This window comes from Anaerorudis cellulosivorans (assembly GCF_025943985.1).
GTDB lineage: Bacteria > Bacteroidota > Bacteroidia > Bacteroidales > Dysgonomonadaceae > Anaerorudis > Anaerorudis cellulosivorans.
In genome coordinates, this window is sequence record NZ_JAPCWE010000019.1 from 1 (window position 1) to 53,296 (window position 53,296).

44 protein-coding genes and 2 tRNA genes are annotated in these 53,296 nt (G+C 40.8%); 20 read left to right on the plus strand and 26 right to left on the minus strand.

Annotation, left to right across the window (positions count from 1 at the left end):
* Positions 1–202: 202 nt before the first annotated feature.
* The 3 genes from OLM34_RS09995 to OLM34_RS10005 all read right to left on the minus strand — a co-directional run bounded on the left by OLM34_RS09995 (position 203) and on the right by OLM34_RS10005 (position 5,254).
* Positions 203–592, minus strand: coding sequence for an START-like domain-containing protein (locus OLM34_RS09995; protein WP_264407032.1), 390 nt, complete (start codon positions 590–592; stop codon positions 203–205).
* 165 nt (positions 593–757) lie between these two features.
* The gene (locus OLM34_RS10000; RefSeq protein ID WP_264407033.1) at positions 758–2,743 is read right to left on the minus strand and encodes a glucosamine-6-phosphate deaminase; all 1,986 of its coding nucleotides are present in this window, start codon (positions 2,741–2,743) and stop codon (positions 758–760) included.
* Between the two features lie 81 nt (positions 2,744–2,824).
* A complete protein-coding gene (locus OLM34_RS10005; protein ID WP_264407034.1) occupies positions 2,825–5,254 on the minus strand; it encodes an endonuclease MutS2 in 2,430 nt (809 codons plus the stop codon).
* A 170-nt stretch (positions 5,255–5,424) separates the two neighbouring features.
* On the opposite strand from OLM34_RS10005, the gene OLM34_RS10010 reads away from it, so the two are divergent.
* Positions 5,425–5,498 (plus strand) — tRNA-Met (locus tag OLM34_RS10010).
* 114 nt (positions 5,499–5,612) lie between these two features.
* Here OLM34_RS10010 and ribH read toward each other — a convergent pair.
* Entirely contained in the window at positions 5,613–6,104 is a 492-nt protein-coding gene (ribH, locus tag OLM34_RS10015) for a 6,7-dimethyl-8-ribityllumazine synthase (protein ID WP_264407035.1), read from the minus strand.
* Positions 6,105–6,116: 12 nt separating this feature from the next.
* Entirely contained in the window at positions 6,117–6,821 is a 705-nt protein-coding gene (locus OLM34_RS10020; RefSeq protein WP_264407036.1) for a tetratricopeptide repeat protein, read from the minus strand.
* Positions 6,822–7,000: 179 nt separating this feature from the next.
* On the opposite strand from OLM34_RS10020, the gene OLM34_RS10025 reads away from it, so the two are divergent.
* From OLM34_RS10025 to OLM34_RS10095, 15 genes are all read left to right on the plus strand, one after another.
* Positions 7,001–7,573 (plus strand): hypothetical protein, encoded by a 573-nt coding sequence (locus tag OLM34_RS10025; protein WP_264407037.1) that lies wholly within the window; start codon positions 7,001–7,003, stop codon positions 7,571–7,573.
* Positions 7,574–7,675: 102 nt separating this feature from the next.
* Positions 7,676–7,915, plus strand: a complete 240-nt coding sequence (gene rpmB, locus OLM34_RS10030) for a 50S ribosomal protein L28 (protein WP_264407038.1) — start codon at positions 7,676–7,678, stop codon at positions 7,913–7,915.
* A gap of 19 nt (positions 7,916–7,934) precedes the next feature.
* The gene (rpmG, locus tag OLM34_RS10035; protein ID WP_264407039.1) at positions 7,935–8,123 is read left to right on the plus strand and encodes a 50S ribosomal protein L33; all 189 of its coding nucleotides are present in this window, start codon (positions 7,935–7,937) and stop codon (positions 8,121–8,123) included.
* A 15-nt stretch (positions 8,124–8,138) separates the two neighbouring features.
* Entirely contained in the window at positions 8,139–8,300 is a 162-nt protein-coding gene (locus OLM34_RS10040) for a DUF4295 domain-containing protein (RefSeq protein WP_264407040.1), read from the plus strand.
* 98 nt (positions 8,301–8,398) lie between these two features.
* Positions 8,399–9,352 (plus strand): signal recognition particle-docking protein FtsY, encoded by a 954-nt coding sequence (ftsY, locus tag OLM34_RS10045; protein WP_264407042.1) that lies wholly within the window; start codon positions 8,399–8,401, stop codon positions 9,350–9,352.
* Positions 9,353–9,360: 8 nt separating this feature from the next.
* Positions 9,361–10,656, plus strand: a complete 1,296-nt coding sequence (rimO, locus tag OLM34_RS10050; protein WP_264407043.1) for a 30S ribosomal protein S12 methylthiotransferase RimO — start codon at positions 9,361–9,363, stop codon at positions 10,654–10,656.
* Position 10,657: 1 nt separating this feature from the next.
* The gene (locus OLM34_RS10055) at positions 10,658–10,942 is read left to right on the plus strand and encodes an HU family DNA-binding protein (RefSeq protein WP_264407044.1); all 285 of its coding nucleotides are present in this window, start codon (positions 10,658–10,660) and stop codon (positions 10,940–10,942) included.
* On the plus strand, positions 10,939–11,958 hold the full coding sequence (locus OLM34_RS10060; RefSeq protein ID WP_264407045.1) for an HU family DNA-binding protein: 1,020 nt from the start codon (positions 10,939–10,941) through the stop codon (positions 11,956–11,958). The genes OLM34_RS10055 and OLM34_RS10060 overlap by 4 nt, the downstream gene beginning before the upstream one ends.
* A 71-nt stretch (positions 11,959–12,029) precedes the next feature.
* Positions 12,030–12,569, plus strand: coding sequence for a nitroreductase family protein (locus OLM34_RS10065; protein WP_264407046.1), 540 nt, complete (start codon positions 12,030–12,032; stop codon positions 12,567–12,569).
* A gap of 6 nt (positions 12,570–12,575) precedes the next feature.
* On the plus strand, positions 12,576–13,352 hold the full coding sequence (locus tag OLM34_RS10070) for a Rossmann-like and DUF2520 domain-containing protein (protein WP_264407048.1): 777 nt from the start codon (positions 12,576–12,578) through the stop codon (positions 13,350–13,352).
* Positions 13,345–13,860, plus strand: a complete 516-nt coding sequence (locus OLM34_RS10075) for a KdsC family phosphatase (protein ID WP_264407051.1) — start codon at positions 13,345–13,347, stop codon at positions 13,858–13,860. Before OLM34_RS10070 ends, OLM34_RS10075 begins: the two co-directional genes overlap by 8 nt.
* Before the next feature lie 90 nt (positions 13,861–13,950).
* On the plus strand, positions 13,951–14,181 hold the full coding sequence (locus OLM34_RS10080) for a 4Fe-4S dicluster domain-containing protein (protein WP_264407053.1): 231 nt from the start codon (positions 13,951–13,953) through the stop codon (positions 14,179–14,181).
* A 74-nt stretch (positions 14,182–14,255) separates the two neighbouring features.
* Positions 14,256–15,338 (plus strand): 3-methyl-2-oxobutanoate dehydrogenase subunit VorB, encoded by a 1,083-nt coding sequence (locus OLM34_RS10085; protein ID WP_264407055.1) that lies wholly within the window; start codon positions 14,256–14,258, stop codon positions 15,336–15,338.
* Between the two features lie 181 nt (positions 15,339–15,519).
* Positions 15,520–16,281 (plus strand): thiamine pyrophosphate-dependent enzyme, encoded by a 762-nt coding sequence (locus OLM34_RS10090; RefSeq protein ID WP_264407056.1) that lies wholly within the window; start codon positions 15,520–15,522, stop codon positions 16,279–16,281.
* A 13-nt stretch (positions 16,282–16,294) separates the two neighbouring features.
* A complete protein-coding gene (locus tag OLM34_RS10095; RefSeq protein ID WP_264407094.1) occupies positions 16,295–16,867 on the plus strand; it encodes a 2-oxoacid:acceptor oxidoreductase family protein in 573 nt (190 codons plus the stop codon).
* A gap of 17 nt (positions 16,868–16,884) precedes the next feature.
* On the opposite strand, the gene OLM34_RS10100 is transcribed toward OLM34_RS10095, so the two are convergent.
* Positions 16,885–18,231 carry a DEAD/DEAH box helicase gene (locus tag OLM34_RS10100; RefSeq protein WP_264407057.1) on the minus strand — a complete coding sequence of 449 codons (1,347 nt, stop codon included), beginning with the start codon at positions 18,229–18,231 and terminating at the stop codon, positions 16,885–16,887.
* A gap of 606 nt (positions 18,232–18,837) precedes the next feature.
* On the opposite strand from OLM34_RS10100, the gene OLM34_RS10105 reads away from it, so the two are divergent.
* Positions 18,838–18,922: transfer RNA gene (locus tag OLM34_RS10105), tRNA-Ser, on the plus strand.
* An 84-nt stretch (positions 18,923–19,006) separates the two neighbouring features.
* Here the strand turns inward: OLM34_RS10105 and OLM34_RS10110 are convergent.
* Positions 19,007–21,544 (minus strand): adenosylcobalamin-dependent ribonucleoside-diphosphate reductase, encoded by a 2,538-nt coding sequence (locus OLM34_RS10110; RefSeq protein ID WP_264407059.1) that lies wholly within the window; start codon positions 21,542–21,544, stop codon positions 19,007–19,009.
* Positions 21,545–22,033: 489 nt separating this feature from the next.
* On the opposite strand from OLM34_RS10110, the gene speA reads away from it, so the two are divergent.
* Positions 22,034–23,932 (plus strand): biosynthetic arginine decarboxylase, encoded by a 1,899-nt coding sequence (gene speA, locus OLM34_RS10115; RefSeq protein WP_264407060.1) that lies wholly within the window; start codon positions 22,034–22,036, stop codon positions 23,930–23,932.
* 156 nt (positions 23,933–24,088) lie between these two features.
* Here speA and OLM34_RS10120 read toward each other — a convergent pair whose 3' ends face one another.
* From OLM34_RS10120 to OLM34_RS10160, 9 genes are all read right to left on the minus strand, one after another.
* Positions 24,089–25,537 (minus strand): MFS transporter, encoded by a 1,449-nt coding sequence (locus OLM34_RS10120; RefSeq protein ID WP_264407061.1) that lies wholly within the window; start codon positions 25,535–25,537, stop codon positions 24,089–24,091.
* 26 nt (positions 25,538–25,563) lie between these two features.
* The gene (locus tag OLM34_RS10125) at positions 25,564–26,238 is read right to left on the minus strand and encodes a bifunctional 4-hydroxy-2-oxoglutarate aldolase/2-dehydro-3-deoxy-phosphogluconate aldolase (protein WP_264407062.1); all 675 of its coding nucleotides are present in this window, start codon (positions 26,236–26,238) and stop codon (positions 25,564–25,566) included.
* A 40-nt stretch (positions 26,239–26,278) separates the two neighbouring features.
* Positions 26,279–27,319, minus strand: a complete 1,041-nt coding sequence (locus OLM34_RS10130) for a sugar kinase (protein WP_264407063.1) — start codon at positions 27,317–27,319, stop codon at positions 26,279–26,281.
* A 1-nt stretch (position 27,320) separates the two neighbouring features.
* Complete coding sequence (locus OLM34_RS10135; RefSeq protein ID WP_264407065.1) at positions 27,321–28,466, minus strand: DUF4861 domain-containing protein; 1,146 nt, start codon at positions 28,464–28,466, stop codon at positions 27,321–27,323.
* An 11-nt stretch (positions 28,467–28,477) separates the two neighbouring features.
* Positions 28,478–29,272 (minus strand): gluconate 5-dehydrogenase, encoded by a 795-nt coding sequence (locus OLM34_RS10140; RefSeq protein ID WP_264407067.1) that lies wholly within the window; start codon positions 29,270–29,272, stop codon positions 28,478–28,480.
* A 24-nt stretch (positions 29,273–29,296) separates the two neighbouring features.
* On the minus strand, positions 29,297–30,139 hold the full coding sequence (kduI, locus tag OLM34_RS10145; protein ID WP_264407069.1) for a 5-dehydro-4-deoxy-D-glucuronate isomerase: 843 nt from the start codon (positions 30,137–30,139) through the stop codon (positions 29,297–29,299).
* A gap of 225 nt (positions 30,140–30,364) precedes the next feature.
* Complete coding sequence (gene tamL, locus OLM34_RS10150; protein ID WP_264407070.1) at positions 30,365–32,653, minus strand: translocation and assembly module lipoprotein TamL; 2,289 nt, start codon at positions 32,651–32,653, stop codon at positions 30,365–30,367.
* A gap of 14 nt (positions 32,654–32,667) precedes the next feature.
* On the minus strand, positions 32,668–37,038 hold the full coding sequence (locus tag OLM34_RS10155) for a translocation/assembly module TamB domain-containing protein (RefSeq protein ID WP_264407072.1): 4,371 nt from the start codon (positions 37,036–37,038) through the stop codon (positions 32,668–32,670).
* A 147-nt stretch (positions 37,039–37,185) separates the two neighbouring features.
* The gene (locus OLM34_RS10160) at positions 37,186–38,436 is read right to left on the minus strand and encodes an S-adenosylmethionine:tRNA ribosyltransferase-isomerase (RefSeq protein ID WP_264407074.1); all 1,251 of its coding nucleotides are present in this window, start codon (positions 38,434–38,436) and stop codon (positions 37,186–37,188) included.
* Between the two features lie 161 nt (positions 38,437–38,597).
* Here OLM34_RS10160 and OLM34_RS10165 point away from each other — a divergent pair, with 161 nt between their 5' ends.
* Together OLM34_RS10165 and OLM34_RS10170 are read left to right on the plus strand one after the other, a co-directional pair.
* On the plus strand, positions 38,598–39,674 hold the full coding sequence (locus OLM34_RS10165) for a DUF2027 domain-containing protein (RefSeq protein WP_264407075.1): 1,077 nt from the start codon (positions 38,598–38,600) through the stop codon (positions 39,672–39,674).
* 38 nt (positions 39,675–39,712) lie between these two features.
* Complete coding sequence (locus OLM34_RS10170; protein ID WP_264407076.1) at positions 39,713–40,312, plus strand: LEA/WHy family protein; 600 nt, start codon at positions 39,713–39,715, stop codon at positions 40,310–40,312.
* A gap of 12 nt (positions 40,313–40,324) precedes the next feature.
* Here the strand turns inward: OLM34_RS10170 and OLM34_RS10175 are convergent, their stop codons facing one another.
* The 10 genes from OLM34_RS10175 to OLM34_RS10220 form a co-directional block, all read right to left on the minus strand.
* Entirely contained in the window at positions 40,325–42,022 is a 1,698-nt protein-coding gene (locus OLM34_RS10175; RefSeq protein ID WP_264407078.1) for an FAD-dependent oxidoreductase, read from the minus strand.
* Positions 42,023–42,154: 132 nt separating this feature from the next.
* Complete coding sequence (locus OLM34_RS10180) at positions 42,155–43,714, minus strand: hypothetical protein (protein WP_264407080.1); 1,560 nt, start codon at positions 43,712–43,714, stop codon at positions 42,155–42,157.
* A 156-nt stretch (positions 43,715–43,870) separates the two neighbouring features.
* On the minus strand, positions 43,871–45,199 hold the full coding sequence (locus OLM34_RS10185) for an AGE family epimerase/isomerase (protein WP_264407082.1): 1,329 nt from the start codon (positions 45,197–45,199) through the stop codon (positions 43,871–43,873).
* A 6-nt stretch (positions 45,200–45,205) separates the two neighbouring features.
* Positions 45,206–46,765 (minus strand): glycoside hydrolase family 9 protein, encoded by a 1,560-nt coding sequence (locus OLM34_RS10190; RefSeq protein ID WP_264407084.1) that lies wholly within the window; start codon positions 46,763–46,765, stop codon positions 45,206–45,208.
* Position 46,766: 1 nt separating this feature from the next.
* Positions 46,767–47,729, minus strand: a complete 963-nt coding sequence (locus tag OLM34_RS10195; RefSeq protein ID WP_264407086.1) for a hypothetical protein — start codon at positions 47,727–47,729, stop codon at positions 46,767–46,769.
* Positions 47,726–49,150 (minus strand): right-handed parallel beta-helix repeat-containing protein, encoded by a 1,425-nt coding sequence (locus tag OLM34_RS10200; protein WP_264407088.1) that lies wholly within the window; start codon positions 49,148–49,150, stop codon positions 47,726–47,728. The genes OLM34_RS10195 and OLM34_RS10200 overlap by 4 nt, the downstream gene beginning before the upstream one ends.
* 11 nt (positions 49,151–49,161) lie before the next feature.
* Positions 49,162–49,968 carry a rhamnulose-1-phosphate aldolase gene (rhaD, locus tag OLM34_RS10205; protein ID WP_264407090.1) on the minus strand — a complete coding sequence of 269 codons (807 nt, stop codon included), beginning with the start codon at positions 49,966–49,968 and terminating at the stop codon, positions 49,162–49,164.
* Between the two features lie 71 nt (positions 49,969–50,039).
* Complete coding sequence (locus OLM34_RS10210) at positions 50,040–51,380, minus strand: family 43 glycosylhydrolase (RefSeq protein WP_264407091.1); 1,341 nt, start codon at positions 51,378–51,380, stop codon at positions 50,040–50,042.
* Positions 51,381–51,407: 27 nt separating this feature from the next.
* Complete coding sequence (locus OLM34_RS10215; protein ID WP_264407092.1) at positions 51,408–52,787, minus strand: alpha-L-fucosidase; 1,380 nt, start codon at positions 52,785–52,787, stop codon at positions 51,408–51,410.
* Positions 52,788–52,955: 168 nt separating this feature from the next.
* On the minus strand, positions 52,956–53,296 hold a 341-nt coding region (locus tag OLM34_RS10220), incomplete at its 5' end, for a putative collagen-binding domain-containing protein (protein ID WP_320051511.1).

Sequence of the window (53,296 nt, forward strand, 5' to 3'; positions counted from 1 at the left end):
TCCTTCACATAGAATCGAATTAAAAGGAGATAGTTTAAGAAAAAAAAGATAACTTTGCCAAATTGATAGTTCAGCCAGTGGGTGGGTATCACCGGAATCACTGGGTGGATATCACCGGAATATCAATCAAAAACTATTGATAGTCAATTTAGTATCTTCAGACTACCACAAATATAGTAAAAATCATGCGGATAAATTGCATTTAAATCCCCAATCTTCTCTTCATTTCTTCCACTTGGGTTTCCCAAAGAATAATAGCATCACTTTTTTCGTCGGGTTCGGCAAAATCGGTAATCTCAAGCGTCATATCACCTGTTAATTCCACTTTATAAAGGGCAAATTCGAAATAGGAATTTTCATCCTCATCATCCAACCAATGAAAGCGAATAGCCGACAGAGGTCTGGAAAAAATAACGTTGGCCGACTCGCTATCTTTGTTCCAAGTAAAAATGTATTGATTGGACTCTTCGTCAACTGATATCTCATCGGCAAACCATTCCGACAGTCCGTCGGGATGGCTGATCATCCGCCAAAGACTGTTCTGTGAAACATTTCCCATCATGAACTCGATATGAAATTTTTCTTTGCTCATCCCTTTCGATTTACTTTTTCATATAAAAGTTGCTCAATTTAGCATTTTTTTTTCATATAACGGATAAATAGGATGGTTTTTTGTGAATTAACAACGAAAAAATGTTAAAAAAAGAGACATCCACTGTTGGACATCTCTTCTTTAGATTTCGCATTATGTTTCCTTTTATTTTATAGGCTTATATTCCACAAATGCTTCAATGGCTTCGTATGAGGCAAGTCCCAATTTCCAATACAATTCGGCAGTAGCTTTATTTCTTTCTTCGGCACGCTGCCAAAACAATCGTTCATCGTCGCCAAGGAAAGGAGCGCTTTCCATTTGCGATTGATGTTTGAGAATAGCGTTGCGTTTCTGCCGGAGTTCTTCGGGCGATAACGGAACTGCCATTTCGATATGGTCGATTTCCCACTCCATCCAGGCACCACGATACATCCATATTCGGCAATCCTTAAACCAATCTTCGTCTTTAAGTAAATCGATGGCAGCCAAAACGGCGTCCAAACACACCTTATGTGTACCGTGAGGGTCGGCAAGATCGCCGGCCACATAAATCTGGTGAGGTTTAATGGTCTCGATGAAATCTTTCACGATGAACACATCTTCTTCCGAAATTGGCTTCTTTTTCACCCGCCCTGTTTCGTAAAAAGGAAGATCCAAAAAATGAATATTCTTATCGGATAACCCAATATAACGATCGGCAGTACGTGCCTCCTCTCTTCGTATTTGCGACTTAATGAAAAGGACATCAGGAGTGTCGATATCATCCTTCTTTTTCTCATACAAAAGATAATTCTTGATCTGGTTATATTTTTCGAAAATAATTACATTTCCAGGATCGAATCTCTTGCGAATGCTGTTGATTACCGAAATGTAGCGGATTACCTCTTCATCATTTACGGCAATATTTCCCGAAGTTTGATACGCTACATGTACTTCATGTCCTTGATTTACCAACCGCTGGAAAGTTCCACCCATAGATATGACGTCGTCATCGGGGTGTGGGCTAAAAATGATTACTCTTTTAGGATAAGGCTTTGCTCTTTCGGGTCGATAGGTATCATCGGCATCGGGTTTTCCTCCCGGCCAACCGGTAATGGTATGCTGAAGATCGTTGAAGATTTTGATGTTTACATTATATGCCGAGCCATAAATGGTAAGTAATTCGCTCAAGCCATTATCATTATAATCTTTATTGGTTAATTTTAGAATGGGTTTTTCAACCTGATTGCACAACCAAACAATAGCTCTTCGAATGAGCTTATTGTTCCAGTCGCAACTGGTCACCAGCCAGGGATAGCTGATGCGGGTGAGATTGGAAGCAGCAGAAAGATCAATAATTACCTTGGCGTTTGGATGCGTTTGCAAAAAAGAAGCAGGCATAGATTCACTCACACTTCCTTCCACCATTCTTTTTATGCTTTCTGCTTTTTGTTCTCCCCATGCAATGAGGGTGATTCGACGAGCTTTCATCATATCCGAAATTCCCATTGTGATAGCGCTTACCGGTACTCGGTCTAATGATCCAAAAATACTTATGGAGTCGCGACGTGAATCGCCATCTAACATTACCAATCGGGTACGTGAATTGGGATTGCTCCCGGGCATATTGAATCCGATATTTCCTTTGCTGCCCAATCCCAGCAACAAATAATCCATACCCCCGAACGATTGAAGTGCTTCTTCGTATGCTGCACAATTTTCTGCTATGAGATCTTTTTCAACAGCCGGATCGGGTGAATAGATGTTATTAGGGTCAATGTCGATATGATCAAGAAAAACATCCTTCAACATCCGGAGATTGCTCTTCGAAACATCGGTAACAGGATAATACTCATAGATATTGAAAACAACCAAATTACGAAAACTGATATTTTCTTCCTTATGGCGGCGGACTAATTCTTCGTAGATAAGCTGGGGAGAAGATCCACCGCAAATGCCCATTACAAAAGGTTTACCTTCTTTTTGCTTCTGCAAAAGATTTTTCACGATTTCATCGGCAACAACTTTCGATGCCTCGTTGATATCTTCATAAATATGCGTGGGAATTTTTTCGAAACGCGTCAGAATATATTCCTCAAAATCGTTTTCGGGCTGAAAATACCTTTTAGGTATCCTTTTCAATGTAATTTGTGAACTAAGATTTAATCTCATAATATGATTTTTTTGTATTTTATCTCCGTTTAATAACGAATTTAATTTATCGGCATAAAGTTAGTGAATATTTTCGACAATTTATTCCAAATCGACCACAGTAATTCCTGCACCACCAAATTCAACATGTTCATCCTGAAAATGGGTCACGCCGTTTACGGTGGTCAGATACTCGCGTATGATCTGACGCAAAGCACCTGAACCTGTGCCATGTAAAATGCGTACGCGAGAAATACCCAGCTGTATGGCGTCGTCAATAAAATACATGACGGCCTGCAAAGCCTCGTCGCCACGCATGCCGCGAACATCAAGATCGGGTTTGAATTTTAATTTTCTTTCATGCATCAGTTCGCGCATATTGGAATCGGGAATCGCCTCTTTCATTTCTTTTTTAAGTTGACTTTGGCTGACTTTTTCCAGCTTATCGATAGCTACTGTCGATTTTATAAATCCAAAGACAACCCATGCTTTTTTGCCTTGAATTTCCAGAATCTTTCCTGCAACCGTTTGTCCTTTCAACCTAACGGCATCGCCCGGAAACAACTGCACATTTTCTTGTGGTTTTTTCTTTGTGGGTGATAACCGGGACATCAAGCGTTTGTTGGTTTCATCTTCTTTTTTACGGACCACCTGTTCGCGAAATTCGTTTAACGAACGGCGCACTTGTTTGGTTCTTTCTTTATCTGCCTGTGACTGACGTATCTCACGGATAACCCCCTCTATTTTTGCATTGCTCTCTGCCAATAATTGTTCGGCTTGTAATTTTGCCTGAGCAAGAATTTCTTTTTTCTGTTTATCGATTTTTTCCAACTCGGCTTGATATTTGGACGAAAGGTCTTCTGCGCGTTTTCGTTCGTGACGGATCTCTTCGCGTTTTCGCTCCCAATATCGTTTGTCACGCGAAATATCCTGCAAATATTTATCAATATTGATAACATCGCTTCCAACAATTTCTGCTGCTCTGTCGATAACTTCTTGCGGCAAACCGATTTTTTGGGCAATCTCCACAGCAAACGAGCTGCCGGGATTTCCAATGGAGAGCTGGAAAAGTGGCTGCATTTGATGACGGTCATATAGCATGGCTCCGTTAATTACACCCGGATGGTCGTTGGCATAATGCTTGATATTGCGGTAGTGAGTTGTAATAACGCCAAACGATTGCTTCCGATTGAATTGATCCAACAGGGCTTCAGCAATGGCTGCGCCAATCTGGGGCTCAGTACCACTTCCAAACTCATCAATGAGAAGCAACGATTTCTCGTTACAGTTTTTAAGAAAAAACTTCATATTGAGCAAGTGCGAACTATACGTCGACAGATCGTTTTCGATGGATTGCTCGTCGCCAATATCGATAAAAATATCGCTGAAGAGGCCTACATGAGAATTTTCTTTAAGTGGTATCAGCAAACCACATTGAACCATATATTGCAGCAGCCCCACGGTTTTGAGACAAACCGATTTTCCTCCGGCATTGGGACCTGAAATGATAAGTATTCGATTTTCTTGGTTCAAGGCGATATCTAACGGAACTACCTTTCGATTCTGTTTTTGAAGTGATAAATACAGCAAAGGATGAAGAGCCTGCACCCAATCAATCTCGGGAGAGTCTGCGATATCCGGTTTTATGGCCTGAATTTGCAGTGCGAATTTGGCTTTTGCCTGAATAAAATCAATCCATCCCAAGAACTCATAAGCTTCGAGCAAATCGGGCAGAAAAGGGCGTAGATAATTGGCAAAATCTGTCAAGATTCGTATAACTTCGCGCCTTTCTTCGTTTTCCAATTCCCGAATTCGGTTGTTAGCTTCAACAACTTCAGCCGGTTCAACGTATACGGTTTTACCCGATGCTGATTCGTCATGAATAATGCCTCGTATTTTGCGTTTGTAGGACGGATTCACGGGGATGACCAATCGCCCGTCGCGCATGGCAGGCGTTACATCTTTTTCCACAAATCCTTCCGATTGTGCATTGCGCAAAAGGGTGTTCAGAGTTTTGGAAATGCTGTTTATGGTGGAGGCGAGCCGACGACGAATATCTGCCAATTGCGGAGAAGCAGTATCTTTAATTTGTCCGAAATCATCTAAAATAGCATCAATTTTTTTAATAATGTCAGGATAAACTACCACATTGGCAGCTAATGACAAAAGATGGGGGTATTTCGGATTCTTATCTTCATCCCGACGTAAAAACGCAGTAATGGCATAAATGGTTAGCAATGATCGCCGAAATTCGAAAAGGGCATGTTGATCGATCCATGATCCTTCTACAGTAAGGCGTCTCAACACCGTTCGCACATCATAGAAATGATCGGCAGGAAAATTTTCTTCTTCTTCAAGAATACGAACAAACTCTGCTGTTTGAGACAACCATCTATCGATTTCCTCAAAAGAAGTTGAAAAATGCATCTCGCTTGTTTTTTCTTTCCCAAGCGAACTCATGCAAAAAGAATCAACAAGTTGACGAATTTTGTGAAATTCGATTTTTTGTTCGAAATTTTCCGGATAAACCACTTTTATGATCGTATTTTTTCAGAAATACAAAAATACACTTTTTTGATGAGATATTATTAAAAAGAGTGTTTCATGACACTGCTAAATTTTCAGGATATCCGTTGCAAAATTCAAAAAGTTATGCTACTTTTGCACACCGAATTCAGAAATGAATCTCAACTTAACATGTTGGCGAGATAGCTCAGCTGGTTAGAGCGCATGATTCATAATCATGAGGTCGGGGGATCGTGCCCCCCTCTCGCTACGGATAAAAAATTAAGGATTTGTCGTAAACAACAAGTCCTTAATTTTTATAGGTCCTATGCTTGATTCAAAAAAATAATCCCGAAATTTTCAACTCGATTTTACCCTTTCCCTCTTACTTATATTTTTCGTTCAACGCAATCATTTTTAAAGCCGTAATAGCAGCTTCATCTCCTTTATTCCCGTGTCTTCCTCCCGCCCGAGCTTTTGCCTGTTCAAGCGAATTAGTAGTCAACAACCCAAAGATTACGGGAATGTTGTATTTGAGATTAAGTTCGGTAATTCCTTGAGTAACACTTTGGCAAACAAAAGTAAAATGGGGGGTTTCGCCTTGTATGACACATCCTAATGCGATTACGGCATGAAGATTAGCCCTTTCAATTAGCAATTTTGCGCCATAAGTAAGTTCAAAACTACCCGGGACACTATCAATAATAATATCCTCAGGTTTTACGCCAAATTTAAGGAGGGTTTCATATGCTCCTTCCAACAACTTTGAGGTAACATTTGTGTTCCACTCGGAAACCACAATTCCTATTCTTTTTCCTGTACCGTTCGGAACGTCACTTGCATTGTAAGACGATAAATTGTGAAGCTCGGTTGCCATATGCAAAAAAAATTATTCTTGATTAAGACTTTGCAATCTTGCCTGTTCTATAAACTTATCCGCTTCTTGTCCTTCGGGTGAATTGAGGTAGTTTTCTTTTATTTTTGTAAACGTTTCGATAGCTTTATCATAGTTTTTTTGATATAAATATACCATGCCTATTTTTTTATAATAAATAGGAGACAACATTTCGTCATTTGCCTTAACTGCCGCCTTTTTATAATGGGTTATCGCTTCTTCGGGCTTATTCATATTCATATAAATGTCGCCGATAGAGCCAATAACTGCGGGAGTAATCAAAAGACCTTGACCTTTGAATTTTTTGAGATGATGAAGCGCTTGTTCATTATCACCCAATCTACTGTAGCAAATGCCCGCATATGCATGTGCCAAATTAGCTGTTTTTGTACCGCCATATTGCTTTATGATAGCCTCAAATCCGATGTAATCGTTATTGTTGCCAAAAAGTGCAAGAGAATCTTCTCCATTCTGAAAATAACGTTCACCCTTAAAGATAGCAGCTTGAGCCTTTTCGTTTTTAGGAACCAAATATAAATAACGGTAAGCCAGAAATGCGCCGACAACAACAACCAATACCGCTAAACCGTAAAGAATGAATTTCTGATTCTTTTCTAAAAACTGTTCTGATGAAGACAATTTTTCATCGATAGTTTCAAGCTTTTTTTCTGTTTTATCTCCTGTTTGATTTTTCGACATAGTTATTGCATTATAGATTATAAATTTCGAGTTGCAAAAATAAAGATTTTTAAGCGATAAATAAAACTTAATCGCAATTATTTATGGAAAGAAATTTGTCCTGGGTTAATCTTTTATGTATGTTTGTAGTCAAACCCGAACTCAAATAAAGGGATGATAATTAAAAAAACGGCATCGGAATGAAAAAGTATATTGTAACGGCAATTCTTATTTTAATTACCGCCGTACAGGTGAAAGCCCAAAAAAGGGTAGAACAAGTTTTTACATCGGTACCGGTAACAAACGGAAAGGTTGTTTTTCGACAATTCATTTATACGGGATCAGAATCTACTCCCGAACAGAAATACGCTCTTTTATACCAATGGGCAAAAGATAATTATACGGGAAATCCTCATTTAATAAGCTTGCGTTTTAACAATGAAAATCTGAATATCACAGTAAGTTCAAAAACCGAATTGAATTTGTCCGGGAATAATGGGAGGAAAAACAAGAAAATGCTGATGAGCTACCGTCTCGACGCTTCAATAACCAATGCAGGATGTATATTTGTGGTGCGAGATATAAACTACGAGCAAATCGACACAGAAGGAAATTCGTCTTCCAAAAGAATTTTTACGGCTGAAGAGATGATCACCGATGCAGCAATTGCCTCGTCATCGGGAGAACAAAAAGAACTGAAATTAAACCTCCAAAAGCAAACACTAACCTTCGTGAACGATCTATATAACAATCTCAGCAGCATATTTAACTAAAAAATTATTCACGAAAAAGTTGGCAAATAAAAATTATATCGCTAATTTTGTGCCCTGATTTGCGGAATATCAAATCAATAATGATTAAGAAACAGTAAGAAAATGGCTAGAATTTGTCAGATAACAGGGAAAAAGGCAATGGTGGGGAACCATGTCTCTCACTCCAATAAAAGGACCAAACGTAAGTTTGACGTAAATTTGTTCAGAAAAAAATTTTATTGGGTAGAAGAAGATTGCTGGATTAGCTTGAATGTTTCAGCTGCGGGATTGCGTCTCATTAATAAAATAGGATTAGATGCAGCTATTAAACAAGCTGCAGAAAAAGGATACCTGAATAGATAACAAATAAAAGGAAGAAGCAATGGGAAAGAAAGCAAAAGGAAATAGAGTGCAAGTAATTTTAGAATGCACCGAACATAAAGAGAGCGGCCTGCCGGGAACTTCCAGGTATATCACTACAAAGAATAAAAAAAATACTCCCGAAAGACTCGAATTGAAAAAATATAATCCGATTTTAAAAAGAGTAACTATACATAAAGAAATCAAATAAAAAACAGCATAAATCATGGCAAAAAAGGTTGTTGCAGGATTCCGCGATAAAGCCAAAAGGTCCGGACAAAGTTACACAAAAGTAATTAAAATGGTAAAATCGCCTAAAACAGGAGCTTATTCGTTTGTAGAAGAAATGATTCCCAATGAATTGGTAAAAGATTATTTATCGAAATAAATTCGTTAAAGATATATAAAAACTTCCCTGCATACGTATGCAGGGAAGTTTTTTATTGACTATTTTGTAGCTTTGTAAGCTATTAAACTGACGATAAAATGGGTCTATTTGATATATTTTCAAAGGGAAAAAAAGAAACCCTTGATAAGGGGCTCGAAAAAACCAAGGAAAGTTTTTTTTCGAAACTCAATCGGGCAATTGCCGGAAAATCGAAAGTGGATGATGACGTACTCGATAACTTAGAAGAAATACTTGTAAGTTCCGACGTAGGGGTGGATACGACGCTCAAAATCATCGACCGCATTGAAGAACGGGTGGCGCGCGACAAGTATGTGAATACGAATGAACTTACCCATATTCTTCGTGAAGAAATTGCCGGCTTACTCACCGAAAACAATTCAACGGATATAGACGAATTTGCCGTTCCCGAAGATAAAAGACCTTATGTAATTATGGTGGTGGGTGTGAACGGGGTAGGAAAAACAACCACTATAGGAAAGTTGGCTTATCGGTTTAAACAAAACGGTTTATCGGTTTATCTGGGGGCAGCTGATACCTTCAGAGCTGCTGCCGTTGAACAGCTTGTCATTTGGGGTGAACGTGTGGGTGTGCCCGTGATCAAACAAAAGATGGGCTCAGACCCTGCATCAGTTGCCTTCGATGCAGTAAGCTCAGCAAAAGCACACAATGTCGACGTGGTTATCATCGATACTGCCGGACGTCTTCACAACAAAGCCAATTTGATGAACGAGCTTACCAAAATAAAAAACGTGATGGGCAAAATTGTGCCGGGTGCTCCCCATGAGGTATTGTTGGTTCTTGATGGATCTACCGGGCAGAATGCTTTTGAACAGGCCAAACAATTCACGGCAGCCACCGATGTAACGGCATTGGCCATTACCAAACTCGACGGAACAGCCAAAGGAGGTGTAGTAATCGGCATTTCAGACCAGTTTAAAATACCGGTAAAATATATAGGACTGGGCGAAAGAATGGAAGACTTGCAGGTTTTTAACAGCAAAGAATTCGTTGATTCATTGTTCGGAGAATAAGTGTGTATATGATTAAAAACAAAATCGATATCATTACGCTGGGTTGTTCGAAGAATCTGGTGGATTCCGAATTATTGATGCGACAGTTTACGGCCAACGGATATACAGTGGAACATGATCCACAACATTCCAAAGGAGAAATTGTTGTGATTAATACTTGTGGGTTCATTGGCGATGCCAAAGAAGAATCCATAAATACAATTCTTTCATTTGCAAAGGCAAAGAAGCAAAAGAAACTGAAAAAACTCTTCGTGATGGGTTGCCTTTCGGAACGTTATCGACAGGAGCTGGCCGAAGAAATCCCGGAAGTGGATCGTTTTTACGGAAAATTCGACTGGAAAACATTAGTCACCGATCTCGGCAAATCGTACCGATGCGATTTGCGGTTAGACCGAACACTTGCGACTCCACACCATTATGCTTACCTGAAGATATCAGAAGGATGTGATCGAACCTGTTCCTATTGTTCCATTCCGCTGATTACAGGAAAATATGCATCACGCCCGATGGAAGAAATCGAAGAAGAAGTGCGACTTCTGGTGAACAAGGGTGTAAAAGAATTTCAGCTGATTGCTCAAGATCTCACCTATTACGGTATGGATCTGTATAAAAAAATGATGTTACCTGAACTGGTTGAGCGCATGGCTGATATCAAAGGCGTAGAATGGATAAGATTACATTATGCCCACCCCGCACATTTCCCGATGGATCTACTTCGGGTTATGCGCGAATATGATAATGTGTGCAACTATCTGGATATTGCACTGCAACATATCAGCAATCGTATGCTGAAAATGATGCGCCGAAATATTACCAAACAAGAAACCATCGAGCTTATTCATCGTTTTCGGGAAGAAGTGCCGGGAATTCATCTGCGCACAACCATGATGGTAGGACATCCGGGAGAGACAGATGAAGATTTTGCCGAGCTACTGGAATTTGTGCAGCAAACCCGTTTCGAGCGACTCGGGGCTTTCCCCTACTCGCATGAAGAAGGAACGTATTCCGACAAACATTACACGGACACGATCCCCGCCGAAACAAAACAAAAACGCATGGACATGCTAATGAACCTCCAGGAAGAGATCTCCCTGTCGATCAACGAAGCAAAAGTGGGAAAAACCCTGAAAGTGATGATTGACCGAGAAGAGCCCGATTACTTTATCGGACGGACGGAATTCGATTCTCCTGAAGTAGATGGTGAAGTGCTCATCGAAAAAAACCGACCGCTTGAAACCGGATCTTTTTATGAAGTGAACATCACTTCTGCTCTTCCTTTTGATTTAATGGCAAAAACAGCATAAAATGACAACCGAAGATTTTGTTACCGAATTGTCAAAACAACTAAGCCTGGATCTGCCGAAAACCTCGGAAATATTGACGGCGGCAGTTAATGTCATAAAAGAGAAATTATCGGAGGGCGCTTGCATTACCGTCGAAAGTTTCGGTATTTTCGATACTGAAAAAAAACCGGAATATATTCTTGTGAAACAGGATGAACAACAACAATTTCTGGTACCTCCTAAAATTACGGTGGTATTTAAACCCGATTCAGCGTTTATTGAAAAAATCAAAGAAAAGGAAGTATGAAGGAAGAAGTGAATTTGCAGGAATTAGCCCTTTTACTGTCAAAACATGCCGACATTTCCACTCAAGATGCCGAATCTTTTCTAAAGGAATTTTTTACTACCATTTCCAAAATATTATTGACCGAGGATCTCTTGGAAATAAAAGATTTCGGCACGTTTTCCCTTACGCAAGTATCGGCTAAAGGAGCTGCACAAAACACAGAAGAAAACAACCCTTCCACATGGCTGAGGCTTCATTTCTCGCCTGCAGAAGAATTAAAGAATATAGTAAACAAACCATTTTCTCATTTTGAAAGTGTATTGCTCAACGAAGACGTTTCATTTGACAATCTGGCTAAGGTTACCGAAAACGAAGAGGATGAAACATCTGAAGGTTTTCTGATTGAAATCGGTCACGAAAAGGCACCGGAAAAGATTGTGAAAGCAGCCGCCGAAAAAACGGAGAAATTGCCGGAAGGCAATGAGGAAAAAGGAACAACCGCAGCCACTAAAAATGAAAAACCGGCAATGGTGAAGGCTGAAAATACCGGTCTGGAAAAACACAAAAAAAAGAAAAGAAAACCAATTGCTCGTTGGATGCCGATTTTAGGCACAGTCGCAGTGGCAGCTGTGTTGATTTTTTTTTTCGTATCGGAGCAAAGAAAACAGCAAGCACTAAAAAATAATCCTGAAAAGGTACCGGCAAAAGCCACAGAAACCAAAACATCACAAGAGAATTTAACCATCTCGACCGACTCGTTTCAACTAATAGCCGAATCGCCTGAAGAAAATGAAAAGATAAAGCTCTCTTCGGGTAAAACATTACGCATGATTGCCCTCGAAAAATTCGGCAACCGTGAATTTTGGGTGTACATCTATTACAAAAACAAGGATATCATAAAAAATCCGAATATTGTTCCCGAAGGAATTGAACTTGCCATTCCCAACAAATCGGAATACGATATCGACGCTTCAAATCCCCAATCGGTTACCAAAGCCAAGCTATTAGGCGAGATCGAATTAAAAAAATTTCGATAAACCGAATATAATTTTTTATCGCTACTTTTGCAGGTAAATTTTTATAGAACAAAAATCAAAACATTTTTCCAATGAGTTATTTTACCGACTTACTAATCAAAAGAAGAAGCGTTAGAAAATTTACCGACGAACCATTGACCCCTGAAGAAACACGGTTGATACTTCAAGCTGCATTATTATCGCCGACTTCGAAAAACAATCATTCATGGGAATTTGTTGTAGTGGAAGACAAACAGATGTTGGAAAAACTTTCACATTGCAAACCGACTTCTGCAGCATTTATTGCTCAAGCATCAATCGCGGTTGTAATTGTCGGGAATCCGCTAATAAGCGATGTGTGGATAGAAGACGGAGCTATAGCAGGTATTGCAATGCAGTTGCAGGCAGAGGATTTGAATATTGGAAGCTGCTGGGTTCAGGTGCGTAACAGAAATTATTCAGAAACCATTACTTCCGGCGAATATATTAATGATCTGCTGAATATCACAGTGCCGTTGGAGCCGCTATGCATCATTGCTTTCGGGAAAAAAGAAAAAGAGCGGCACCCACACGATGTGAATAATTTGTTGTGGGAAAAAGTACATATCGAGGTTTTCCAACCGAAAGAATAACAATATATGAGTTCGACCATTGTATTTATTGGCGCGGGAAATGTAGCTACTCACATGTCAAAAGCTTTTCTGAAAGCAGATAACAAGGTGCTTCAGGTGTATAGCAGAACTATTGAACATGCTCAAATGCTTGCCGATGAAGTTCATGCAGATTTTACTAACGATCTCGAAAATATACGTAACGATGCCGACATATATATTTTTTCGGTAAAAGATGATGCTTTGCCTGAAATCTTGCATCGAATGCCTAAAACAGGCGGCATATGGATACATACGGCAGGAAGTGTACCTCAACATATTTTTGCTCCCTATCTCACTAATTACGGCGTGATCTATCCATTGCAGACATTCAGTAAAAACCGCTCTGTTAGTTTTTCCGAAATTCCTATCTTTATTGAAGCAAGCAATGCCGAAACTCGCAAAATTATTGAATCATTGGCAACAACACTTTCTTCAAAAGTATATTATTTGGTTGGAGAAAAACGTCAATATCTTCACCTTTCGGCCGTGTTCGCTTGCAATTTTGCCAACCATATGTACACACTTGCAGCAGATATTCTTGAAAATGAAGGCATTCCTTTTGACATACTGAAGCCGCTCATAACGGAAACAGCAAAAAAGATAACTGAAATGTCTCCCCGGGATGCACAGACCGGTCCCGCCGTACGTTTCGACAAAAGTGTAATGGAAAAACATCTTGGTCTGCTCAAGGACGAAGAAAAGAAACGTATCTACCGTCTTTTGAGTGAAAGTATACATAAACATGCTACGCAAAATGATTAATTACGACCTCAATAAAATAAAAACATTTATTTTCGATGTTGACGGGGTACTTTCCCGACAGACCATCTCTCTTTCTCTTGACGGCGATCCACTAAGAACCACTAATGTTCGTGACGGTTACGCTATCAATTTAGCAATGAAAAATGGTTTTGGGATCGCCATCATTACCGGAGGAAACTCCCCATCCGTCAAAGTGCGGTACGAAGCATTGGGAGTAAAGCATATCTATCTGAAATCGAAAATAAAGATGCTGGATTTTCGGGATTATATCGAAAAAACGGGCTATAAACATGAAGAAATCGTTTATATCGGAGATGATATTCCCGATTATGAAGTCATGCAGTTGGTGGGATTGCCTGTTGCGCCTGCAGATGCAGCACCCGAAATAAAACAGATTGCAAAATACATATCGAAAAAGAAAGGTGGAGAAGGAGTAGTTCGCGATGTCATCGAACAAGTGCTGAAAGTTCAAGGGAAATGGCTGAACGGCGAAGCTTTCGGATGGTAGCTATTCCTGAAAAATTAACATCCGAAAGATAAAATCCCAACAAACAAATAGCTACATTTGCAGACAAACTATTAAAATAAATCAGAATTAATGGCTAAGATAAAAGGTTATGTAGAGGTTGACATAGAACGATGCAAGGGTTGCAACCTTTGTGTTGTAGCATGTCCGGAAGATGTATTGGAATTGCAACCTCGCGAAGTGAACAATAAAGGATACCATTATGTTTATTTAAAAAATCCCGATAACTGCACAGGTTGCGCCAATTGCGGATATGTATGTCCAGACGCATGTCTGACAATATACCGAAAAAAATTTGCTTAATAAACAGGGTATCCTATTCATTTATCGGTGATAAATAATCAAATCGTTGAACGATAAAAAGTAAAATCAGATTTATGTCAGAAGAAATATCATTAATGAAAGGAAATGAGGCTATCGCTCATGCTGCAATACGTTATGGAGTGGATGGCTATTTTGGTTATCCCATTACGCCGCAGTCCGAAATCATAGAAACCTTGATGGAGGCCGCTCCATGGGAAACCACAGGAATGGTAGTATTGCAAGCTGAAAGCGAATTGGCTGCTATAAATATGGTATATGGAGGAGCTGCGAGCGGGAAAGCGGTGATGACTTCGTCGTCAAGTCCCGGGATTAGTCTCAAGCAAGAAGGAATTTCTTACCTTGCAGGTACCGAATTACCTGCATTAATTGTAAACGTGCAACGCGGGGGACCGGGATTAGGAACTATTCAGCCATCGCAATCCGATTATTTCCAAACGGTAAAAGGTGGCGGACATGGTGATTATCGTCTCATAACACTAGCACCCAATTCCGTGCAGGAAATGGCCGATTTTGTGGATCTCGGCTTTAGACTCGCATTTAAATACCGCAATCCGGCAATGATTCTAACCGACGGAGCTATTGGGCAGATGATGGAAAAAGTGAGGCTTCCGGAATCCAGACGTCGGCGTACAGAGCAAGAAATCCGTGAACAGTGTCCTTGGGCCGCACTCGGAAAAACGCCTGACAGGAAACCCAATATTCACACGTCACTTGAACTGGATCCGGTGATTATGGAGAAAAATAACGAACGTTTTCAGGCAAAATACAGAGAAATAGAAAAAAATGAAGTAAGGTATGAAGAAATTCTATGTGAAGATGCGAAATACCTGTTTGTAGCTTTCGGTTCAGCTGCACGTATTTGCTTAAAGTCTATAGAAATGGCTCGAGAAGAAGGCATCAAAGTCGGACTGCTTCGCCCCATTACCTTATGGCCTTTCCCCGGCAAAATCATCGAAGAATATGCCAAAAAGGTAAAAGGAATGCTTGTTGTCGAGCTGAATGCCGGACAAATGGTTGAAGATGTTCGCTTAGCCGCAAACGGAAAAGTAAAAGTGGAACATTACGGACGGTTGGGAGGAATAGTACCGACACCCGATGACGTACTGAAAGCATTAAAAGAAAAAATAACAAAATAAAAAATAGTTAAATCGTGGATCCCAAGATACGTAAAATAATCATGATTGTATTCATGATAGCGGTTGTAGCGACCATCATTATTTATTTTGCAACAGATAAAAACATGAAATATACCTGGTACGCTGGCGGCACCGCAATAGCTCTTTATCTTATCTATCGATTTTCAAAACAATAAAGAATATGAATAAAAACGATATAGTGAGCCCTGAAAACATCGTTTACAAAAAACCGGAATTAATGAACGACACGTTCATGCATTATTGTCCGGGTTGCTCGCATGGAGTTGTACACAAATTAATTGCCGAAGTCATTAAAGAACTTGGGCTTGAGGAAAAAACCATCGGTATTGCACCTGTTGGTTGCGCTGTCTTTGCTTATAATTATCTCGATATCGACTGGGTGGAAGCTGCTCATGGACGTGCGCCGGCTGTTGCTACTGCTATTAAAAGGCTGAATCCCGAAAAAATGGTTTTTACCTATCAAGGTGATGGCGATTTGGCAGCTATAGGAACCGCTGAAACCATTCATGCCTGCAACAGAGGTGAAAATATTGCTATCATTTTTATCAATAACGGCATTTACGGAATGACAGGAGGTCAAATGGCCCCGACTACACTACCCAACATGATAACATCAACCACACCCAGGGGTCGGGATGTACGCATGACGGGGAATCCGGTAAAAATACTCGACATGTTAATCCACTTGGACGGCGTTTGTTTTGCAACACGACATAGTGTACATACGGCTGCAGCCGTAAAAAAAGCAAAAAAAGCGATTAAACATGCTTTCGAAAATTCCATGGCGGGAAAAGGTACTTCAATCGTGGAAATTGTTTCTACCTGCAATGCGGGTTGGAAAATGACACCCGTCGAAGCAAATGATTGGATGGTTGAGAATATGTTTCCTGTATATCCACTAGGCGACTTAAAAAATGTATAAACAACAGAAAGAAATGACACACGAAATAGTAATTTCAGGATTTGGAGGGCAAGGTGTATTATCAATGGGTAAAATTCTTGCTTACTCGGGAATAATGGAAGGCATGGAAGTATCGTGGTTTCCATCTTACGGACCCGAACAACGTGGCGGCACAGCCAATGTTACCGTTATTCTAAGTGATAAACCCATCAGTTCACCTATCGTGGACAAATACGATATTGCTGTAGTATTGAATCAACCTTCTTTAGATAAATTTGAAGAGAAAGTTAAACCGGGTGGAATTATTATTTATGACAGTTACGGAATCCATACTCCTCCCAAACGCAAAGATATCGACGTTTATAAAATCAATGCGATGGACGAAGCCGTAAACATGAATAATGATAAGGTATTCAACATGATTGTATTAGGAGGTTTACTAAAAGCTGTTCCTATAGTTCAGCTGGAAAACGTAATGGAAGGATTGAAAAAATCGTTGCCGGAACGATATCATAACTTGTTGCCGATGAATAAAGAAGCTATTTTGAGAGGAATGGAAATTATTCAGTTGGAAAACAAGGCAGAATTAAACAAAATTATGAATTAAAAAAACAAATATCCCTATTATTCAAGGCCGGTTTGATTATTAGACCGGCTTTTTGATTTTCCTGAGGTCTTTCGCCTTTCGACACCAGACACACCGTTTCCCTTTATTTTTGCTTCTACATTTGAAACGGAAGTTCGTTTCTGACGAGAACCATTGTTTGACTTTTTTCTTTTTTGCGACCGGGATGAAGTTGTTGACTTGCGCTCTTTTTTCGGTTGATACTCGGGCGCACTGCCAAACTCAGCAGGAACAGGAATTTTATAAATATCTTTTTGAAGGAAATTTTCAATTCTTGAAAATCGATATTGCTCCTGAGGAGAAACAAAGGTGATGGCCATACCTGAATCACCTGCACGAGCAGTACGTCCAATGCGGTGTACATAATCTTCAACATCATGCGGTACATCGAAATTAATGACCAATGATATATCGTCAATATCAATTCCGCGAGCTACAATATCGGTTGCAACCAAAATATCTATTCGCTCGTTACGAAATTCGTGCATCACTTGGTCACGTTGCGATTGATCAAGATCGGAATGCATTTCTCCTGCCAACAACCCCTTTTTTCTTAACATCCTTGCAATTTCTTTCACTTTTGCTTTTGATCCTGCGAACAAAATGACTTTATGCGGCTTTTTATCTTTAAAAAGATGGTTAACAAGTTCAACTTTTTGTGCTTCATAACAAATATAAGCCGATTGTAAAATAGTTTCCGGGGGTCGTGCAACAGCAATGGAAATTTCTACCGGATTACGAAGAATGGTTTTTGCCAATTGGCGTATTTTCGGAGGCATGGTCGCCGAAAACATCACCGTCTGACGGTCTTTAGGCAACAATTTTTCAATTTTCATAATGTCGTCATAAAAGCCCATATCGAGCATACGATCTGCTTCGTCGAGAACAAAGTATTTTACTCCCGAAAAATCAATGTCGTACAAATTGATATGCGAAAGCAGTCTTCCGGGAGTAGCAATAACAATATCGGCGCCACTCAACAACCCTTTTTTCTGAATCTCCCATGCACTTCCGTCATTTCCTCCATACACAGCAATAGACGAAAAGGGAGTAAAATAGCCAAACCCTTCAAGTTGCTGATCTATCTGTTGAGCCAGCTCTCGCGTTGGTGCCATAATAATGGCATTTATCTTGTTTTCATCATGCGATTCTGTATGCAAATTATTAAGCAAAGGGAGAAGATAAGCGGCGGTTTTCCCCGTACCTGTTTGGGCACAAACAATAGCATCTCTCTTTTCAAGTATTATAGGAATTGCTTGCTCTTGAACAGGAGTGGTTTCGGTAAAATTCATTGATTCCAGACCCTTTAGTAAAGAGTCACAAAATGAAAAATCTGTAAATTGCATAAATGTCTATTTATACAAAGGTACAAAATAATTTTGCGTTTTTCATGCATTCTTTCCTTCTAATGCAACATTCTTTTCATTTTTCAACAACGAGCAGGATTCATTCGAAAATAATTTATCGTTAGAAAAAGCGAATACTTATTTTATCTTCGAATAATCATGTGCATTTATGAGTTGAACTTCCATTGTTCTTCTCTTCTCCTTCGCTTCTCCTTCGCTCTTCCTTCGCTCCAACCCAGGGATAACAACATCGGATTTCATGAAACCCGTGTAAAACAAACCTGCGTCTTTGCCTCATGTAGTGCGAGATGCAGAGGACTAGCCAGAACAGAATTTGCGCGACAATGATACAAGGCTGATGCAAGCATGGAGCGAGGATGGTACAGCCTTGGTGCGAGGAAGGTGTGGAATGGGTTGTCTTGTCCTAAAATACGTTTACAGTAAAGGTAAACAAAAACAGGACGATACCTGTTAAAACTTACCGGGAAATTCGCACGTCTAATTTAAACATAGCAATTCGCACTTGTTGGTTGACTCTGCAAGATTGAATTTACAAAAAGAAATTTTCCCATTTCAAAAAAAATTGTACCTTTGCACACGTTTTAAGGAGAGATGGCAGAGTGGTCGATTGCGGCGGTCTTGAAAACCGTTGAACCGAGAGGTTCCGGGGGTTCGAATCCCTCTCTCTCCGCCGTGAAAGTAAATTTAAAAGGTCTAAAAAAGTCCTGTAAAACCAAGATTTTACAGGACTTTTTTTAACCCCTCTAAATGATAGCTATCCACATTTGGAAGCACCACAGTTACGACATTTTAGGCATCCTTCCTGATAAATTAATGTTTCCTGACCACAAACCGGACATTTTTGCCCATTTGCTTCCGTATCGTTTGGAAGATACTTCTTTAGCGCACGTTCTACTCCGCTTTTCCATGTATTGATGGTTTTGCTGTCGAGTTCCAAGCCGGAAACCAATTTTATTACCTGATCGATGGGCATGCCATAACGCAGCACACCGGAAATGAGTTTAGCATAATTCCAGAATTCAGGATTAAATTTACTATCCAATCCTTCCACAGTAACCTTATAACCCCTCCGATTTTTATATTGAAAATCATAATGTTTCCTTCCGTCGCTATCGTATGCTTTTATAATTTTTCCGCCGGTAACATTTTTTGGCAACAAAATACCTTCATCCTCATCATTGATACCGGTAAAGATTTCGTATGGCCTCCCATTAAGCAAACCGATAAAAGCAATCCACTTTTCTTTGTTGTTTTGAAAACGGATCACATCAGCCTCCAACTCAGTAGGACGATGAGTAACGATTTGAGGCAATTCGTAACAATCTTCCTTTTTGCCTTTATTATCATCATTCGAAACCAAAACTCCGGCACGTGAACCTTCACGATAAACCGTACACCCCTTACAGCCGCTTTTCCAAGCCTCCATATACAATTCGCCCACAAGCTCTTCTGTCACATCGGCAGGCAGGTTGATAGTAACACTGATGGAATGATCCACCCATTTTTGTACACGCCCTTGCATGCGAACCTTTTGCAGCCAATCTACATCTTTTGAAGTTGCTTTATAATAAGGGGATTTGGCCACCAAATCGTTAATTTCTTCGTTACTATAAATTTTAGTAGTAGGGTAACCGTTTGCTTCCATCCAAGTAACGAATTTGTGATGAAACACAACATATTCTTCCCATGAATCGCCGTTTTCGTCGACAAAGTCCACATGAGCTTCTGCATCACCGGGATTTACTTTGCGACGACGTTTGTATACAGGCATAAACACCGGTTCGATACCCGAAGTGGTCTGCGACATTAAACTGGTTGTTCCGGTTGGAGCAATGGTGAGGCAGGCAATATTTCTTCTACCATATTTTACCATATCTTCATACAAATGGGGATCGGCATTTTTTAAACGTTTAATAAAAGGATTGTTTTTTTCTCTTTCCGGATCATATAACTCAAAAGCCCCTCTTTCTTTTGCCATTTCAACAGATGATGCATAAGCATTCAAAGCCAAAGCTTTATGCACTTTTTCGGAAAAATCGGTAGCTTCTTCCGTACCATAACGCAAGCCAAGGGCAGCAAGCATATCACCTTCGGCAGTAGTACCTACGCCTGTACGACGTCCTTGCAATGTTTTTTTGCGTATTTTTTCCCACAAGCGGCGTTCTGTGCTCTTTATTTCTTCCGACTCAGGATCATTATCGATCTTTTCTAAAATCATATCGATTTTTTCAGCCTCCAGATCAATAATATCATCCATAATCCGTTGAGCCAATCTGGCATGTTTGGCAAAAAGATCAAAATCGAAATAAGCCTCTCCTTTAAAAGGATTCACCACGTATGAATAAAGATTGATTGCCAACAAACGACAACTGTCATAAGAGCACAAAGGGATTTCTCCGCACGGATTCGTAGACACGGTCCTAAATCCCAAATCGGCGTAACTATCAGCTACCGATTCACGAAGAATGGTATCCCAAAAAAGGACGCCCGGCTCTGCCGATTTCCATGCATTATGAATTATTTTATGCCATAAATCACGAGCTTTAATTTGTTTCGAATACTTCGGATGAGCCGAATCAATGGGATATTTTTGCTCATACATCTCATCATTTGCAACAGCACGCATAAATTCATCGTCGATTTTCACCGATATATTCGCTCCGGTAACCTTGCCTTGTTCCATTTTTGCATCAATAAAATCTTCTGCATCGGGATGTTTTATGGAAACACTAAGCATCAAGGCCCCACGACGCCCATCCTGTGCTACTTCACGGGTAGAGTTCGAATACCGTTCCATAAAAGGAACAAGTCCGGTTGAAGTTAAAGCCGAATTCTTGACGGGAGAACCCTTAGGGCGGATATGCGAAAGGTCGTGCCCAACACCACCCCGGCGTTTCATGAGCTGCACCTGCTCTTCATCGATACGGATAATTGCCCCATAAGAATCGGCCATACCTTCGATTCCGATTACGAAACAATTTGAAAGAGACGCAATTTGATAATCATTTCCGATTCCGGTCATTGGGCTTCCTTGAGGAATTATATATCTGAAATGATCAAAAAGATCAAATAATTCATTCTCACTTAAAGGATTAGAATATTTCTTCTCAATCCTTGCTATTTCTTTTGCTAACCGCCAATGCATATCCTCGGGCGATTTTTCATATATTTTCCCTTCACTATCTTTCAGGGCATATTTGTTTACCCAAACTTTTGCAGCCAATTCGTCGCCTTTAAAATAATCCAAAGCGGAATTGTAGGCTTCATCGAAGGTATAAATTTTATTTCCCATTTTTAAGTTATTATTTATATTGTAATGAATAAGGTTGTTCTCTTTCAGGTTAATTATGTTCTTTTTCTTCCATTTCTCTACAAAGTTATGAATAATTCGGGAACAATTATCTCTTTTTCGAAAAAATATTTTTCACAAAATTTCCAGATAAAATTTTTATATATTTGTTTTTCAACTAGTTATATTTTATGCAAAACAAGAAAGTTATCCAATTTTGGAAATAGCACAAACATGCGGTCATCACGACCGATAAATTATGTGGAAATATTTTCATCTCACTCTTTACCGGCATAACTAGTATGGTTGATGCACGTAAATTTTTGTTTTACCTGCTATTTTGGTTGAATACTTACAAAAAAACGAATAGATAATTAAAAAGTTGTTGCTTGTTTTTTTCCGTGATTTTCAATCCATAAGACAAAAATAATGTGTATTTTTGCATCTAATTTGCTATACATATTTATATTATTCATAAAGTGTTCCGTTATAATGAGAAAATGGAGAATAGAAGATTCTGAAGAACTATATAACATCAATGGTTGGGGTAACGATTATTTTTCGATCAATGAAAAAGGCCATGTACAGGTAACTCCAAATAAAAGAAATGGTAACAATATAGACCTTAATGATTTGATGCGGGAACTCTATTTACGTGATGTATCATTTCCCGTGTTGGTGCGTTTTCCTGAAATTTTGGATGATCGAATCGAAAAAATATCCAACAGCTTTAAAATTGCGTCAGAAGAATACGAATATAAAGGACAGAATTATCTTATTTATCCTATTAAAGTAAATCAAATGCGTCAGGTGGTTGAAGAAATCGTCACCTGCGGCAAGCGGTTCAATATCGGACTGGAAGCAGGGTCTAAACCCGAGCTTCATGCCGTATTGGCTATTAATGTCGATAACGATTCCCTTATCATTTGCAACGGATATAAAGACGAGAGCTACATTGAGTTGGCATTGCTGGCTCAAAAAATGGGGAAAAAAGTGTTTATTGTAGTTGAAAAACTCAATGAACTCGATCTCATTGTAGAAATATCCAAACGCCTGAAAGTAAAGCCCAATATCGGAATCCGTATAAAATTAGCAAGTTCGGGAAGTGGGAAGTGGGAAGAATCGGGCGGAGATGTTAGCAAATTCGGACTGAATTCAAGTGAAGTACTCGAAGCCATCGAAATACTCAAAAAACATAAAATGACCGAATGTCTGCACTTAATTCATTTTCATATCGGTAGCCAAATAACCAAAATAAGACGTATAAAAACGGCTCTTCGAGAAGCTGCCCAATTTTATGTGCAACTGCACAATATGGGCATCCATGTCGAATTTGTGGATGTGGGTGGCGGTTTGGGCGTAGATTACGATGGCACACGATCGTCATACACCGAAAACAGCATCAATTATTCTATTCAAGAATACGTAAATGACTTGGTTTTTTCTTTTGTAGACGTAGCCAACAAAAATAACATTCCCCATCCCAATATCATTACCGAATCGGGACGTGCATTGACAGCCCACCACTCAGTCCTCATTTTTGAAGTGCTCGAAACAGCCACACTTCCTCAATGGGACGAAGAAAAAGAGATTCAACAAGACGATCACGAATTGGTGAAAGAGCTCTACTCCATCTGGGATACGCTTACCCCCCCACGCATGCTTGAAGCATGGCACGATGCTCAACAAATTCGTGAAGAGTCGCTCGATCTGTTTAGCTTGGGATTACTCGATTTGAAAACCCGCGCTCAAGTGGAAGAACTCTATTTTTCTATAGCTCGCGAAATCAACCTCTCCATCAACCGCAGCAAACACGCTCCCGAAGAACTTAGGCAACTTTCGAGTTTGTTGCCCGACAAGTATTTCTGTAACTTTTCCTTATTTCAATCTTTACCTGATTCATGGGCAATCGACCAAATTTTCCCCATTATCCCTATTCATCGACTGGACGAAAAACCGGACAAAATAGCTACATTACAAGATATTACTTGTGATTCTGATGGTAAAATTGCAAATTTTGCCTCTCAAGATGGTTTCCATTCCTCCTATTTACCCGTCCACTCGTTAAAAAAAGACGAACCGTATTATCTCGGTGTATTTTTGGTCGGAGCATATCAAGAAATTCTTGGTGATCTCCATAACTTGTTTGGTGATACTAATGTCGTGCATGTTCTTACAGATGAAAGCGGATATAAAATTGATCAAGTAATTGATGGTGAAACTGTAGCCGAAGTACTGGATTATGTTCAATATAATCCAAAAAAACTTGTCCGAACGGTTGAAACGTGGGTAATGAGCTCAGTGAAACAAGGAAAAATATCGGTAGAAGAAGGAAAAGAATTTTTATCGACCTATCGTTCCGGGCTATATGGATATACCTATCTTGAATAAGAGTAAACCGATTCTTCTATCAATTTTTGAGCCTATGTTGTAATTATCGATTTTATAATTGTCAAAAACTGCATTTCGGAGTGAACGCAGTAGTTTAATAAAAAAGGTGGAAAAAATTTTCCACCTTTTTTATTTTTTACTCCTATTTTTAATTGATTACATCTCTCTAATCAATTCATACTTGGGCACCAGTGCTTTCATTATAATCCAACCGATAAGATAAGCGAATGCACAAATACAAAAGATAATAAAATATCCGGCATTTATACCTTCAAATCCCAAAAACCTCAAATTGGTGGCGATAGAATAATCAAACAACATACCTGAACCCTTATTTATCAGAAAGGAACCAACTCCCCCGGCCATTCCACCAATACCTGTAATGGTAGCCACCGCATATTTGGGGAACATATCACCCACTGTCGAAAAAATATTGGCCGACCACGCCTGATGTGCAGCTCCGGCAATACCGATAATTACGACCGGCAACCAAACCGAGATATGTCCAAGGGGTTGCGCAAACAGTACAAGCAATGGAAAAAAAGCAAAAATAAGCATGGCTTTCATACGCCCGGCATACGGATTCATTTTCTTTTTATCTACAAAATAAGTGGGCAACCAACCCCCGATAATCGATAACATAGTGATCAGATAAACCAAAAAAATATGCGGTGCGGCTTCGGTAGAATCCAGCCCATAAACTGCACTTAAATAGGCAGGAACCCAAAATAATAAAAACCACCAAACACCATCGGTCATGAATTTTCCAACAGCAAAAGCCCATGTCTGCCTATGTCGAAAAGCTTGTTTGAAAGAAGCTTTTTTACCGGTATCTTTTTGCGTATCGGCACCTTCTTCGCTATCGTCCTGTAAAATATAAGCCAATTCAGTCGGATTTACTCTTTTGTTCTTTTCAGGTTTCTCATAAACGAACACCCATACGCCCATCCACAAAAAACCGAGTGCCCCGATAACGATAAAGGCCATTTCCCATCCCCAAGCCTTAGCAATAAACGGAATAGTAACCGGTGCCAACAAAGCACCAATTGTAGCACCCGAATTAAAAATACTGGTAGAAAAAGCGCGATCTTTTTTAGGAAAATACTCGGCTGTAGCTTTAATTGCGGCCGGGAAATTGCCTGCTTCTCCCACAGCCAAAATTAATCGGGCAAAAACAAACAAAGAAACACTCACTGTGACTACTTTGGAAACATCACTTACAGCTGCTATGGCATTTAATGCCCCTTCGAAACTAAGTGTCCATTCCCCGGCAACAATACCTGCAGTAGCTATCCCGCAAAAGGCATGGAGCACGGCGCCAAACGACCAAATGCCGATTGACCATAAGTATCCCTTTTTTGTATCCAGCCAATCGATAAATTTACCAGCAAACAGCAGAGCAACTGCATAAAAAATCGAAAATAGACCGGTAATTGTTCCATAATCATTGTTTGTCCAATGAAATTCCGGTGCAATAAAATCACTCCATGTTAATGAAAGTACCTGTCGATCCAAATAATTGATCGCAGTAGCAAAGAATAACATGGATGTTATTACCCAACGGTAATTGGTCATTTTAACCTTTCCTTCTTGCAAATTATTCATGATTTTTGAGATTGATAATTGATTTATTAGGGTTGTTTAGTGTTCTTAATGATAGTAAGACAGTCTTTGCATAAATTGGCAATAAATTTCCAATCCCGATTCTTTATCACTTCTTTTGGAAATAAATTAGAACCCATACCTACACAAGCGACACCTGCTTTAAACCATGCTGATAGATTTTCTTCCGTAGGTTCAACACCTCCGGTAACCATAATTTTCGACCACGGCATTGGACCTTTGATGTTTTTTACGAAAGAAGGACCGCCCACATTCCCTGCAGGAAAGATTTTTACGATTTCGGCTCCCATTTCCTGAGCAAAACCGATTTCTGTAGTTGTGGCACATCCCGGTGAATAGGCAATTTGGCGGCGATTGCAAACCTTGAATATATCGGGATTTAACAATGGCCCAACAACAAAGTTTGCACCCAACTGAATATACAAAGCAGCAGTAGGGGCATCTATAACAGAGCCGACACCCAACACCATTTCAGGACATTCTTTTTCTGCCCATTTAATAAGCTCCGAGAAGACCTCGTGCGCAAAATCGCCCCTATTAGTGAACTCGAAAACACGAACGCCCCCTTCATAACAAGCCTTAACCACTTGTTTCGCGGTTTCGACATCGGAATGATAAAATACAGGGACAAGTCCTGTATCCATCATCGTACGATATACCTCTACTCTTGAAAATCTTGCCATTATTTTACTTATTATTTTTCGATTAGTCGATAATTTTCATTCATCGGACAACTCTTCCCGAAGCGTCTCCCTTCATCAACGTTTCCACTTCTTTCACCGATACCAAATTAAAGTCTCCATAAATGGTGTGTTTCAAACAAGAAGCAGCAACGGCAAAATCAAGTGCTTTCTGATCATCTCCGGTGTAAGTGAGCAATCCGTAAATCAATCCGCCCATAAAGGCATCTCCGCCTCCTACTCTGTCAACAATATGCGTGATATCATATCTTCGGGATTGATACAATTTATCGGAATACAAACATCCTCCCCAGGTATTATGATTAGCATTGATAGACCCCCTCAGCGTAATAATTACTTTCTTTGCACGGGGAAATTGTTGCATCAACTGTTTGCAAACCGATTCAAATTGAGCTGCATCTATCTCTCCACCCGTTTGTTCGGCCCTGAATCCTTCGGGTTTTATACCGAATACCTTTTCGGCATCTTCTTCATTACCCAAAATAATATCACATCCCGCTACCAGATCCGGCATAATTTCAGAAGCCTTCTTGCCATATTTCCACAGATTTTTTCGATAATTGAGATCGCACGAAACCGTTATACCCATTTCGTTTGCAGTTTTAATGGCTTCAAGACATGCATCGGCTGCACCCTGCGAAATAGCCGGCGTAATTCCTGTCCAATGAAACCAACAAGCATCTTTGAGAATTTCCCTCCAGTCGAACATCCCTTTCTCCACTTCGGCAATAGCCGAATGAGCACGATCGTAAATCACCTTCGACGGTCGGGCAACAGCTCCTGTTTCCAAAAAATATATCCCTACACGGTTGCCGCCACGAATGATATTTTTTGTTTCCACATTCAATTTCCGCAGTTCGGAAATACACCAGTCTGCAATTTCATTTTCAGGCAAACGGGTTACAAATTCAACAGGAATACCATAATTCGCCAAAGAAACTGCCACATTGGCTTCTCCTCCGCCAAATGTAGCATTCAGAGTTGAAGATTGGATAAAACGACTGTATCCCGGCGTTGCCAAACGCAACATAATTTCGCCAAAAGTAATAACTCTTTTCTCCATCTTATTGTATTTCAATTTTCATAGGTTCAATCATTTTATTTTTCTGCATTTTCAAATAAGAAAGCCACGCATCAAACGTTTCAAATCCGGCTTTACTCCATCCTCCACCTGTATAATAGACGTATTCGGAACCGGGTTTGTACTTATTAATTCCCAATAAATGTCCTTGAGAAACCTTAACAGACAAAAAACCACGCGGATTGATAACGCCTGTATAAATAGTTCCATTAACACTGTCTTCAGGTAACTTATATGCCATTATTCCGTTTTTGGTATCCATAAACGTTTCTTCTTTAGCATCTTGAACCATGACGATTCCGGTAGCTACCTCCATTTCCGAAACTGTACTATCCGTAGTGAATATATTCTTAACCTGATTAAGATAACTATAGGCATCCAATGATAGGATACGGGTCTCGGTAACAAGCGTCCCCCCTGCATCATACGGTTTATAGTTTAATTGGAAAGAAATGCGTAAAGGACCCTGATCCAGAATTTTGTATTCGGTGAAATTGCGCCCGAGACATAAAGTATCATGTACATAAGGTGCAGTCATACCCAATCCAAGTGTCCTTCCCACCTTATACATATCTAGGCCTTCACCATGATCTTCGTGATAAGAAGCAATGCCTGCCAGATCATTTTTATACCATTTGTCGATAACCAGCGAATCGGTTCTTTTAACCCAGAAATCCATACCGTTGCTGATTTCGCCGGTAGCTTCCAACGCAGGACCGTAGATCCTGAAAGCCACACGATTATTTTCCCATGCAAAATCGTCCTTACGCTCGGGGACAAAACGTCCGTAAACCATTGGAGCGAACGTTTGTGGTTCGCCCTTTTTTATCTCATACATTGCCATCTTTCCTGCTTCAACATCGGCAAGAAATATTAATTTCAGATTTTTACCCGTTCCTTCAGTTATAACCTGATAGGGAATCTGTTGACCACCACTGTCCAATACAATGATTTTTTGATTGTCCGTTATCAATAATTTTTGACAAATACTGTCCCACGGAATCTCAACCATTTCGTGTCGACGATCAAAAGAAGAAGAATTGGTTACCTTAACGGTAACCAAAGACTCCTTTTTATTGCATGAAAAAAGAATTCCCAACAAACAAAATAGAATAACGAATCGTTTCATATTCCATTTTTTTAAGAAGGTTGCTTACCGATGTATGCCAATATTCCTCCGTCAACATATAAGATATGCCCGTTCACAAAATTAGAAGCATCCGATGCCAGGAAAACAGCCGGACCTTTCAAATCCTCTGTAGTACCCCATCGGGCTGCCGGTGTCTTTGCAACAATAAATGCATCGAAAGGATGACGCGAGCCATCGGGCTGACGTTCACGTAATGGAGCGGTCTGAGGCGTTTCGATATATCCCGGACCAATACCGTTGCATTGAATATTGTATTCTCCGTACTCTGAACAAATATTACGCGTAAGCATCTTCAATCCACCTTTTGCTGCAGCATAAGCCGAAACAGTTTCACGGCCTAATTCGCTCATCATTGAACAAATATTGATGATTTTTCCGTGTCCTTTTCGAATCATCCCGGGAATCACCGCTTTGGAAACAATAAATGGTCCCACCAAATCCACATCGATTACCTGGCGAAATTCATCCGCTTTCATTTCTATCATGGGAATCCGTTTGATAATTCCTGCATTATTCACCAAAATATCGATAACACCAATTTCTTTTTCAATTTTGGCGATAAAATCATTGACGGCATTTTCGTCCGTTACATCACATACATACCCATGCGCATCGATTCCCTTTTCTTTATAAGCAGCCAGACCTTTATCCACTAATTCTTGATTAATGTCATTAAAAACAATAGTGGCTCCTGCTTCTGCATATGCCGTTGCAATAGCAAAACCTATTCCGTAAGAAGCTCCTGTTATGAGAGCAATCTTTCCTTCCAATGAAAAATTTACCATCTTCTTCTATTTTTTCTGATTAAATTATTTTAAATCCTCTATTTTTGAAAAATCCTGATCCCCATAATCCAGGTTTTCACCGGCCATCCCCCAGATAAAAGTATAATTGCATGTAGCAGCTGCCGAGTGAATCGACCATTCAGGCGATAAAACGGCTTGTTCGTTTTTCATCCAAATATGGCGCGTTTCCTGAGGTTCGCCCATAAAATGACATACAGCCTGACCTTCTTTAACTTCAAAATAGAAATAAGCTTCCATTCGACGCGAATGCACATGTGCCGGCATCGTATTCCAAACACTTCCCGGAGCAAGCTCTGTCATTCCCATTTGTAATTGACAAGTTGGAAGTACCTGATTAACGATCATTTTATTGATTTTGCGATGATTTGAAGTTTCAAGTGATCCCATTTCGGCTACTACAGCATTGTCTTTGGTAATTTTTTTATCGGGATAATTGCGATGGGCAGTTGCCGAATTAAAATAAAATTTGGCAGGATTGCTTGCATCCATACTCTCGAAATATACTTCTCTGTCACCCGATCCAAGATACAACGCTTCTTTATAATCCAGTTCAAAAACGTCGTCACTCACTTTCACTTTTCCTTTTCCACCAACATTATAGATTCCTATTTCACGACGACGAAGGAAAACGGGTTGTTTTAAGGGATCGATGGTTTCCAGATGTAACACTTCATTCACAGGCATAGCTCCCCCAACAATCATCCGATCATACATAGAATACACCATGTTCACTTCATCTTCCGAAAATACATTTTTTATCAGAAAATCGCTCCTCAATCTTTTCGTATCATACGATTTTGCATCTTCGGGATGCGCCGCATAACGTAATTCATAATTTGTTTTCATAATCCATCGATTTTTATTTTAGATTTATCATTTAATACGATTCCAAACTTTTTGTTTGATAGCAGAAAAGCCATTCTTCATCGTTGTCGATACAAATATATAATAAAAAACATTTGTGTTCGAGCACAAGTGATAAATTTAACGAAATAAGCGTACTAAAATAACATTTTAGCGAAATTTATCAAAATGGATACCGAAAAGATTATTTTTGTAAAATAAATTGGATTAAAATGGATACCCGATTGCGAAATGAAAAGCAAAATCACGACTAAATTTTGGTTTGAATATCGTCCACCGCTGCCCTTCCGGTAATGCCGGATTGTGCGCTTTCATCCCAAAGTCGAAACGAAGAAGCAAAAAATTAAGATTAAGTCGTAACCCCATTCCGTAAGCCACTGCTAATTCTTTATAAAATTGATTCCACTTAAAAAAACCTCCCTGTTGTACTTCGTAATCTTTTATCGTCCAAATATTTCCCGCATCGACAAATGCAGCGAATTCAAACAATTTGGTGAGCGATCGTCGATATTCGATACTCATATCCAGCTTAACATCGCCGGTTTTATTCTCAAAATCGTAGCCCACCGAATCCCGATTATACGTCCCGGGGCCTAATGTTCGTGTACTCCACCCTCTTACACTGTTCGCTCCACCGGCGAAATAACGTTTTTCAAACGGCAGCACAACCGAATTTCCATAAGGATAAGCAACACCCACAGCAAAATGGCCGGCGATCACATTCTTCTCGTCAATAGGAAAAGTAGGTGCAAAATCAAAATCTCCTTTAACATACTCGGCATAAGGAATTCCCCATATCTCTTGACGTCCGTCTTTGTTCATTTTGCTTCCTCCCAATGCACCGACCAAACGCAACAAATAACCCGAAACCTCCATCCCGGTACGAATTCTGAAAGGATAGCGTGGAATATCATCTGAAGACACGTTTGTATAGGATATATTATACGAGGTGAGAGCGATTAGTTGATCTTCATAACTATATCGAAGGATAGGATTGCTTTCGTCGCTCAGATACTCTTGTCGAAATTTCTCGGAAACCCAAGGCATACGAACATAGTTGATGTCAAGTGGTTCAAGAGAATAGGCCAGTTTTCGATTAAAACTTGACCATTGTAAACGGGAAGATAGATTTAAAAACTGCCGCAAATACTCGGGCCTTTTTTGAAAATTAGCCCCGAGAGAAAATTCGGTCGAAGCCGAAGAACGGTCTCTCAATCCGGAAAGTGTGGAAGGTAACAACAAGTAAGGGATAGAAAAAAATGCTTCAGCTCCATATTCGTAAAAACTTTGATCAACAAGATTAGAACTATCCGATGCCGTGATAAATTCGTAGGCTCCATTCAAACGAATCTGAAATTTTTCACCCCCTTTAAAAACATTTCGATGTTCATATGTTAAATTAGTAGCAACACCCAAATCACCGGCAGAGTTTGTTCCATCGATACCCCATTGCATATAATGCAAATTACCGGGAATCAACGTAATGTAAGTATCCAAAAAATTGGAATCGTTTTCCACACGAGGTGTTAAATTAATCAAGGTCTGACTTACGGCTCCTAAACTGCTTAATGAAGAATAGGTCCTTTCTACAATCCTTTCCGAATATAATCTCCCCGGTCGCAAAAACGTATTATGATAAATTGCCTGGGGCAATAAAAATCGATCTTTAGCTGACACGATATTCAAATTACGATATTTTAGGGTATCTGCCAAGCCATATGCTGAACTATCATTCAGCAATTTTGCATCAATACCGTTAATTATCGTAACATTGCCGATGTGATATGGCTTATAAAACATATCATCGGCAGGTTTATTCAAACCCAAGGTCAAATCAACTTGATGATTACCGATCGTTGTGTCGGCCAAAAAATGGAAATTATCCTTCGAAAAATTGAAATAGCCCCTGTTTCTGAGCGTTTTGGCCATATTTACTCTTCCTTTTTCCAACACTTCCAAATCAAAAATATCGCCTTCTTTCACAATATCGAGTTTTCTTTCCCCGACCAAAATATGGTGGATAGTGCTATCCACCGATTGCAATGTGTTATCATAATGAGAAATACGATAAGGCTCATGGCCTGCAACCTCATACGTCACATTGGCTTTTTTGTTTTCTTTTATAACAAAAGTATCTACTTCAGCTTTCAAATACCCTTTATTGTTAAGTTCCATGCGAATCTGCTCGGCAGAAATAGCCGTAAGGCGTTCGCTGAACAAAACAGGAGGTTCGCCCCACTTGCGAAACTGACGGTCGATCCATGAAGAGTCGTTATCCGCAAGATTATATAAGTGCAAGCGCACTCTGCCAAAAATAGGAACAGAAGAATTGGGCTTCTGACGCAAAAAAGATTTCAAATGCGACTCACTAACGGTTTTCGTGTCAGTATCGATATCCACCTTGTTCAGCAGATAACTCCCCTCCGGCACCCGTTTGGTTACATCGCAGGCAACCAACAGGAAAAAGACAAACAGACAAAAAATATATTTTTTCATTTTTTCATCCGGGTTTACTTATCCCCGACATCATTTTCATCTTTCCTTACAAACCTGAATCGAAACAGATCACTGAATGTTTTCCCTTCTTTGGTAATAATTATCCCCACCCCTTGCGTAAAAGGTGCACGTTTATAATACCTTTCGTTAGCATGATTATATGCTCTGATCATCAGCCAATTGTTTATATCGTATTCTGCCTCAAATTCTCCAATAAATGTTTGCTGGCCGGCCAACGTCCCCACGTCTCCATAACTCAAATTGGTGGTAATCCGCAATCTGTCGTCCAATAAACGCGTCGAAACGTCAACTCCCATCCGAATATTATCAAATTGAGTACCGTTCGTTTCCAAATTGGTACTGATACTCCAATTGTCGCTCAAAGCACTGGCAAAAAGGGCATCCAACCCACTAGTCAACGCACTTGCAGCCACCGAAGTGAACATGGTGTTACCAATGGCCACATCAGCAGTGTTTTCTGCAGGATAAAAATTGCCGGTAGTTACCAAATAAGCAAACTGCCTGATCTTTGCTTCTTCCGTACTGATGAGGCTTTTCACTTTTTGCTGCACATCACTCGAAGCTTCCGGCAATTCGATATCGTACCTGAGGTTCATTTTCTGAAGATTACCTTGAATCTCGAGAACGGCATTAACAGGTACCCTTGTAGTTGGCAAATTAGAATTGTAAGCAAAACTTTCACTCAATGTTCCCAAATTGGCAGTCACCTGATTATAAGCAACTACATTAAATTGGATGTTCAGCGGATCACCCAAAAAGGTTAGCGTGCTCCCTTTGCGTAAATTAAAGTCGATGGACTTAAGACTTTGCAGATTATAATGTACTTTACCGTCTTGAGCAATATATTCTCCATAAATACGAATTGGCGGATCAGCATTGGAAAGATACATAACATTCAACTTACCATTGCCGCTGATAGTGATGGCATCGCCTGTTGTGGGATTAATTAGCACTTTAATATCAAGTTGAGGATCCAACTCGATATTGCCGCTGATGTTAATAGGAAATCCCGAAGATGTTTGTCCCACATTCTGCTTTTCATCTCCGGTTCTTCTGAGAAAACTCAGCGAATCGACTTCCTGAGGTGTGTTGATATAAATAATCCCCCGATATTCGGAAGCAGAAGCCGTCTGCGGAAGTTCAATGGTCATCCGCGACCGACTCTCGTTCCATAAATTTACATCACCGTAAATACCTTGCATTCCTCCGATCAAACTAATATCGCCACTCAATTTCAAGTTGCCGTACACCATCATATCTGTTCTGCTCTCGTTGTTTAAAAGCAAAAAATCGTTCAATTTCATTTTCACCCGATACGACATACTCCCAAAATCGGACTGCGTAAGTTCAAGATTCAGTACAGCCGCATGTCCGTTATTGTCTTTTACGATCAGATTATCGAAACCGATATTGTTCCTGTTTACCTGAATCGTATCGGATATGCTGTAAGTGACATTGGTATAAGCCACTTTCATTATCCCATTGCTAATACCGAGCCATCCATCTGTTAAAGGTTGAGACAATTTTCCACGGATTTTCACTTCTGCATTTATAACACCCGTCAATTCGCTAAAAATAGATCGTGCAAAAGGCTGGACCCATTCCAGAGGAAAAGTATTGATTTTAATGGCTACGTCCATCGAATCTTTTTTTCCTGTAGGAATAAAACCGGTAACATCAAGATACTTATACTCTTTATTCATTAAAAAAGCATCCAGATTTAACCCTGTTTTCAGCTTATCCCATGCACCGTCAACCCATAATGTGCCGATCGTATCGTTATGCAACTGAATATTGTCGATTCTGAAATCTTTTGTGAACAATTCCGGCTCTTGCAGTGCCTGAGAAAGAATAATTTCACCATTCAACAATCCTTTTATATTGGAAATATTAAAAGCAGTTAACAAATTGGCCAATTCGGTATTATGAAAAAAAACACGGATGCTGTCTTCATGATTTTTCGAAGCAATCCCTCCGATTCCCATCAGCAACATTCCTCCTTGTGACAGAGCAAAATCATTGACCACTATAGAATCTTTTGCATAAATGATGGTGGCAGGATGAATATTGATAGTTTGTTTGTTAAACAAAATATCGGTCGGGAATATGCGGATATTGGCCATAAAATTTTCTTCATCTTGACGAAGGAAATTCATGGCAACTTGCATTTCACCATTCGCATTGGTAACATTATTCCGGATATCGAAGAAAAGTCGGTTCATTACCGAATCGAGCGCTGCTTTCGAATCCAGCCTCACATTGATATAACCATTGTTTTGGACCAGATAACTATTCACATTGACATCGATTCCGTCGGAAAGCGTATTTTCCAAAACGATTTTTGATTCTCTTATGTCGTTTTTACCAAACATCAATCGCGGCAAATAAGCGTTCAGTTGAAAGGTGTTTTGTTTAACCATATCCACCATTCCGCTAATAGAGGCCGGTTCTACGTTATAAAACGGTAATGAAAGAGCATAACAAAGATCTTCGGTATTTTTTATCGAAACATGAAAACGAAAGCTATTGCCCAAACTATCGATGTTATCTTTCTTTTCCGGAAGTTCAATAAACGAAGGTAAATGATGATGCAGAGCGGTCATAAATTCGTTCCCGATGGTAGAAAAACGATATTTCCCGGTGATTTCTGCTTCGAGAAATGAAGAGATCAACCGCATCTCCTTCCCTGAAGTGGAAGAGCTGTCCGTTGCTTGAAGATAAATAGAACCGGGATTATAAATAAAATTATCGTCATACAACGACAGGTTATCAATCGTCACCGATCCAACCAGATCATCCATCGTCAAGCCGTCCAAATGCCCCTCGATATTTGCCGAAAGATAAGGATTTTCCCAACTTTTTCGGGTAAACAAAGGAGTCAGATACAATTTTCCGATAGTTCCTGCAACACTAATCTCTTTTTCATTTCCGAAACTAAAATCGGCAGTAAGATCCAATTTGTTTTGTTCGGAATCGGTAAAAACCTTTGCTTTCACCCTTTTATCGGTATACATTCCGTCGAACTGCACATCCTCATACCGATATTCTTTATACAAAAAAGATACAATGGCACTATCTGCAGCAACCATAATAGGGCTGCCTTCTTTTTTCTGTACCCGCGTGTTTGTTTTTAAGGAAACATGATTTATCCCTGGTTTTTCTCCAATAATATTAGCCAACAATATATTTTCTGTACTAACAGCTGTTTCAAACAAAAAATTCTTAAAATTTTTATCTCCGCCACCGACACCCGATAACGAGATGTTTCCCTGAGGTGTAAGAACAATCCCTTCATAATTGAATCTGCTCAATTTGCCTTTCGCCGTAAGGTGCATATCCATGTTTCCGGTTGCCCGTAATTGTTGCGGAGATACATACTGAGGCGATCCAATACGAATAAACGACTCAAGATCATCAGGAGAAAATTTCAATTTCCGTATATCGATATCGATATCGGATGTGTTATATTTGCTATAATCGGCAATCGATGCACTTATATCAATTTGTGTTTCGTCACCGTAAGTCGTAATCAGTTTTTTTACATTTATGTATGGAAGCTGCCCTTCTGCTTCTGTCTCGAGAGTAAACGATTTGGTTAGATGCGACAATCGGGGTGTAAAAAAAGCAATGTCGTGCGGATCGATAAATTGGCTTTTTAGTTTAGCGGCAAATTTTTTCGCTTTGGTGTCATAGCCGGCTTCGGAAATTTCCAAATCCGAATTATTGATAACAATAGCTATCCGATCGCTCCAAAATTCGCTGTTCTTGGAACGCACCTTCCCCTGAAAACGATTTACAGCCAATCCACAATGTTCCACAAATTGCAAGCTGCGTACATTCACCTCCAGTTTTTTTGCATCGATGGAAGGTGCGGCTATCCGCGCATTCAGATTTTTCACTCGGATATGATGGGTATTAAACTTACCCGGCGTCTGGGGAGCCGACAATATTTCATAGCTTAACGTACCGTTTTGCAGCCTTATATCTTGAAAATAAATACGGAAGGGATTCGGATTGGGTTCTTTGGGCTTATCGCTTTTAAAAGCATCAGGAAGAAACTGGAAGTTGTAAGGAGATGTAGGAGTTTCACGATATACCTTGGCGACAAAATTTTTCAGATCTACCGATTGCATCCCTAACTCGTTATGCAACAAATCCAAAAAATTAGCCCTGACTGTCAAACTTTCGGCATACAATAAGGTGTCTTGTTTTTGGTCTTCCAAATAAATATCCGTCAACTCCACTCGGTTGAAAAGTTTGATACGTATTTTACCGATAGAAACTTTAGTCTTGATGATGGGTTGAAGTTTTCCTAATGCAAAATCGGCAGCTCCTTTCTGCACTGCCGGAATGCTGAAAGTCAAAAAAAGCAGGATATTCAGGCAAATAATCGCTGCAATGATGTAGGCAAGTATTTTAACAATCTTTTTAGCGATAGCGCTTTTACTGTTTTAAAAAAATCCCCTTTCCAATTTGCAAGTATACGAAAAAATCGGCCAATTCCTTTGTTCTTAACCGTTTTTTAGATTGAAATCCGGAGAAAACAATAACGAACTATCGCCATAACTCAAAAAACGAAAATCGTGGGTTAAAGCATACTCGTAAATATTTCTCCAATCATTACCCACGAAAGCTGCAATCAACAGCAAAAGTGTGCTCTGTGGTTGATGAAAATTGGTAATTAACCCATCAACAAAATGAAACTTGTAACCCGGAGCAATAATAATCTGCGTTGATGAAATTAAATGATCTGCCTGTTGACGGTCAAGATAATCCAACAAATTTTCAAGCGCCTGCTTGGGAGACACCCTTTCGTTTTCCTCTTCATACGGCTCCCATTGCAAAACGGCTAATTCATGTGGCTTCAAATCAGGATTGAATTGTAGTTTTCTGCCCATATAATATAAACTTTCCATCGTACGCATGGAAGTGGTGCCTACCACAATCAACGGGTTTACGTTTTCATACAAATCGGCAATTGTTTTGCGTGAAACCGAAATACATTCGGTATGCATTTCGTGGCTGCGTATGATTTGACTTTTCACCGGTTTGAAAGTTCCGGCACCCACATGCAGCGTAACCTCATCGGTCTGTATTCCTTTCCGATGTAAGGCATCCATCACCTCATTGGTAAAATGGAGTCCCGCTGTAGGAGCGGCCACCGACCCTTCGATACGCGAATACACTGTCTGATATGTCTCATTGTCGTTCGTTTCTGCCGGCCGATTTAAATAAGGGGGGATGGGTAATTTGCCTGCTATTTCGAGCAGTTCAGAAAAAGTAATGGAAGGATCATCCCACGAAAACTCGACCGTCACGTCGTTTTCGTTCACCTCTTTTTTTTGGGCACTCAATGTAATTATCCCTTTCTCATGAACAATCTTCAGCTGCAACGCACCATCTTTCCATCGTTTGGCATTGCCAATCATGCAATGCCAAGAACAGTTTCCTCGCTGCTGAAAATTCAATGCATAATCTGAAGGCTCAGCCGGCGATAAACAAAATACTTCGATTTGGGCTCCCGTATCTTTGCGAAAAAGCAAACGAGCATGAATCACCCGCGTATTGTTGAAAATCATGAGGCTGTTCGAAGGAATATATTCAGGCAACAACGAAAAAACCGAGGAAGAAATGTTACCGCCGGCATAAAGAAGAAGTTTAGAGCTATCCCTTTTTTCGAGCGGATATTTAGCTATTTTTTCATCAGGAAGAATATAATCGAAATCAGTAATTTGGAGTTGTTCTATCTCGATCTTTTTCATTTTTTAGCTTACTCATGTTGGAAATTTTTCAAATAATTGTCGCATTTATTCGGCAAAATTAGTCATCTTTGCAATTACGACAAAAAATAAAAAGGGGACAAATCAAACCTTTTTTCGTTTTTTTCATCTGAATTAAAAGGTAATCATAATCGAAATAAACAATGACTAAACTGCAAGTTGGGGATACTATTCGTTTTTTGAACGCTGTAGGAGGCGGAAAAGTAAAAGGATTTTTGAATAAACAAGTGGCGATTGTGGAAGATGAACACGGTTTTGATATTCCTGTATTAATTTCTGAATGTGTGGTTATCGAATCTGCCAAGGAGGAAAAACTCGAAACCGGGGAAATTCCCAATGAAGTTGAAAATGAAAAAACCGGCATTGCTCCTATCTCAGAAATCAGAATAGAAGGCCATAAAGAAGGGGAAGAAACTCCTGAAGGAGAAAAAATTACCACTTGTCTTGCCTATCTGCCAATCGATAAAAAAAATCTATCGACAACCACCTATGAATGTTATTTTGTTAATGACAGCAATTACTATTTGTTTTTCACTTACCTCTGTCGCGAAAATGATGCCGCCTGGAAAACTCGATATAACGGAGTGATCGAACCGAATACAAAAATTTTTCTGGAAGAATTCGATAAGTCGCAACTCAACGAAATGGAAAGGGTATGTGTGCAATTTATCGCTTTTAAAGCGAACAAACCTTTTGAATTAAAAAATCCCTGTTCGGTAGAATTACGTATAGATCCGGTGAAATTCTACAAATTACATGCCTTTCGCGAAAACGATTACTTCGACGAAGATGCCCTTGTGTATTACATCACCCGAAACGATTTACCCGAACGCCCGATGACTATTTCAACTGAAGAAGTTGAACACTTCTTGAAAGAAAAAGAACATACCGACAGAGAACCCCTCCGCGCGAAAAAAACCGCAAAAGAGGAAAAAGAAGACATCATTGAAGTAGATCTACATATCGATCAATTGCTCGATTCGACGGCCGGAATGTCTAATGCCGAAATACTGGACTATCAATTGCAGAAATTCAACGAGGTTATGCAGGAAAACCTTCACCGCAAAAATCAACGAATAGTGTTCATCCATGGCAAAGGAGAGGGTATATTGAAAAGTGCCATCTTAAAAGAACTGAAGGCCAAATATAGAAAATGTTATGTACAGGATGCGTCGTTCCAGAAATACGGATACGGGGCCACAATGGTTATTATTAAATGAATTCAACAACACGGAACTACAAAAACAAACGAAAAGAAATGAAAAAAACAATCGTATTTTTGTCGGCTTTAGGAGCCATATTATTTTTCTCGGGATGCAATATTTGGAACCAGATAACCGGAGCCTACAATCTTTCGCAATGCGAATTTACTTACCATTCTGTCGATAACATCCAGTTGGCCGGAATAAACTTGGGAAACGGTTCAGGCATGTCGTTAGCCAATATGGCTTCCATTGCCACCATTTTGGCGGGAGGAGGAAATCTGCAGACCATTCCGTTCAACATGGCACTAAAAATGAACGTAAAAAACCCCAACGAGGCCGCCGCCTTCCTTAATGCACTTGACTATACTATCGAAATCAACGATTTGGAATTCATAACGGGAAAAATGGACATTCCCATCCGCATAGAGCCCCAACAAACCACTGTTTTACCGTTGAACATCAGTGTAGATCTGAAAAGTCTGATGAATCGATATTCCCAACAACGTGTGGCCAATGTATTGAATTCGTTTTTAGGCATCTCCCCCGACGAAACAAAAGTTGTTGTTAAACTATGGCCGAAAGTGATGGTTGGCAAAACACCCATCAAATCTCCTGCTGCCATCCCCGTCGTATTCACTTTCGGCGGGAAATAAAAGCATCGTTGCTCACTTTTTACCCATCAAATCATTTATTGTTAACACTTGCCCTTTTTCTATCAGTAGTTCTCTTAACTTTTCATATGACACATCCTGAACGGCTGTTTTTTCGTCTATCGACAAACAAGCCGCAGCTGCTGCCGATTGTCCCAATATCATAAAAACCGGTTCCATCCGTATGGAGCCGTAAGCAATGTGGCTGGCCGAAACACACACCGGTACAAGCAGATTGCTGCATTCCTCTTTTTTGGGGACCAATGATCCGTAAGCTATTTCATAGGGTTCCGGCAATTCCACACCTATATCGCCTTCGTTCTGTACATGCCCTTCCTCATCGACATAACGCTGCACATTGTGCGAATCGATCGTGTATGATCCCATTCCTACCGACTCTGGCGTGGGTGTACGTTTCATTAACTCGTTTTCCGTCATTACAAATTCTCCTATCATCCGTCTGGCCTCACGAACATATAGCTGATGCGGCCAGTTGCCATTATCCGTAAACTCATCTTTCGCTAATCCCCATTGCTGCATGCGGTTCCTGATTTCTTGCGGCACTCGCGAATCGTTAGCTACAAACCAATAGAGACCTTTCTGATAAATCTCGTGTTCTTTAATGATCGCTTTCCGTCGCTCATAATCGGCTTCGGGATATTCGTAATTCATGCCGATATTGTCGCTGCTGAACGGACCGTGATTATTGGTGTCCGTCTTGCGATTCGGGATGGCATCGAATTTATCGAACCATTCCCGCCATCCTGAATCAAAAATTCGTACCAACAACTCGTACTGAATAGAATCGTATCCTTCAGGTTTGGGAAAAGGCCGGCGATTTTCTGGATGATCCGTCATGCACACCCTGAAACAGTATGCCTGCACACGGTGATCCCCTTCTCCTTTTTTCCCCGGCGGATCAGGGCTGATGCGGGGCAACAACCCACTGGCCGGGTCATCGGGAATCCGATAAGGATCGATAGGTTCATCCAGCACATTAAAGTGGTGACGGTGGTGGTAAACACCGGTCTGAATCCCGTTCCACGTTTCACCGTAAACATCATTCCCTTCGCGACCCACATGATAGCTTACTCCTGAAGTTGCCATCAAATCACCTTCATAAGTGGCATCGATGAACATTTTTCCTTCGAATGTTTTCCCTGAAAGCGTTGTAATGGAAACAATTTTTCCTTCCAACTTCCTTACTCCGTTTTCGCGGTCAAGAAATTCATCTCTAAAAACCGTAATATTGTTTTCAGTGATCAATTCTTCAAAAACACTTTCAGCCACATGCGGCTCAAAAATCCACATCGTACGCTCCTGGCCGTCTATGGCAGGTGCACCTTGTCCTCTGTTTCCAAACTCTTCCTTTTTCATCCATTTCCATGCAGCATCTTTCTGATAATGCTCATAGATGCGATGATAAAAATTACGCGCCAGTCCGCCGATAGTCTCTTTCCTCCCCGTATCTGTCCATCCTAAACCTCCTGAGGAAAGACCACCCAAATGAATATCGGGAGAAACCATGATCACTGACTTCCCCGAATGTGTTGCCTCTACCGCTGCAATTACGGCTGCAGAAGTACCTCCGTAAATAATAACATCGGCCTTGTGTCTATGAGATTCCTTTTTTTGACATCCTTGAATCAAAAACGCTAAAAAGGAAAAAACAAAAAATACTCTCAGATATCGGAACACAAATCCTCTTTTCATGTGTTATTCCTCCCCTCCCTTCCCTTCCCTTTCCATTATTCAATTTTTTATTCATCCACAACAATTTTTTCTTTTGTGGCTAAAATTTTAACATCATATCTACAACAGGTACACATGGGAAAACTACGAGACTCAAGCTTCTTCAATTACTTTCCAACCCATTGCATCCGCCATCTCATAGACGGGTACCTTTAAATCACCATAGAAAGTAACCCGATGCCATCCCCATCTATCCCATTCCCTAAAAAGCTTTTCGATATCCCCCACAGGTTCGGCACACAATTTAGTGCGGCATGCCCTGTCATCTGGATCATTATCGACAGTTTTTGCCTGATGAAAAATGATTTCCTTCCGTCCATTGTCGATTTTCAAGGTGGTCGTCAGATACCCTGTCGGCAAAAGCGACCTCACGCATGCTCCCTGTCTGTCCTCGGAATGAGTCATGATATCATAGGGATTGGTCGCACCTCCTGTTCCAAACATCTTATTGGGTGCAACACAATGAGCATAGATGATTTGACGTTTCGAGGTGTCGATAACGGGATCGGAAATGTATCCCGGACGTCCTTGTGTCAGGATGGTAAAGGCAAGCATGGTTGCCGTCGATGGAATATCACATTCACAGGCTCCAACCAACCCTTCGTTGTTTAACTCGTGAAATCCCATGCACGGATAGGCGTGAATATGATTGCCATAAAATCCTCCCAGACAGTTGATGGTAATGGCATTGGCATGATGCTTTTTCATGACAGATTTCATTCCGAGGTAAAATGACGCGGAATTTTGAAGCTCTTCAACCGATACATCGATCATCTTTCTGGCATTCTTTTGCCATTTCTCTGCCACAGCTTTCGCCTCATCCTTATCCGCATTTTCCCATGCCCGATTAACTTCTGCAAACGTGAGGTATTCCAGCGGAATCCCCATAACCAGCTCTGCAACGCTCGCATTTTGATCACGAATAGCCAATATTTTCGATTCCTTCATCCTACGCAAGCATTCATCGGCCGATAGTATTTTTAATCCGTCAGCTTTCCATGACAAGGCACCTGTCCCGGGAGTCGATCGCAAACGCTCTTTGGCTACCGCTTTGGCAAATTCATTGGCCGTCCCTCCGTTAGCCACCGACTCAAAGCATGAAACTGCTGCTAACAAATCTTCCATTCGCGAAGAAGAAACAAAGCCAACATTAGGCTGATTATTCCGTAAAAACGCCGCCGTATACGTCAAAAATCCACCACTGCCTCCGTACTTGAAATCAACATACAGCACCGGCTTTTCGGATCCTGAGATGGTTTGAACTACCCTATTCCAGCAGTTCATCTGATATACGATATACCCTCCTATCCCTTTATCCTTATCTTCCGCAAGAATCTTTTCTGCGTCTTCCGGTCCTGTCGCCATAGTTGAAATAAATTCAAAGAAGGGAAATTTCTGCTTGAGAGTATTATCTATATTTTCCATTACCGGTTGGAAATTAAACCCCATATTCGGCCAATCGGGCTGCGATTGAACCAGAGAATGCAAGGAATAAATGATCCTTATCTTCATTTTTTTCTTTTCCAGAGAGGAAAAAGAGCTCCTTCCGAAAGCAAGCGGCGAAACTGCCATACAGGCTCCGCAGGCCGCACACATAGAGATAAATCTTCTTCGTGAAAAATGCTTCTGATTTTCATTGATATTTGCATTCATAATATATTATTTTTTAAGTGTCAAGTTCTAACCTCTAAAGATAACATTTTACTTTAAAAAAACTTCAATAACGGGAATTTTCACATTCGGTTTACCGACAGGAAGATGCAAAACCAAATCGTTCTCCCCGTTTTGAATGTCGCCACTTCGACTTCGCTAAGGCAGTTCCATAATTTTTATTTCAGAAGCATCATGCAGGAACTGAGCATACTGTACTTTCCCTTTATATTGTATCCTTTCAAACAATTCGAAACCCATACGGCTGTTGTGGTAAGGGCATTTCCATAGATCGGCTTTCGGTCGTCTCCTGTCGGGAGTGCCGTCAGGTAAAAGGCCGCCGAACCATTCTCCATATTCGTAATCGATCAGATGAGCCTTTATCCAATTCCATGTTTTAATACAAGCATTCAGATATATTGGCTCACAAGTTATTTGCCAAGCATTAAAGAAAGCAACCACCGATTCTGCCTGTGGCCACCATTCGATTCCACCTCTGATTTCTCCCTCTGCTCTCTCGTAAAGCAGATAACCTTCAGGCATCCATCCTTCTTTCATCTGCTTATCAACCAAATGAATGGCTACCGATTTGATCTCTTCGATCAGAAAGGTATCTTTTAAGACCATAGCTGCTTCATATATCAGCCACGAAAGTTCCATATCGTGCCCGTAAGAGTCGATCTCTTCCAGATTTTTCCAATCCATGGTCAGAAAAAGCCGCTGATGCCATCGTTGTCGGTCGATTATCTTATCGAGAAAAATATCGACCAAATTCCTCAGTTGTTCCTTCAAACCGGCATCGGGCCAAGCCCGATAAAGCAGCGTATAAGCTTCAAGCACATGCAAATGGGTGTTCATGGTTTTTGGGGCAATACCCTTACCATCATAACCATAGCGCATCGGGGGCTGCCAATCGCGCGTAAACGATTCGACGTAACCACCGTTGACCGGATCGTAAGCATGTTCCTCCAGGGTATGATAAAGGGCAATTGCCTGACGCAAGCTTTCCTCGTTGCCGGTTGCACGATAATGCTGAGCTAAAGCATAAATTCCAAAAGCAATGCCGTAAGTCTGCTTATCCATCATTTTCACTGTACCATCCGACCGGAGGATCCAATAGGTGCCGCCGTATTCGGGATCAATGAAATATTTCATGAAATAATCCTGAGCTCGATTGGCCATTTGCCTATCATTCTCATTTCTGAATAACTCATAAGCCTTGGAAAATGTCCAAAGAATGCGGGCATTCAAAACGCTACCTTTGGGGGCATCGAGAAGTGGAGTGCCATCATTTAAAAGGGTTCCGTAAAATCCCCCTCGGGGATCGGGCGCATTCTTTCCCCAAAAGGAAAGAATATTTTCCCTTACATCCTTTGTCGTTTCTTGCACCAAGGAAAACACTTTCTCGTCGGAAGAGAGCTGTGCCGCAATAGAAGAAAACCCTTGAATAGCAGCTGTCATCATGAAGGCAAGTAAAATCTTTTTCATCGTCCACTATTTTTCTTCCGCCAACTGACGGGCTGCCAAAACCAGAAACATATAATGAGAAGATCCGCCACCCATCACATATTCTACTTGTTGCCACAAAAAAGGAAACTCGAGTAGTTCGGGAAAATCGGGACGAATCAAAGCCGTTCCGGAAACAACACCTCCGGGAATATACGACCAATCAGCACGATTAAATCCATAAGCCACTGTTGCCGAACGTGTTCCCACACCGGAAGCAAAAGAGGAGGTATTCTCTCCCGGATGGCAACCCAATACAAAATTCAGGGCATCGTATATGTACTCCGGACCAAAAATATCGGGATAAGAAGCATGAAGAAAATAATGACGGAATCCGAACGACTGAATATCCCATCCTGCTCCCCAAATATAGGGACGATAAGGAACCCCGTAAGGGGTCTTGGAAGATTGTTCCTTTATTTTAGCTCCCAATCCTTCCATTGCCTTCCGTATGGCTTGAGAAAAATCAGGCCGGTTCATCTTCTTTTCAGCTCTTCCAATAAACCAACCCACATCTTCTATATGATGAAGGATAAAATCTTTTTCGGAAAGAAGATGGTTGCTGTATTTTTCTTCCCCCGTCGTTAAATACAATTCCGTGGCTGCCTGTATCTTGGCAGAACGGGAACGTGGATTTACTTCCGTTTCTTCATACAACTCCCTCGCACAGGCCAGTGCCTGCACGCTCAACGTATCGTTGAAACCTTTTAGCACGCGCGATGCCGCAGCCAACTCGGCCGCAGTGCCAAGCTCACGGGATGGGTTGTTTTCCGTAAATACCCAACGATCATCTTTATTACCGACGACATTATCGGTCATCGCAGCCGCATCACCCAACATGACATACTGCCGAAGATCATTGCAAATGATCCCTCGATAAAGCCGACCCAATGACCGATATGCCCCGACGACTGAAAGAACGCCGTGCTCAACCTGCTGAAGCAAGTCGGGCTTCCCGTCCGGCTGATGGATTTCCGTCACCCGCTCATGTTGATCGATAGTGGTTACATCGTAATTTACCTTGAAATTCTCACAGGCAAGCGATAAAATATAAGCTTCTCCTGCCTGCGACTCTACCCGAAGATCAAAATCCCCGGCATCGTGCCACCCACCGATGTTCAAGCCGGGAACCACATCGCCGGAATGATATTTCGTTAAAGTGGAAGGCCCTTGAACATAACCGTCGATATGATTAAAATCGACCGGTGCCATACGCGCATCATCCTTGTGGCAGCAATCGTGCCACACCCTGTATTTTTCGTTCACCCGCATATGGCACATCTGAACGGGCAGAAAATACTCCAGTACCGGCTGCCAAACTCCGCGATCATATACCTCCTTCGCTATGCGAAAAATAGAAGAAGACGATTCTCCATAACAAATGCGGTAAAGTCCTTCTTCCCTTACTTGCGAAAAATCGAACTTAAGATAATGATATCGTAGAAACTCTCCCCATTCCGATCCTTTACTTGAGAAAACCTCTTTTTCCCCTTCAGGCGTAATACGATAGAGGGTCGGGGTATATCTTTTCGTATCCCTTTTATCCAACTCAATAACAGCTATCTTGGGGTTGTACGGGATGATATCCCACCTGCGAGATTTGTACTACCGGAGCGTACAACCAATCCTCGACCACATTCGGCGTAATCACCCACCGAATGGCTGCCGTGGTTTTCCCGGCCGGAATCTCACTCCTGACCACAAACCAGCCGTTGTTGTGGTTCATGCGTCCGTCATACAGCTTCAATTCACTCCCTTTCGATTCGATCGTGAATCTGCTGTAAGGATCATCGGGACAAACAACCAGACGTTTCCCCACAGCATAAGGCTCGCAAACAATATCATCCGCAATGATAGGACTATATCCTCCTTCGCCTGCCAACTGCCTCACAGAAGCTTTCCCTCCCGGATTGAAATCTCCGCGATAGGGAAAATTGGACGGTTCGCTGCGCGTCGGCCCATTGGGCTGCCTGGGAAATATTCCCGCTTTATCATCCATTATCCAGGGTTTACCGAAAAGAGCACCGGGGAAAAGTTCGAGATTGAAACCCACCTTCCCCAAAAACTTCTCCGGTATCGGACGATCCAGATCGACCGTGATGACCACCGACGGACCTTCTCCTTTCACGGTAACGGTGTAATTAAACACCATATCGGGATAAATCATAGGATTGAAACCAGTCAGGTGTCTGGAGGAATCCGGATAACTAAGGTGTACGGTAAGGGTGTTTTTATCCTCGTTTACCTGCCGATCCCTTTGCTTAGGAACAGGTTGCCACTGCCCCGGCGTCGACTCCAAACGGATATCCCCATTGGTTGCCAAACGTTTGCCGTGCATAATGAGCGATATCCCTCCCTGATGACCTTCGGGATAAATATCGTCATAGGCCATCACGTTGACTCCCTTATTTTCAAAATAACCTCCTGTGTTTAATCGAAATTCTTGGGAGTAAACAGTATTCGAATGACCTATCAATGCAACCAAAAACAACAGACACATTAATTTTTTCATCGCTTTGACAGTTTATTTATTTGAATAGGTTCGAAAGCGCCAAACCAAGGCGAAGGTGCATATTTCCATTTTCTTCCTGACAACTTCACTTCAGGTAGTTGTTCGGGCACAAAATCGAATTTCAATTCATTTCGATAAAGGGGCGCACCTATTTGATTGTTCGGCGGCAAGTATTCATATACATGTACGCCAAACTGACCCACGCGGCTGGGCCGATTCTTCGCACATTCAAACAAATTCTCTTCCGCTATAAAATTTCGCTCTTTTAATGCCCATTTTACTTCAGAAGGGGGAAAGGTAAACCCCATCTCATAATCCCAGCCTTTATCGCATATATTGCGATAGATGAATACCTCCCTAAAATTTTGGGAAAGAACGTCGATACTTCCCACCCCACCACTAAAAACCTGAGGCGATCCACAAGAATAAAAGGTATTATTGTAAATGTGAATATCGGAACGCAAAAGATTATTGCCCCACATTCCAAAAAGAACCCCTGCCCCCGTAATATGATGGATCAAATTGTGATGGAACCTCACATTCCGAAGTTCTGAATCCTTACCCTCGACGCTTATAGCGATACCCCACATGGTATGATAAGCGGTATTCGAATAAAATTCGATATCTTCCAGCAGTCCGAACCAGGCATCCACATAATAAGCTTGTCGAGGGATATCATGAACAAGATTGTGATGAATAACCCCATGCCTACTCACTTCTTTGCAATCGATTCCTTCCTTAAAACAATCGTGGATATGATTATTGGCTACTTCAAAATATCTGGCTCCACAAAGGGACAATGCCTCATGAGGAGCCTCTCCTCCTTTTCTTTGACCGGGCACAAAATACAGGTCGCTATTGTCATTGGCACCGGTAATTTCGCATCCGCTTACCACCACGGAATCACAATACCACAATCCGATTCCGGAATTATGGGAATGATGAGATTTACACCCCATCAATTCTATTTTTTTGCAATCAGGTCCACGGACAATAAAGCCGGCAGCATTGGAATTGTGAACCTCTATATTTTCAAACCGTAGATAATTCACTTTCTCAATTTGAAAAACTCCTTCCGTTAAACTACTGAATTGTACCGAATCTCCGTTTCGAAATACTTTTTTTATCTGTTCTCCATCGAAAACAACAGATTCGTTGGGGGCACCACGATAAACAATCCATTTTCCTGGTTCTCCTGAACGAACTGGCCGAAACTGCTTTTCCAGTTGATAATCTCCTCCCCAAATAGTGATAGTATCGCCGGGCATGGCTATTTCAGAAGCTTTAAAAATAGTTCGGAAAGGCAATTTGCAGGAACCAAAATTGTTGTCATTCCCAGATAATCTTACAAAGTATTCCTTTGCCTCGAGAAAGAATGAGAAAATCACGCAAACCAACGAAAGGGTAATAAGTTTTTTCATGAGAATGATATTTAATCCAATAACGATTTATTCACCGGACAATTAAAATTAAGAGCTATTGCCAATAATTGTTCGTCGCTCAACGTTTGTTGAAAGCCTCCGACAGCCCGCACACAAAGACAAATTTCAGCCGCTTTTTCCACCACCTCAATTCGTCCAAATGCCTCGTCGAGATCGCAGCCACCACTGCAAATACCATGATATTGCCATACTGCCAAATTTCTTCGCCCCATCGCATCCGCCGTAGCTTTGGCTATATCCATACTCCCTGCCATCATCCAGGGTAAAAATTCCACTCCCTCTGGGAAAGCTACAATACATTCGGCATGACTTTGCCACAATAATTTTGTTAATGTACGAGTATCCAGGTTCGCTACTGCATAGCTCAAAGCGATGATATGAGTGGGATGAGTATGAATAAAAGCAAACATCTGATTGTTCGATTTTATCTTCATCCGACAATGAGACATCAAGTGGGAAGGAAGCTCGGAGGTCGGCGCACCTTGAGGCTCATATCCCCAAAGCAAACGATACGATTTCCCTTTTTTATCGAGTTCTATCACACCAAGATTTTTTTGAGGGGATATCTCGATATTCCTCAAATGACAACCGGTTCCTGTAACCAAAAATCTTTCCCCTCCAATTTCAGGCAGGGAAAGAGATAAATTCAGCCACTCGCTTTTGGGTTGACAATCATCAAAATAAGGATAAAACTCCGGTTTTAAACGCACACTAATATTCCCTCCATTCGATTCGGCCCAACCCAAACGAGCCATGTTCCCACTGATTCTTTTTACCTCTTCTACTAATTCTCGCATGTTTATATCTTTTTAAAACGACGTGTTCATAAGATCTCTAAAAAGGAAGATACTTCAAGTTCTTTTCCTTATTATTTTTCGAATTGAAAGCGGTCAATACGAAAAAAGTCCTCGCCCTCTCCACTAAAACGAAACCATAGTGCCCTGATCCCATCCACAGGTAATACGCTGCAAGTAAACGTCTGCCAATTTTTTAAATTGCAGCCACCGGGAACATCGATGGTTCCTATGGATTGCCCCCAACTATTATCGATGGCGATATCAATTTTACCTGGATTTGCTCCTGAAGCAATCCGCATTTTTATTCGTTTAACTCCTTTTCGAAAATCGAGATATTTATATCCTACACAATCCCCATTCCAAATCTTGCCCAGCTCTTCTTCAATTGGCGAAAATGTTTGGATGCGCACATTACCATATAAAAGGCATGCCTGTTCCGCTTCAATTTCATCTAACGGGTTTAAAGGCCCGCCTGCACCTTGTGAAGTCATTTCTACTTCGTTTATACTGCCGTCTTCATTAAAATAAACGGGCTCAATACAAGCTTTGCGCATGCTTTTACAACCATGAGTGGACCGATGATAAAAGACATACCATTTCCCTTTATATTCGACCAGGGAGCCATGATTATTCCAATTGCCGGGATCACAATGATCGTTATCTATTATTACACCTCCGTATTTATAGGGACCCATAGGAGAAGTACTCGTCGAATATCCTATGCAAGTGGGTCTTCCTGCGCGCCCCATATGAGCATAAACCAAATAATAAACCCCCTTTCGCTTGGTAAGAAAGGTTCCTTCATGAAAAAAATGTTCTTTCTCGGTAAGCACATTTTCTTTCACCGAGGAAACGTCGATTTCTTTCATATTGGGCTTTAATTTGGCCATTTTCAGATTAAATTGACCCCACACATAATAACCTTGTCCGTCATCATCCACAAAAACGGCAGGATCTATTTCGTGGTATTTCCCCACCTCGATGTTCGTTCCCTCGATAAACGGACCTGTTGGGGAATCAGAAATGGCGACCCCTTCCGTTAAGGTATTATTGGCCAAACAGTAATAAAGATAATATTTACCCTCTTTATACCAGCAATCGGGAGCATACAGCAAATCGTCGCTATAAGGAACGGCATCGTGTTCACCTTTTGAAGAAAAACGATCTGGATATAATTTCCACTTTTTCATATCGTCGGAAACCAATATGTCGTAACGCCACGAACAATAATAAGCGGGACTTTCATCGCGCGAACCATAAACATATATTTTACCGTCCTTCCAAACTCTCGCTGTGGGATCAGCGATATAAACGCCAGGAGGTACGATAGGATTTTGTGAAAAAATGCTACCACTCCATAAAATCAAAATGATCCATGTAAGAAAAAACTTTCCTTTGGTCAACGCAGGCATTTTGAATGATTAAATATTTAATTCTTCTTATTGAGCTCCGTTTTCAATCTTAAAAACCCACGCATAATTACTGGGATTGGTTTGCGGTGTCAAAACCGGTGGCGTAATGATAAAGGTATTCCCCGATTTTTTCGATTTCACCTTGCCTTCGAAGCCAAGAAGAGAAACCTTACCACCAGTTTTTATTCCTTTTATGACCAACGGTTCTTTCGGAAATTCAGTACAAAGTACATACAAGTGATTCCCTTTTTTAGTGAAATATACATTTTCGGTATTATTATTTACCGAGCCTTCCCATTTGCGGGTCCCGTAAATTGCATCGCCATTCACCTCAAGCCATTTACCAATATCGAACAGACGTTCCTGCTGAATCACCGGGATAAGCCCATCGACAGTAGGGCCGATATCGAGCAGCAGATTACCACCCCCAGCCACTTTTTCTATGAGTAAGTCTACCAGAGCATCCGATGTCATATAATTGTCCAAATCCTCTATCTGGTTATAACCGAAGGAAGTCCCGATCCCCCGACATTCTTCCCAGGGATGTTTAATTTCACTTCCACCTTCCCGGTCATGAACCAAATTATATTCTGTGGTAAAATAGCCACCGTGCACCCCTCGCGTTTCTTTCCCCCAACGATCATTCACCGCCACACGATCCTTTACCGGCGATTCGTTATACAACCAGGCCAGGAACTCGGTACTTTTCCACTTTTCACTGGGATAATCCCATTCACCGTCTGTCCAGAAAATATCCGGTTGATATCGCAAAACCAAATCTTTCATCTGTGGGATCATGTGTTCATCCACATATTTTTCGAGATTCTCGTGATACAGCGGATTATACCATTCATAAAGCGAATAGTAAAAACCCATATGAAGCCCTGCTTCTTTTATGGCATTAGTCAGTTCCCCGCAAAGATCACGGTGGGGACCGATGTCCATACTGTTCCAATTCCAACTTTGCTCACTAGGCCAAAGAGTAAAGCCTTCGTGATGTTTCGAAGTAAGTACTATGTATTTGGCCCCTGCCTTTTTGATAACATCGGCCCAACGCACAGGATCAAAATGCGGCGTTTTCCACATCGGAGCAAAATCCTGGTATTGAAAATCCTCTCCATACCTTTTATTATGGTAATCGCGGAATAGTTTGCCTGCCGGACTATCTTCGTTAATGCGCCACCAATACCATTCGGCATACTTGGCATAAATCCCGATATCGGCATCAGCCGGCGCCCAAGCCGGAACAGAATAAACTCCCCAATGAATAAAAATACCCAGCTTTGCATCTTCGAACCATTGGGGCACTGGCCTACTGTCGATAGATTCCCAAGTAGGCTGGTATTGTTGTGCATTTACCTGCAAATAAAAAAATAAAATCAGGCCAAAAAGAAAGAATCGTTTCATTTTAACTGGTTTTTATTGATTACATTAATATCCCATTGATTCTTTTAAACCGATCATATATCGGCACGAAGTAAAAAAACTACTTACTCTTTTTCGATTCAACTTGCTCAAAATATTTTTTGAATCACTCCCTTCCCGATATAAATTAATGGCTTTTTCTCGAATAAACTATTTCCCCGGAGCTTTAAAACCTGCCGCCGAATCGTCGAGTACCAGTATCCAGTCTGAATTTTCTCCCGGTTGCGGCGGAACAAATGTACGGGTTCCCTCATTCGAAAAATTCCCGATTTTATGAGCCTTACCATTCCGTGGATTATACCACCATGCGGTTACTTTTTTACCCGAAACAACATCCATCCTTACCGTAAACGGCCTCCCAACTGGAACATAAACCATGGCATAACGGCCGTTTTCATCTCGGGTGGCTACAAAACGATACCGTCCGGAACCGGGTACCGAGGTTTTTACCTCATCGGGTACAATTACCGAATCATCGGGAATACGCGTGA

Excerpts from the sequence above, each read along its gene's own strand:
- OLM34_RS09995 (WP_264407032.1), bottom strand. The coding sequence starts at position 592 with ATGAGCAAAGAAAAATTTCATATCGAGTTCATGATGGGAAATGTTTCA.
- OLM34_RS10000 (WP_264407033.1), bottom strand. The coding sequence starts at position 2,743 with ATGAGATTAAATCTTAGTTCACAAATTACATTGAAAAGGATACCTAAA.
- ribH (WP_264407035.1), bottom strand. The coding sequence starts at position 6,104 with ATGGCAACCGAGCTTCACAATTTATCGTCTTACAATGCAAGTGACGTT.
- OLM34_RS10020 (WP_264407036.1), bottom strand. The coding sequence starts at position 6,821 with ATGTCGAAAAATCAAACAGGAGATAAAACAGAAAAAAAGCTTGAAACT.
- OLM34_RS10025 (WP_264407037.1), top strand. The coding sequence starts at position 7,001 with ATGAAAAAGTATATTGTAACGGCAATTCTTATTTTAATTACCGCCGTA.
- rpmB (WP_264407038.1), top strand. The coding sequence starts at position 7,676 with ATGGCTAGAATTTGTCAGATAACAGGGAAAAAGGCAATGGTGGGGAAC.
- rpmG (WP_264407039.1), top strand. The coding sequence starts at position 7,935 with ATGGGAAAGAAAGCAAAAGGAAATAGAGTGCAAGTAATTTTAGAATGC.
- OLM34_RS10040 (WP_264407040.1), top strand. The coding sequence starts at position 8,139 with ATGGCAAAAAAGGTTGTTGCAGGATTCCGCGATAAAGCCAAAAGGTCC.
- ftsY (WP_264407042.1), top strand. The coding sequence starts at position 8,399 with ATGGGTCTATTTGATATATTTTCAAAGGGAAAAAAAGAAACCCTTGAT.
- rimO (WP_264407043.1), top strand. The coding sequence starts at position 9,361 with ATGATTAAAAACAAAATCGATATCATTACGCTGGGTTGTTCGAAGAAT.
- OLM34_RS10055 (WP_264407044.1), top strand. The coding sequence starts at position 10,658 with ATGACAACCGAAGATTTTGTTACCGAATTGTCAAAACAACTAAGCCTG.
- OLM34_RS10060 (WP_264407045.1), top strand. The coding sequence starts at position 10,939 with ATGAAGGAAGAAGTGAATTTGCAGGAATTAGCCCTTTTACTGTCAAAA.
- OLM34_RS10065 (WP_264407046.1), top strand. The coding sequence starts at position 12,030 with ATGAGTTATTTTACCGACTTACTAATCAAAAGAAGAAGCGTTAGAAAA.
- OLM34_RS10070 (WP_264407048.1), top strand. The coding sequence starts at position 12,576 with ATGAGTTCGACCATTGTATTTATTGGCGCGGGAAATGTAGCTACTCAC.
- OLM34_RS10075 (WP_264407051.1), top strand. The coding sequence starts at position 13,345 with ATGATTAATTACGACCTCAATAAAATAAAAACATTTATTTTCGATGTT.
- OLM34_RS10080 (WP_264407053.1), top strand. The coding sequence starts at position 13,951 with ATGGCTAAGATAAAAGGTTATGTAGAGGTTGACATAGAACGATGCAAG.
- OLM34_RS10085 (WP_264407055.1), top strand. The coding sequence starts at position 14,256 with ATGTCAGAAGAAATATCATTAATGAAAGGAAATGAGGCTATCGCTCAT.
- OLM34_RS10090 (WP_264407056.1), top strand. The coding sequence starts at position 15,520 with ATGAATAAAAACGATATAGTGAGCCCTGAAAACATCGTTTACAAAAAA.
- OLM34_RS10095 (WP_264407094.1), top strand. The coding sequence starts at position 16,295 with ATGACACACGAAATAGTAATTTCAGGATTTGGAGGGCAAGGTGTATTA.
- OLM34_RS10100 (WP_264407057.1), bottom strand. The coding sequence starts at position 18,231 with ATGCAATTTACAGATTTTTCATTTTGTGACTCTTTACTAAAGGGTCTG.
- OLM34_RS10110 (WP_264407059.1), bottom strand. The coding sequence starts at position 21,544 with ATGGGAAATAAAATTTATACCTTCGATGAAGCCTACAATTCCGCTTTG.
- speA (WP_264407060.1), top strand. The coding sequence starts at position 22,034 with ATGAGAAAATGGAGAATAGAAGATTCTGAAGAACTATATAACATCAAT.
- OLM34_RS10120 (WP_264407061.1), bottom strand. The coding sequence starts at position 25,537 with ATGAATAATTTGCAAGAAGGAAAGGTTAAAATGACCAATTACCGTTGG.
- OLM34_RS10125 (WP_264407062.1), bottom strand. The coding sequence starts at position 26,238 with ATGGCAAGATTTTCAAGAGTAGAGGTATATCGTACGATGATGGATACA.
- OLM34_RS10130 (WP_264407063.1), bottom strand. The coding sequence starts at position 27,319 with ATGGAGAAAAGAGTTATTACTTTTGGCGAAATTATGTTGCGTTTGGCA.
- OLM34_RS10135 (WP_264407065.1), bottom strand. The coding sequence starts at position 28,466 with ATGAAACGATTCGTTATTCTATTTTGTTTGTTGGGAATTCTTTTTTCA.
- OLM34_RS10140 (WP_264407067.1), bottom strand. The coding sequence starts at position 29,272 with ATGGTAAATTTTTCATTGGAAGGAAAGATTGCTCTCATAACAGGAGCT.
- kduI (WP_264407069.1), bottom strand. The coding sequence starts at position 30,139 with ATGAAAACAAATTATGAATTACGTTATGCGGCGCATCCCGAAGATGCA.
- tamL (WP_264407070.1), bottom strand. The coding sequence starts at position 32,653 with ATGAAAAAATATATTTTTTGTCTGTTTGTCTTTTTCCTGTTGGTTGCC.
- OLM34_RS10160 (WP_264407074.1), bottom strand. The coding sequence starts at position 38,436 with ATGAAAAAGATCGAGATAGAACAACTCCAAATTACTGATTTCGATTAT.
- OLM34_RS10165 (WP_264407075.1), top strand. The coding sequence starts at position 38,598 with ATGACTAAACTGCAAGTTGGGGATACTATTCGTTTTTTGAACGCTGTA.
- OLM34_RS10170 (WP_264407076.1), top strand. The coding sequence starts at position 39,713 with ATGAAAAAAACAATCGTATTTTTGTCGGCTTTAGGAGCCATATTATTT.
- OLM34_RS10175 (WP_264407078.1), bottom strand. The coding sequence starts at position 42,022 with ATGAAAAGAGGATTTGTGTTCCGATATCTGAGAGTATTTTTTGTTTTT.
- OLM34_RS10180 (WP_264407080.1), bottom strand. The coding sequence starts at position 43,714 with ATGAATGCAAATATCAATGAAAATCAGAAGCATTTTTCACGAAGAAGA.
- OLM34_RS10185 (WP_264407082.1), bottom strand. The coding sequence starts at position 45,199 with ATGAAAAAGATTTTACTTGCCTTCATGATGACAGCTGCTATTCAAGGG.
- OLM34_RS10195 (WP_264407086.1), bottom strand. The coding sequence starts at position 47,729 with ATGAAAAAATTAATGTGTCTGTTGTTTTTGGTTGCATTGATAGGTCAT.
- OLM34_RS10200 (WP_264407088.1), bottom strand. The coding sequence starts at position 49,150 with ATGAAAAAACTTATTACCCTTTCGTTGGTTTGCGTGATTTTCTCATTC.
- rhaD (WP_264407090.1), bottom strand. The coding sequence starts at position 49,968 with ATGCGAGAATTAGTAGAAGAGGTAAAAAGAATCAGTGGGAACATGGCT.
- OLM34_RS10210 (WP_264407091.1), bottom strand. The coding sequence starts at position 51,380 with ATGCCTGCGTTGACCAAAGGAAAGTTTTTTCTTACATGGATCATTTTG.
- OLM34_RS10215 (WP_264407092.1), bottom strand. The coding sequence starts at position 52,787 with ATGAAACGATTCTTTCTTTTTGGCCTGATTTTATTTTTTTATTTGCAG.